Annotated in this window: 46 protein-coding genes (1 of these 46 running past the window's edge); 31 read left to right on the top strand and 15 right to left on the bottom strand. The window is 74.5% G+C overall.

Annotated features, from left to right (window positions below; genetic code table 11):
- The 13 genes from PUR56_RS41950 to PUR56_RS41890 form a co-directional block, all read left to right on the top strand.
- Positions 1-486, top strand: partial view of a right-handed parallel beta-helix repeat-containing protein gene (locus PUR56_RS41950; protein ID WP_443034636.1) — the 3' end only. The gene continues 1,038 nt to the left of window position 1, outside the view; only the last 486 of its 1,524 coding nucleotides appear in the window; its start codon lies beyond the left edge, outside the window; its stop codon occupies positions 484-486.
- Complete coding sequence (locus PUR56_RS41945; RefSeq protein ID WP_380356305.1) at positions 479-1,807, top strand: O-antigen ligase domain-containing protein; 1,329 nt, start codon at positions 479-481, stop codon at positions 1,805-1,807. Before PUR56_RS41950 ends, PUR56_RS41945 begins: the two co-directional genes overlap by 8 nt.
- Positions 1,808-1,809: 2 nt before the next feature.
- Positions 1,810-3,084: a glycosyltransferase gene (locus tag PUR56_RS41940; protein WP_329952862.1), complete on the top strand. Its 1,275-nt coding sequence runs from the start codon at positions 1,810-1,812 to the stop codon at positions 3,082-3,084.
- Positions 3,085-4,320 (top strand): class I SAM-dependent methyltransferase, encoded by a 1,236-nt coding sequence (locus PUR56_RS41935; RefSeq protein WP_329881636.1) that lies wholly within the window; start codon positions 3,085-3,087, stop codon positions 4,318-4,320.
- A complete protein-coding gene (locus PUR56_RS41930) occupies positions 4,317-5,153 on the top strand; it encodes a glucose-1-phosphate cytidylyltransferase (RefSeq protein ID WP_329952861.1) in 837 nt (278 codons plus the stop codon). The genes PUR56_RS41935 and PUR56_RS41930 overlap by 4 nt, the downstream gene beginning before the upstream one ends.
- Entirely contained in the window at positions 5,150-5,797 is a 648-nt protein-coding gene (locus PUR56_RS41925) for a PIG-L deacetylase family protein (protein WP_329881634.1), read from the top strand. The genes PUR56_RS41930 and PUR56_RS41925 overlap by 4 nt, the downstream gene beginning before the upstream one ends.
- A 3-nt stretch (positions 5,798-5,800) precedes the next feature.
- Positions 5,801-6,826 carry an NAD-dependent epimerase/dehydratase family protein gene (locus tag PUR56_RS41920; protein WP_329952860.1) on the top strand — a complete coding sequence of 342 codons (1,026 nt, stop codon included), beginning with the start codon at positions 5,801-5,803 and terminating at the stop codon, positions 6,824-6,826.
- The gene (locus PUR56_RS41915) at positions 6,823-8,097 is read left to right on the top strand and encodes a DUF4910 domain-containing protein (RefSeq protein ID WP_443034633.1); all 1,275 of its coding nucleotides are present in this window, start codon (positions 6,823-6,825) and stop codon (positions 8,095-8,097) included. The genes PUR56_RS41920 and PUR56_RS41915 overlap by 4 nt, the downstream gene beginning before the upstream one ends.
- Before the next feature lie 5 nt (positions 8,098-8,102).
- On the top strand, positions 8,103-9,425 hold the full coding sequence (locus tag PUR56_RS41910; protein ID WP_329952930.1) for a hypothetical protein: 1,323 nt from the start codon (positions 8,103-8,105) through the stop codon (positions 9,423-9,425).
- On the top strand, positions 9,422-10,369 hold the full coding sequence (locus PUR56_RS41905; protein WP_329881631.1) for a glycosyltransferase family 2 protein: 948 nt from the start codon (positions 9,422-9,424) through the stop codon (positions 10,367-10,369). The genes PUR56_RS41910 and PUR56_RS41905 overlap by 4 nt, the downstream gene beginning before the upstream one ends.
- Entirely contained in the window at positions 10,366-11,691 is a 1,326-nt protein-coding gene (locus tag PUR56_RS41900) for a polysaccharide pyruvyl transferase family protein (protein ID WP_329952858.1), read from the top strand. Before PUR56_RS41905 ends, PUR56_RS41900 begins: the two co-directional genes overlap by 4 nt.
- Complete coding sequence (gene rfbC / locus PUR56_RS41895; RefSeq protein WP_329881629.1) at positions 11,688-12,245, top strand: dTDP-4-dehydrorhamnose 3,5-epimerase; 558 nt, start codon at positions 11,688-11,690, stop codon at positions 12,243-12,245. Before PUR56_RS41900 ends, rfbC begins: the two co-directional genes overlap by 4 nt.
- Before the next feature lie 71 nt (positions 12,246-12,316).
- Positions 12,317-13,621, top strand: coding sequence for a glutamate-1-semialdehyde 2,1-aminomutase (locus PUR56_RS41890; RefSeq protein WP_329952929.1), 1,305 nt, complete (start codon positions 12,317-12,319; stop codon positions 13,619-13,621).
- A gap of 7 nt (positions 13,622-13,628) precedes the next feature.
- Here PUR56_RS41890 and PUR56_RS41885 read toward each other — a convergent pair whose 3' ends face one another.
- On the bottom strand, positions 13,629-14,330 hold the full coding sequence (locus PUR56_RS41885) for a phosphatase PAP2 family protein (RefSeq protein ID WP_329952928.1): 702 nt from the start codon (positions 14,328-14,330) through the stop codon (positions 13,629-13,631).
- A 240-nt stretch (positions 14,331-14,570) separates the two neighbouring features.
- The gene (locus PUR56_RS41880) at positions 14,571-15,935 is read right to left on the bottom strand and encodes a glutamate decarboxylase (RefSeq protein WP_329881628.1); all 1,365 of its coding nucleotides are present in this window, start codon (positions 15,933-15,935) and stop codon (positions 14,571-14,573) included.
- A gap of 287 nt (positions 15,936-16,222) precedes the next feature.
- On the opposite strand from PUR56_RS41880, the gene PUR56_RS41875 reads away from it, so the two are divergent.
- Entirely contained in the window at positions 16,223-17,539 is a 1,317-nt protein-coding gene (locus PUR56_RS41875) for a DUF2254 domain-containing protein (protein WP_329952857.1), read from the top strand.
- 29 nt (positions 17,540-17,568) lie between these two features.
- Here PUR56_RS41875 and PUR56_RS41870 read toward each other — a convergent pair whose 3' ends face one another.
- Positions 17,569-18,111 (bottom strand): gluconokinase, encoded by a 543-nt coding sequence (locus tag PUR56_RS41870; protein WP_329952856.1) that lies wholly within the window; start codon positions 18,109-18,111, stop codon positions 17,569-17,571.
- Between the two features lie 312 nt (positions 18,112-18,423).
- Here PUR56_RS41870 and PUR56_RS41865 point away from each other — a divergent pair, with 312 nt between their 5' ends.
- The 3 genes from PUR56_RS41865 (at position 18,424) to PUR56_RS41855 (ending at position 21,762) form a co-directional block, all read left to right on the top strand.
- On the top strand, positions 18,424-19,260 hold the full coding sequence (locus tag PUR56_RS41865; protein ID WP_329881625.1) for an SDR family oxidoreductase: 837 nt from the start codon (positions 18,424-18,426) through the stop codon (positions 19,258-19,260).
- Between the two features lie 70 nt (positions 19,261-19,330).
- Positions 19,331-20,746 (top strand): cytochrome ubiquinol oxidase subunit I, encoded by a 1,416-nt coding sequence (locus PUR56_RS41860; RefSeq protein WP_329952927.1) that lies wholly within the window; start codon positions 19,331-19,333, stop codon positions 20,744-20,746.
- Positions 20,743-21,762 (top strand): cytochrome d ubiquinol oxidase subunit II, encoded by a 1,020-nt coding sequence (locus PUR56_RS41855; RefSeq protein WP_329952855.1) that lies wholly within the window; start codon positions 20,743-20,745, stop codon positions 21,760-21,762. The genes PUR56_RS41860 and PUR56_RS41855 overlap by 4 nt, the downstream gene beginning before the upstream one ends.
- Positions 21,763-21,778: 16 nt before the next feature.
- Here the strand turns inward: PUR56_RS41855 and PUR56_RS41850 are convergent, their stop codons facing one another.
- The 6 genes from PUR56_RS41850 to PUR56_RS41825 all read right to left on the bottom strand — a co-directional run bounded on the left by PUR56_RS41850 (position 21,779) and on the right by PUR56_RS41825 (position 28,084).
- Entirely contained in the window at positions 21,779-22,804 is a 1,026-nt protein-coding gene (locus PUR56_RS41850) for an LLM class F420-dependent oxidoreductase (RefSeq protein WP_329952854.1), read from the bottom strand.
- A gap of 92 nt (positions 22,805-22,896) precedes the next feature.
- The gene (locus PUR56_RS41845) at positions 22,897-24,528 is read right to left on the bottom strand and encodes an ABC transporter substrate-binding protein (RefSeq protein ID WP_329952853.1); all 1,632 of its coding nucleotides are present in this window, start codon (positions 24,526-24,528) and stop codon (positions 22,897-22,899) included.
- 100 nt (positions 24,529-24,628) lie between these two features.
- A complete protein-coding gene (locus tag PUR56_RS41840; protein ID WP_329952852.1) occupies positions 24,629-25,414 on the bottom strand; it encodes an ABC transporter ATP-binding protein in 786 nt (261 codons plus the stop codon).
- Positions 25,411-26,199, bottom strand: a complete 789-nt coding sequence (locus PUR56_RS41835) for an ABC transporter ATP-binding protein (RefSeq protein WP_329952851.1) — start codon at positions 26,197-26,199, stop codon at positions 25,411-25,413. The genes PUR56_RS41840 and PUR56_RS41835 overlap by 4 nt, the downstream gene beginning before the upstream one ends.
- Entirely contained in the window at positions 26,196-27,137 is a 942-nt protein-coding gene (locus tag PUR56_RS41830) for an ABC transporter permease (RefSeq protein WP_329952850.1), read from the bottom strand. Before PUR56_RS41830 ends, PUR56_RS41835 begins: the two co-directional genes overlap by 4 nt.
- A gap of 2 nt (positions 27,138-27,139) precedes the next feature.
- Positions 27,140-28,084, bottom strand: a complete 945-nt coding sequence (locus PUR56_RS41825) for an ABC transporter permease (protein WP_329952849.1) — start codon at positions 28,082-28,084, stop codon at positions 27,140-27,142.
- Positions 28,085-28,762: 678 nt separating this feature from the next.
- Here PUR56_RS41825 and PUR56_RS41820 point away from each other — a divergent pair.
- From PUR56_RS41820 to PUR56_RS41805, 4 genes are all read left to right on the top strand, one after another.
- On the top strand, positions 28,763-29,116 hold the full coding sequence (locus tag PUR56_RS41820) for a helix-turn-helix domain-containing protein (RefSeq protein WP_329952848.1): 354 nt from the start codon (positions 28,763-28,765) through the stop codon (positions 29,114-29,116).
- A gap of 15 nt (positions 29,117-29,131) precedes the next feature.
- Entirely contained in the window at positions 29,132-29,623 is a 492-nt protein-coding gene (locus PUR56_RS41815; protein WP_329952847.1) for an MmyB family transcriptional regulator, read from the top strand.
- A 109-nt stretch (positions 29,624-29,732) separates the two neighbouring features.
- Positions 29,733-31,562, top strand: coding sequence for a glycoside hydrolase family 15 protein (locus PUR56_RS41810; RefSeq protein WP_329952846.1), 1,830 nt, complete (start codon positions 29,733-29,735; stop codon positions 31,560-31,562).
- A gap of 525 nt (positions 31,563-32,087) precedes the next feature.
- Positions 32,088-34,226: a phosphocholine-specific phospholipase C gene (locus PUR56_RS41805; RefSeq protein WP_329881615.1), complete on the top strand. Its 2,139-nt coding sequence runs from the start codon at positions 32,088-32,090 to the stop codon at positions 34,224-34,226.
- A gap of 118 nt (positions 34,227-34,344) precedes the next feature.
- Here PUR56_RS41805 and PUR56_RS41800 read toward each other — a convergent pair whose 3' ends face one another.
- Positions 34,345-35,964, bottom strand: coding sequence for an ABC-F family ATP-binding cassette domain-containing protein (locus PUR56_RS41800; protein WP_329881614.1), 1,620 nt, complete (start codon positions 35,962-35,964; stop codon positions 34,345-34,347).
- Positions 35,965-36,306: 342 nt separating this feature from the next.
- Between PUR56_RS41800 and PUR56_RS41795 the strand changes: the two genes are divergently transcribed.
- Positions 36,307-36,528, top strand: a complete 222-nt coding sequence (locus PUR56_RS41795; RefSeq protein WP_329952845.1) for a DUF5988 family protein — start codon at positions 36,307-36,309, stop codon at positions 36,526-36,528.
- A 94-nt stretch (positions 36,529-36,622) separates the two neighbouring features.
- On the opposite strand, the gene PUR56_RS41790 is transcribed toward PUR56_RS41795, so the two are convergent.
- Positions 36,623-37,042 (bottom strand): winged helix-turn-helix transcriptional regulator, encoded by a 420-nt coding sequence (locus PUR56_RS41790; protein WP_329881612.1) that lies wholly within the window; start codon positions 37,040-37,042, stop codon positions 36,623-36,625.
- Between the two features lie 122 nt (positions 37,043-37,164).
- On the opposite strand from PUR56_RS41790, the gene PUR56_RS41785 reads away from it, so the two are divergent.
- The 7 genes from PUR56_RS41785 (at position 37,165) to PUR56_RS41755 (ending at position 46,620) form a co-directional block, all read left to right on the top strand.
- A complete protein-coding gene (locus PUR56_RS41785) occupies positions 37,165-38,673 on the top strand; it encodes an MFS transporter (protein WP_329952844.1) in 1,509 nt (502 codons plus the stop codon).
- Between the two features lie 332 nt (positions 38,674-39,005).
- Positions 39,006-40,649 (top strand): ABC transporter substrate-binding protein, encoded by a 1,644-nt coding sequence (locus tag PUR56_RS41780; RefSeq protein WP_329952843.1) that lies wholly within the window; start codon positions 39,006-39,008, stop codon positions 40,647-40,649.
- 1 nt (position 40,650) lies between these two features.
- Positions 40,651-41,613, top strand: coding sequence for an ABC transporter permease (locus PUR56_RS41775; RefSeq protein ID WP_329952842.1), 963 nt, complete (start codon positions 40,651-40,653; stop codon positions 41,611-41,613).
- The gene (locus PUR56_RS41770; RefSeq protein ID WP_329952841.1) at positions 41,610-42,467 is read left to right on the top strand and encodes an ABC transporter permease; all 858 of its coding nucleotides are present in this window, start codon (positions 41,610-41,612) and stop codon (positions 42,465-42,467) included. Before PUR56_RS41775 ends, PUR56_RS41770 begins: the two co-directional genes overlap by 4 nt.
- Complete coding sequence (locus PUR56_RS41765; protein ID WP_329952840.1) at positions 42,464-44,341, top strand: ABC transporter ATP-binding protein; 1,878 nt, start codon at positions 42,464-42,466, stop codon at positions 44,339-44,341. Before PUR56_RS41770 ends, PUR56_RS41765 begins: the two co-directional genes overlap by 4 nt.
- Complete coding sequence (locus tag PUR56_RS41760; protein WP_329952839.1) at positions 44,338-45,561, top strand: acyl-CoA dehydrogenase family protein; 1,224 nt, start codon at positions 44,338-44,340, stop codon at positions 45,559-45,561. The genes PUR56_RS41765 and PUR56_RS41760 overlap by 4 nt, the downstream gene beginning before the upstream one ends.
- 24 nt (positions 45,562-45,585) lie before the next feature.
- Positions 45,586-46,620 (top strand): LLM class flavin-dependent oxidoreductase, encoded by a 1,035-nt coding sequence (locus PUR56_RS41755; protein WP_329881605.1) that lies wholly within the window; start codon positions 45,586-45,588, stop codon positions 46,618-46,620.
- On the opposite strand, the gene PUR56_RS41750 is transcribed toward PUR56_RS41755, so the two are convergent.
- Positions 46,610-49,573 (bottom strand): BTAD domain-containing putative transcriptional regulator, encoded by a 2,964-nt coding sequence (locus PUR56_RS41750; RefSeq protein WP_329952926.1) that lies wholly within the window; start codon positions 49,571-49,573, stop codon positions 46,610-46,612. The genes PUR56_RS41755 and PUR56_RS41750 overlap by 11 nt on opposite strands.
- 515 nt (positions 49,574-50,088) lie before the next feature.
- On the opposite strand from PUR56_RS41750, the gene PUR56_RS41745 reads away from it, so the two are divergent.
- Both PUR56_RS41745 and PUR56_RS41740 read left to right on the top strand, forming a co-directional pair.
- The gene (locus tag PUR56_RS41745; RefSeq protein ID WP_329952838.1) at positions 50,089-52,905 is read left to right on the top strand and encodes a helix-turn-helix transcriptional regulator; all 2,817 of its coding nucleotides are present in this window, start codon (positions 50,089-50,091) and stop codon (positions 52,903-52,905) included.
- Positions 52,902-54,122: a 3-deoxy-7-phosphoheptulonate synthase gene (locus PUR56_RS41740; protein WP_329952837.1), complete on the top strand. Its 1,221-nt coding sequence runs from the start codon at positions 52,902-52,904 to the stop codon at positions 54,120-54,122. Before PUR56_RS41745 ends, PUR56_RS41740 begins: the two co-directional genes overlap by 4 nt.
- Before the next feature lie 268 nt (positions 54,123-54,390).
- Here the strand turns inward: PUR56_RS41740 and mhpA are convergent, their stop codons facing one another.
- The 3 genes from mhpA to PUR56_RS41725 form a co-directional block, all read right to left on the bottom strand.
- Positions 54,391-56,037, bottom strand: coding sequence for a bifunctional 3-(3-hydroxy-phenyl)propionate/3-hydroxycinnamic acid hydroxylase MhpA (gene mhpA / locus PUR56_RS41735; RefSeq protein ID WP_329952836.1), 1,647 nt, complete (start codon positions 56,035-56,037; stop codon positions 54,391-54,393).
- Complete coding sequence (locus PUR56_RS41730; RefSeq protein ID WP_329881600.1) at positions 56,034-56,831, bottom strand: arylamine N-acetyltransferase family protein; 798 nt, start codon at positions 56,829-56,831, stop codon at positions 56,034-56,036. Before PUR56_RS41730 ends, mhpA begins: the two co-directional genes overlap by 4 nt.
- A partial coding sequence (locus PUR56_RS41725) for an acyltransferase domain-containing protein (RefSeq protein ID WP_329952835.1) occupies positions 56,828-57,671 on the bottom strand: 844 nt, incomplete at its 5' end. The genes PUR56_RS41730 and PUR56_RS41725, both read right to left, overlap by 4 nt.

Here is a 57,671-nt window from a genome sequence, read left to right as displayed (position 1 = left end):
AACCTGCTGGAGGACAACTGGTCCGGCATCACCCTGTGGGAGAACGCCGACCGGTTCTGCAACAGCCCGGCCAACACCTCGACCGGCTACTGCACGTTGCTGGTGAAGGACACCCGGCAGTGCGCGAAGCCGGCGATCGACACCGCACCGCTCTACGCCGACTGCCGGTGGAAGACCCAGCGGGTGGACATCCACGACAACCGCTTCGCCCTCGACACGTCCGTCGTCAGGTGCGCGGTGGAGTGCGCCCGCATGGCGGTGCTCTCCAACTACGGCACCTACCCGGACTGGTCGCCGTACCAGGGCAAGCGGGTGTCCCGGGCGATCACCCTCGAACAGGACAACCGCTGGCACGACAACGCCTACCGCGGACCGTGGAGCTTCGTCATCGACGACCCGGACCGCAAGCTCGACGCCGGGCGGTGGCAGGGCACGCCGTACCAGCAGGACCAGGGCAGCACCTTCGCCCCGCAGGCCGGTGGTTGAGGTGGCCGGGGAACCGGTGCGCGGCGGGCCCACGGGCGGCCGGCCGGCGGGCGGACCGGGCACGGCGGTCCCCCGGCCCGGCGCCGAACGACGCCCAGGCGGCACGCCGAAGGCCGTCTGGATCGTCTGGGCCCTCCTGGGCCTCAACACGCTCGGCTCCGCCGGGGCGAAGACCATCGTGAGGCTGCCCCGCTCCCTCATCCAGATGGCCACCATGGGCGCGCTGGTCTCCGCGTTCGCGCTGGCCCTCGCGCTCAACCTCCGGCTGCGCATCCGCGCCAACGCCTTCCTGTTCCTGCTCAGCCTGCTGCTGGTGCCGAGCCTCATCTCCAGCCTGCACCTGGAGGTCGGGGTCGGCGCGCTGTTCCGCTGCACCCGGCTGGCCCTCTTCGTCGGCACCCTGTGGCTGCTCAGCCGCTGGTGGACCGGCAGCCTGATGCTCGTCCGGACCCACATCCGGATGTACTTCGCGGTGCTCGTGTCGGTGGCCGCCGGCCTGGTCATCTCCCCGGGCACCGCCATGCCCGAGTACTACGGCGGGCGCCTGGTCGGCGCGCTGTGGCCGCTCACCCCGCCGCAGATCGGACAGTACTCCGCGGTGATCATCGGGCTCACCGTGCTGCTCCTGCTGGACCGCCGGACCACCGGGACCGGCGCGGCGGTGGTCATCGTGCCGACGCTCGTCCTGCTCGCGATGACCCACACCCGGACGGCCACGGTCGGCCTGCTCGTCGGGCTGGCGCTGGCGATCGGCTCGCTCGTCCTGACCAGCGCCGCCGCCCGCCGGTTCTTCGCCTGGGCGGTGGTGTGCGCCACGGTGGCCGCGGTGGCGTTCTCCTCCGCGCTGCAGGCGTGGTTCATGCGCGGGCAGAGCAAGGAGAACTTCTCCAACCTCACCGGCCGGGCCAAGGTCTGGGACGCCCTGCTGACGGCGCCCCGGACGCTCCCGGAGCGGGTGTTCGGCACGGGTCTGGGCGACAAGTCGTTCGGCGGGCTGCCCATCGACAACAGCTGGCTGGCCGTCTACAACGAGCAGGGCCAGCTCGGCATCGTCCTCGTGGCGGCGATCCTCCTCTCCCTGGGCGGGATCGCGCTGCTGCGCCCGCCCTCGCTGCCGAGGGCCTGCGCGATCTTCCTCATCAGCTACGTCGCGATGTCGTCGTACACCGAGGCCGGGCTCGGCGACGCCTCGCCCTACCTGCTCCACCTGGCCCTGGCCGCGTCGCTGCTCACGACACCGGCCGCGGCCCCGCCCTTGACGGCGCCCGCGGTACCGCGGCGACGCATCCCCCGCTGGGACCGGAACCGGGAGGTGACCTGACCATGCACGTCCTCGTGGTGCACAACCGCTACTCCTCGGCGCAGCCGAGCGGCGAGAACAGGGTCGTCGACGAGGAGGTGGGGCTGCTGCGCGCGGCCGGCCACCGGGTCGACGTGTTCGAGCGGCGCAGCGACGAGATCGCCGCGCGGTCCCTGCTCGGCAAGGCCGCGGTGCCGCTCCTCGTGCCGTGGAACCCGGCGGTCCGCACGGAGCTCGCCGCCCGGCTCCGCACCGATCGGCCGGACGTGGTGCACGTCCACAACGTCTTCCCGCTCCTGTCGCCGGCGGTGATCGCCGCCTGCGCCGACGCCGGTGTGCCCGTCGTCGCCACCCTGCACAACTACACCCAGGTCTGCCCGCCCGGCACGCTGCACCGGGACGGCGGGGCGTGCACGGAGTGCGTCGGCACCCGGGCCTCGCTGCCCGCCGTCCGGCACGGCTGCTACCGGAACTCCCGGCTCGCGACGGTGCCGCTCGCGGTCAGCCTGGCGGTCAACCGGCGGCGGTGGTGGTCCGGCGTGGAGCGGTTCTTCTGCATCTCCGCGGCGCAGCGCGACATCCTGGTGCGGTCCGGCATGCCGGCCGAACGGCTGGTGGTGAAGCACAACTTCGTGCCCGACCCCGGCACCGACCGGGCGGACACCGGCGAGCACCTGCTCTTCCTCGGCCGGCTGACGGAGTCCAAGGGCGTGCGGCTGCTCATGGCCGCGTGGGACGCGCTCGCCGCGGAGGGCGGGGTCGGCGTGCCGCTCGTGCTCGCCGGCGCGGGGCCGCTGGAGTCCGAGGTGACGGCGTGGGCGGCGGGCCGGGCCGACGTGCGCTACGCCGGCCTGTACGACCCGGCCCAGTGCCGGCAGGCCGTCGCGCGGTCGGTCGCGGTGGTGGCTCCGTCGATGTCCATGGAGACGTTCGGCCTGGTGGTCGCGGAGGCGATGGCGGCGGGGGTCCCGGCCGTCGCCGCCGGTCACGGCGCCTTCGTCGAGCTCGTGCAGGACGGGCTGACCGGGTTGCTGCACCGGCCGGGGGACGCGGGCTCGCTCGCGTCCTGCCTTCGCCGGGTCACGGCCGATCCGGCCGGCAACCGGGAGATGGGCCGGACGGCCCGGCACCGTTACGACCAGGCGTTCAGTCCGGCGGTCGGACTGGAGCGCCTGGTGGAGGAGTACCGCGCCGCGATCGCGGGGCGGGCCGGCGGCGCGGACGGCGCGCCGCCGGTGGTGAGGACGAACGCTGGCTCGCGGCGGGACACCCGCGCGAGCAGGAAATGGGGGCAGTAGATGACACGATGCCGACTCTGCGGCTCGACGGCGCTGGGGAGCGTCGTCGACCTGGGGGCGACCCCGCCGTGCGAGAGCTTCCTCGCCGCGGACCAGTTGGACCGGCCGGAACCGACGTACCCGCTGCACCTGCGGGTCTGCACGGACTGCTGGCTCGCGCAGATCCCTCCGCTGATCACGCCGGAGGAGACGTTCACGCAGTACGCGTACTTCTCCTCGTACTCGACCTCCTGGGTGGAGCACGCGCGCACCTTCGTCGCCGAGGCCGTGCCGCGGCTGGGCCTCGGCCCCGACTCCTTCGTGGTCGAGGTCGCGAGCAACGACGGGTACCTGCTCCGCCACGTGGTGGACCGGGGCATCCGCTGCCTCGGCGTCGAGCCGTCGGTGAACGTCGGTGCCGCGGCGCGGGACGCGGGCGTGCCCACGCTCACGGAGTTCCTGGACCCGGCCACCGGTGCGGCCGTCCGTGCCGAGCACGGCCCGGCGGACCTGGTCGTCGCCAACAACGTGTACGCGCACATCCCCGACGTGGTCGGGTTCACCCGGGGGCTGCGCGCCCTGGTCGCCGACGACGGCTGGGTCTCCGTCGAGGTGCAGCACCTGCTGACCCTGATCGAGGAGAACCAGTACGACACGATCTACCACGAGCACTTCCAGTACTACACGGTCGCGTCCGCGGCCCGGGCGCTGGAGAGCGGCGGACTCGCGCTCGTGGACGTCGAGTTGCTGCCCACGCACGGCGGCTCCATCCGGCTGTGGGCCCGGCCGGCCGAGGTGGCCGGCGAGCCGAGCCGGCGGGTGGCCGACGTGCTGGACCGGGAGAAGGCCGCGGGGCTGCGGGAGCTGTCCGGGTACACCGAGTTCTCCGCCCGGGTGGCGAAGGTGCGCAGGGACCTCCTGCGCTTCCTCGTCGAGGCGGCCGAGCGTGGCGAGACGGTCGTCGGCTACGGCGCCCCGGGCAAGGGCAACACCCTGCTGAACCACTGCGGTGTCCGGCCCGACCTGCTCCCGTACACGGTCGACCGGAACCCCTACAAGCACGGCAGGTTCACCCCGGGCACCCGCATCCCGATCCTGCCGCCCGAGCAGATCGCCACCGACCGGCCGGACTACGTCCTCGTCCTCCCGTGGAACCTGCGGGACGAGCTGGTCGAGCAGTTGTCCTTCGTGCACGCCTGGGGCGGCCGGCTGGTCTTCCCCATCCCGGAACTCAGCATTGTCGAGGTCAAGCCGTGAAGGTCGTCCTGTTCTGCGGCGGTTACGGGCTGCGCATGCGCAGCGGAGCCTCCGACGACGTGCCCAAGCCGATGGCGATGGTCGGCCCGCGGCCGCTCATCTGGCACGTGATGCGCTACTACGCGTACTTCGGGCACACCGAGTTCATCCTGTGCCTCGGGTACGGGGCCCACCACATCAAGGACTTCTTCCTCAACTACGAGGAGACGACGTCCAACGACTTCGTGCTGCGGGGCGGGCGGACCGAGCTGCTGTCCACCGACATCGCCTCCTGGACGATCACGTTCGCCCAGACGGGCATCGAGTCGCCGATCGGCGAGCGGCTGCGCCGGGTGCGGCACCACCTGGACGGCGACGAGATGTTCCTCGCCAACTACGCCGACGTGCTCACCGACGCCCCGCTGCCGGAGATGATCGACTCGTTCTCCCGGCGTGACGCCGGTGCGTCGATGATGGTGGTGCCGCCGCAGTCCTCGTTCCACTGCGTGGAGCTGGGCGAGGGCGGCCTGGTGGGGGGCATCACCGCGGTGAGCGAACTGCCGCTGTGGGAGAACGGTGGCTATTTCGTGCTCCGTCAGGAGGTCTTCGACCACATCCCGGAGAACGGGGACCTGGTCGCCGACGGCTGCACCCAACTGGCCAAGCGCGGCCGGCTGGTGGCCCACCAGCACCGCGGCTTCTGGAAGCCGACCGACACGGTGAAGGAGCGGGCCGCGCTGGACCTCGCCTACTCCCGGGGCGACCGCCCGTGGGCCGTGTGGGAGCGGGACGCCGCGGGGGCGGGCGGCGGCGGGACCGGCGGCGGGACCACCGGCGCGGCGAGGACCGCGTGATCCGGCTCGGGTCCGGGCGCCCGGACCGGGTCGTCGCGGTGGGGGCGCACTGCGACGACATCGCCATCGGCGCCGGCGGCACGCTGCTGACGGTGTGCCGCGCGCGGCCGGGCCTGCGGGTCGACGCGCTGGTGCTCTCCGGCGGTGGCGGCGAGCGGGAGCAGGAGGAACGGGACGCGCTCGCCGCCTTCTGCCCGGACGCCGACCTGCGCCTGACCGTGCTCAAGCTCCCGGACGGCCGGCTGCCCGCGCACTGGGACGAGGCCAAGGCCGCGGTCGAGGAGCTGCGCGGGCGGAGCGAGCCGGACCTGGTCCTCGCACCGCGCACCGAGGACGCGCACCAGGACCACCGCGGCCTGGCGCGGCTGGTGACCACCGCGTTCCGCGACCACCTCGTGCTCGGCTACGAGATCGTCAAGTGGGACGCCGACCTCGGCCGTCCCACGGCCTACCAGCCGCTCTCCCCGGAGGTCGCCGAGGAGAAGGTGCGGCTGTTGCAGGAGCACTACCCGTCGCAACGGCACCGGCCCTGGTACGACCGGGAGGCCTTCCTCGGGCTGGCGCGGATCCGCGGCATCGAATGCCACGAGCGCTACGCCGAGGCGTTCGCCGTCACCAAGCTCACTCTCAATCTGGGGGGATGAACCATGCGCGTACTGCTGACCGGACACCAGGGCTACCTGGGCACCGTGATGGCCCCGGTCCTCGCGGCCGCCGGGCACGACGTCGTCGGGCTGGACGCGGGCCTGTTCGCGGACTCGGTCCTCGGCCCGACGCCCGCCGACCCGCCGGGTCACCGGGTGGACCTGCGTGACGTCACGGCCGACCACGTGGCCGGGGTGGACGCCGTGATCCACCTGGCCGCGCTGTCCAACGACCCGCTGGGCTCGCTGGCGCCGGACCTCACCTACGACATCAACCACCACGCCTCCGTGCGGCTGGCCCGGCTGGCCCGCGACGCCGGGGTGCGGCGCTTCCTGTACGCGTCGACCTGCTCGGTCTACGGTGCCGCCGGCGGCGACGACCTGGTCACCGAGGACGCCCCGCTGCGCCCGGTGACCCCGTACGCGGAGTCCAAGGTGCGGGTGGAGGACGACCTGCACGCGCTGGCCGACGACGACTTCAGCCCGGTGTACCTGCGCAACGCCACCGCCTTCGGCTACTCGCCCCGGCTGCGCGCCGACATCGTGCTGAACAACCTGGTGGGCCACGCGCTCCTGTCCGGCGAGGTGCTGGTGCTCTCCGACGGCACGCCCTGGCGCCCGCTGGTGCACGCCGCCGACATCGCGCGGGCCTTCGCGGCCTCGCTGGTGGCGCCGCGGGAGGCGGTGCACGACCGGGCGTTCAACATCGGCAGCGAGACCAACAACGTCACCGTCGCCGAGATCGCCGAACAGGTCGCCGAGGCGGTGTCCGGCGCGAAGGTGGTGATCACCGGGGAGAACGGTGCCGACCCGCGCTCCTACCGGGTGGACTTCTCCCGGTTCCGCGCCGCGCTGCCCGGCTTCGACTGCGAGTGGACGGTGAAGCGGGGGGCGCTCGAACTCGCCGACGCCTACCAGAAGTTCGGTCTGACCCGGGACGACTTCGAGCGACGCTTCACCCGGCTGGCCGTGCTGCGCGCGGCAGCCGACGCCGGCACCGTCGACGACACCCTGCGGTGGCGCCGATGACCACGGCGGGCGACCGGATGCACGCGCTGGTGGAGCGGCTGTACCCGATCTGCCGGAGCATCACCGGCGACGGCGTGCGCGCCACCCTGGACATCGTCGGCGAGTACCTCCCGCTGCAGGTGCACGAGGTACCGACCGGGACACGGGTGCTCGACTGGACGGTGCCGCAGGAGTGGAACATCCGGGACGCGTACATCGCCGACGCCACCGGCCGCCGGGTCGTCGACTTCGCCGCGTCCAACCTGCACGTGCTCGGCTACAGCGTCCCGGTGGCGGCGACCGTGCCGCTCGCCGAGCTGCGCGAACACCTGCACACGCTGCCCGACCACCCGACCTGGGTGCCGTACCGCACCAGCTACTACACGCCGCAATGGGGGTTCTGCCTGGCCCAGGAGACCTTGGACGCGATGCCGGACGGCGAGTACGAGGTGCGCGTCGACTCCACGCTCGCGGACGGCCACCTCACCTACGCCGAGCACGTCGTCCCCGGGCAGGTCACCGACGAGGTGATCGTCTCCTGCCACGTCTGCCACCCGTCGCTGGCGAACGACAACATGGCCGGCGTCGCGGTGGCGATCCTCCTGGCCCGGGAGCTGGCGGAGCGGACGCCGTACTACACCTACCGGTTCATCTTCGCTCCCGGCACCATCGGGGCGATCACCTGGCTGGCCCGCAACGCGGAGCGGGTGGAACGCGTCAAGCACGGGCTGGTGCTGGCCTGCGCCGGCGACCGGGGCAAGCTGACGTACAAGCAGAGCCGGCGCGGCGACGCGGAGATCGACCGGGTCCTGCGGCACGTCCTGGCCGCGACCGAACGACCCCACCAGGTCAACGGGTTCACGCCGTACGGCTACGACGAGCGGCAGTACTGCTCGCCCGGGTTCGACCTCGGCGTGGGCTCGCTCAGCCGGACCCCGTACGCCGGGTACCCCGAGTACCACACCTCGGCGGACAACCCGGACTTCGTCTCCCCGGAGGCGCTGGAGGACACCCTCGCGGTCTGCCGCGAGGCGTTCTCCGTCCTCGACCGCAACCGGCGGTACCTCAACCTCAGCCCGTACGGCGAACCGCACCTGGGCCGGCGCGGGTTGTACGACTCGCTCGGCGGCCGCAGCGACGCCAAGCAGGCCCAGCTGGCCATGCTCTGGGTGCTCAGCCTCTCCGACGGCGAGCAGAGTCTGCTGGACGTCGCCGAGCGGTCCGGGCTGCCGTTCGACACCGTCGCCGCCGCGGCCGACGCCCTGCACGGCGCCGGGCTGATCAAGGCATGACGCCGATGACCGCCGAGGGGACGGAGACGACGGCGCCGCCGGGCCCGCCGGGGCGGGCCGCCGGCCGGGGCATCGCCGGCCGGCTGTCCTGGGGGCTGGCCGACCAGGCGGTCTCCAGCATGACCAACTTCGCGGTGGGCGCCTTCGTGGCCCGCTCGCTGGGGGTGACGGCGTTCGGCGTGTTCAGCCTCGCCTGGCTGACCTACGGCCTGGTGCTCAACGTCGCCCGCGGGCTGGCCACGGACCCGCTCGTGGTGCGGTTCAGCGGCGTGCCGGAGGCGGTCTGGCGTGCGGCGGCGGCCCGGTCGTCGGGGACGGCGCTCGTCATCGGCTCCTCCCTCGGCGCCGTGTGCCTGCTCACCGGGCTCGGCCTCGGCGGTCGGATCGGGCCCGCGTTCGTCTGCCTCGGCGCCGCCCTGCCGGCGCTGCTGCTCCAGGACTCCCGGCGGTTCGCGTTCTTCGCCGCCGGCGCGGGGCGGAAGGCGTTCACCAACGACCTGGTGCAGGCCGTCGCGCTCGTCCCGGCCATGGTCGTGGCGGCGCGCGTGAACACCGTGGCCGCCTTCCTGCTGGCCTGGGGCGCCGCCGCCGCGGTGGCCGCCGGGTACGGCTTCCTCCAGTCCGGCATCCGGCCCCGGGTGACCGCGGCCCGCGGGTGGCTCCGCGAGCAACGGGACCTCGGTACCCGGTACCTGGCCGAGAACGTCAGCCTCAGCGCCGCCGGCCAGCTCCGGGCGTACGGGCTGGGCGCGATCGTCGGGGTCGGTGCGGTGGGGACGGTCCGGGGCGCCGAGCTCCTGCTCGGCCCCTTCCTCGCCCTGCTGATGGGGCTGTCCCTGGTCACCGTGGCGGAGGCGGCCCGGGTACTGCGGCAGGCACCGCACCGGCTCGGCGGGTTCTGCCTCCGGCTGGGCGGCGGCCAGGCCGTCGCGGCGCTGCTGTGGGGCGCCGCCCTGCTGCTGATGCCCGAACGGATCGGCGAGCTCGTCCTCGGCGACGTCTGGCACGCGTCCTCCGAGCTCATCGTGCCGGCCACCCTCGGCGTCGCCGGCGCCGGCCTCGGCAGCGGCGCGGCGGCCGGGCTGCGCGCGCTCGCCGCGGCCCGGCGCAGCCTGCGCTGCCAGCTGTTCGCCTCCGCCTGCTACCTCGGCGGCGGGCTCGGCGGAGCCGCCCTGGCCGGCACCGCCAGCTCCGCCTGGGGCGTCGCCACCGCGACGGCCTGCGGCTCGGCCGTGTGGTGGTGGCAGCTGAGGGCCGCCCTGCACGAGCACCACCGAGCCCCCTCCCCCGAAGTAGAGGACGACACCCCCGAAGTGAGGACTCCATGACCGCCGTACCCCGATTGAGTATCGGGCTGCCCGTCTACAACGGTGAGGAGTACCTCGCCGAGTCCCTCGACGCCCTGCTCGGCCAGACCTACGAGGACTTCGAGCTGATCATCTCCGACAACGCCTCGACCGACGCGACGCAGGACATCTGCCGCCGCTACGCCGCGCGGGACTCCCGCATCCGCTACCTCCGGCTGCCCCGGAACATCGGCGCCTCGCCGAACCACAACCACGTGTTCGCCGAGTGCCGCGGCGAGCTGTTCAAGTGGGCCTCGCACGACGACCTGTACGCCCGGGACCTGCTGCTGCGCTGCGTGGAGGCGCTGGACGAGCGGCCGGACGTGATCCTCGCGCACGCCGACCAGGCGGTCATCGACGGCGACGGCCGGGTGAAGGTCCCCTACGAGTACGGGCTCGCCACCGCCTCCCCGCACGCGCCGGAGCGCTTCCGCAGCATGCTGTTCGAACCCGGCGGCGACGACTTCTACGGCGTGATCCGGGCCGACGTCCTGCGCCGGGTCAAGCCGCTCGACAGCTACCACCACGCGGACCGCACGTTCGTCGCCGAGATCGGCCTGCGCGGGCGCTTCCACCAGGTGCCGGAGCTGCTGTACTTCCGCCGCGACCACCCCACCCGCGCCGAACGGGCGAACCCCTCCAAGCGCTCCCGGTGCGTCAACCTGGACCCGCGCCGGGCCGGACCGCTGCACCCGACGCCCCGGCTGCTCGCCGAGTACGTCTGGGGCTTCGTCGCGACGATCCGGCGGGTGCCGCTCTCCCCGGCCGACCGGCGCGCGTGCTACGGCCACCTCGCCGCCTGGGCGACCAGCCGGGCCCGGCCGGGCGCCGGCGAGCGGGTCGAGGACCGCACCCCGGTCGACCCGGACCGGCTCGCCGTCTCCGTGGACGCCGTCGTCGCCGGCCGCGAGGGGCGGCGGCCATGACGTCCGCGGCCGAAGGCCCGGTGCGGGTCGGGGTGTTCGGGCTGCTCGGCTCCGGCAACCTCGGCAACGACGGGTCGCTGGAGGCCGTGCTCGGGTACCTGCGCGCCGCGCACCCGGACGCGGTCGTGGACGCGCTGTGCGGCGGGCCCGAGGCCGTGACGGCCCGGTTCGGGATCCCCGCGACCCGGCTGCACTGGAACCGCGGCGAGTACCGGACCGCGTCGCGGGCGGGCTCGATCGCGGCGAAGGGCGCGGGCAAACTCGTCGACGCCGTCCGCACCGCCGCCTGGGTGCGCCGGCACGACGTGGTGATCGTGCCGGGCATGGGCGTCCTGGAGGCCACCCTTCCGCTGCGGCCGTGGGGCTTCCCGTACGCACTGTTCCTGCTCTGCGCGAGCGGCCGGCTGCTGCGCACCCGGGTCGCGCTGGTCAGCGTCGGCGCGGCCGAGATCCGCAGCCGGCCGACCCGGGCCCTGGTGCGCTGGTCGGCGCGGCTGGCCGCGTACCGGTCGTACCGGGACGCCCCGTCGCGCGACGCGATGCGGGCGATGGGTGTGGACACCGGCCGGGACGAGGTCTACCCGGACCTCGCCTTCTCCCTGCCGGCGCCGTCGTCGGCCGCGCCCGACGACGGCGCGCCGGGCCCGGTCTGCGTCGGCGTCATGGCCTTCCACGGCGGGAACGACGACCGCGCCCGGGCGGAGGAGATCCACCGGCGCTACCTCGACGGGACGACCCGCTTCGTCCGCGCGCTGGTCGAGGACGGCAGACGGGTCCGGCTGCTCATGGGCGACGACGTCGACAGGCCGGTGGTCGCCGCGATCCTCGACGCGGTGGACTCGCCGCTGCTCACCGCCGCCTCGCCCGCCTCACTGGCCGACCTGATGAGGGAGACGGCCGCGGCCGACACCGTGGTGGCGACCAGGTACCACAACCTGATCTGCGCGCTGAAGGCCGGCACGCCGACGCTCGCCCTGAGCTACGCGGCGAAGAGCGAGGCGCTGATGGCCCGGATGGGGCTCGGCGAGTACTGCCACCCGGCCCGCGAGGTCGACGCCGACCGGCTGATCGAGCAGTTCCGGGCGCTGGAGAAGCGGTCGCCGGAGCTGCGGCGGACCCTCGCCGAGCGGAACCTGACCGCCCGCCGGGAGCTGGAACAGCAGTTCAGCGCCTTGACGGCGGCCCTCTTCCCCGCGGCCGGCCACGCCCGCTCCCGTTCCGACGCCCCTGACCCGTACCACGCCGAGAACCACGCCCACGACCAGAACCGTACCCACGCACACGACCACACCCACGACCACGCACCACGGGAGGCTCCATGAAGGCGACCGAAGTCCCGGCGATCGCCGGCGCGTACCTTTTCGAACCGACGCCGTACGCCGACGAACGCGGCTTCTTCTGCCGGACGTTCGACGCCGAGGTGGTCCGCTCGGTCGGCCTCGACCCGGCCGCCTTCGTCCAGCACAGCGTGTCCCGCTCGGTCCGCGGCGTGCTGCGCGGCCTGCACCTGCGCTCCGGCGCCGGTGAGGCCAAGCTGGTGCGCTGTTCCTACGGGAAGGTCTTCGACGTCGTCGTGGACCTGCGCCCGGATTCGCCGACCTACCGCAACCAGGCCTTCTTCGAGCTGAGCGGCGAGACGCAGGTGAGCGTGTACATCCCGGCGGGGTGCGCCCACGGGTTCCAGGCCCTGACCGACACCGCCGACGTCTCGTACCGGATCGACCGCCCGCACGATCCGGCCGAGGACGTGACGATCGCCTTCGACGACGTGGAACTCGCCGTGCCCTGGCCGCTGCCCGCCGTGTCGGTGTCCGAGCGGGACCGGAAGGCGCCGAGCCTCGCCGAGGTCCTGCGGCACGAGGGGCGGTCGGCGTGAGCACCCAGCAGAGCCAGGACGCCCGGGGTTCGCGGGGCTCCTCGGGCCCGCAGGACGCCGACGGGTTCAGCCTGCCGCGGTCGCGGACGGCGAACGAGAGGCTGCACGCCGTGGTCCCCGGGGGCGCGCACACCTACGCCAAGGGCGACGACCAGTACCCCGAGAACCTGGCCCCGGTCATCAGCCACGGCCGCGGTGCCCACGTGTGGGACGTCGACGGCAACCGCTACGTCGAGTACGGCTCCGGCCTGCGGTCGGTCAGCCTCGGCCACGCCCACCCGCGCGTGCTGGAGGCGGTGCGGCGGGAACTCGACCGCGGCAGCAACTTCGTCCGGCCGTCCGTCCTGGAGGTCGACGCCGCGGAGCACTTCCTGGCCACGGTGCCGACCGCCGAGATGGTGAAGTTCGCGAAGAACGGCTCCGACGCCACCACCGCTGCCGTGCGACTCGCCCGCGCCGTCACCGGGCGCCCGCGGGTGGCCCTCTGCGGCGACCATCCGTTCTTCTCCGTCGACGACTGGTTCATCGGCACCACACCGATGTCCGCCGGTGTCCCGGCCGCGACCGCCGAGCTCACCGTGGCGTTCCCCTACGGGGACCTGGCCGCCACGGAGGAACTGCTCACCCGGTACCCGAACGAGATCGCCTGTCTGATCCTCGAACCCGCCGGCCACACCGAACCGCCGCCCGGGTACCTCGCCGGCCTGCGCGAGCTGGCCGACCGGCACGGCTGCGTCCTGGTCTTCGACGAGATGATCACCGGCTTCCGCTGGTCCGAGGCGGGCGCCCAGGGCCTGTACGGCGTCGTCCCCGACCTCTCCACGTTCGGCAAGGCCCTGGGCAACGGGTTCGCCGTCTCCGCCCTGGCCGGACGCCGCGACCTGATGGAGCGGGGCGGGCTGCGTCACTCCGGCGACCGGGTGTTCCTCCTGTCCACCACGCACGGCGCGGAAACGCACGCGCTGGCCGCCGCGATGGCCGTGCAGACCACCTACGTCGAGGAGGGCATCACCGCTCGGCTGCACGCGCTCGGCGAGCGGTTGGCCGCCGGTGTCCGCGAGGCCGCCGCGGGTGCGGGCGTCGGCGACCACCTCGTCCTCCGGGGCCGGGCCAGCAACCTGGTCTTCGCCACCCTCGACGAGGACCGGCAGCCGTCGCAGCAGTACCGCACCCTGTTCCTGAGCCGGCTCCTCGCGGGCGGGGTGCTGGCACCGTCGTTCGTGGTGAGCAGCGCGCTCGACGACGCCGACATCGACCGCACCGTCGACGTGGTGGCGGGGGCCTGTGCCGTGTACCGGAAGGCGCTGGACGCCGGCGACCCCGCCCCCTGGTTCGCCGGGCGGCCGGTGAAGCCCGTCTTCCGGCGCCTGGTGTGACGGGGCGTCACGTCTCGGGCAGCGACGTGACGTGACGTCGGTTCCGCCTCCGCAGGGCGACCTCGGCCACCCGGTCGACCGCCCACGCGGTCGCCGGCACCACCGCCAGCGCGGTGCACCAGCCGCCGAGGGCGTCGGTCGGGTAGTGCGCGCCCAGCGCGACCTGTGCCCAGCCCATGGCGGCGCCGGCGACCAGCGCCGCGGCGAGCACGAGCAGGGTGCCGGCCGTGCGGCCGAGGCCGGGCCCGTCCCGGCCTCGGCCGCGGGTCGCGAGCATCGCCACCACGAGGGCGAGCGCGGTGGCGAAGGCGGTGTGGCCGCTCGGGTAGGACAGGTACCCGCCGTGGATGGTGCGTCCCACCAGGTGCTTGAGCAGCGTCGTCGCACCCACGGAGATGCCGACGCCGACGACGAGGAACACCGCTGCGCGAGGTCGACGAAGCAGCAGGCAGCTCGCCACGAGTGCCGCGACCAGGGTCGCGGCGCCCACCGGCTCCCCCAGGGAGTCCGTCGCCAGCGCGACGTACCGCCACGGCGGCCCCGCGCCATCCACCGCCGTCAGGATCCACGCGTCCGCCCTGCCGGGCCCGCCCGCGTCGCCGTACCGGATCCCGAGCAGGACGACCACCAGCGCGGCGAGGGCCGCGATCGACCCGAGCCCCACGCGCAGCGCCGGGGGCAGCACCACGGGCGCCGGCCGGCCGGTCACCCCCACCGCGTCCCATCGGCCTGCGGCCTCAACGGCGGGACGTCGCCTCCGCACCTCTTCAGGCATGGGCCGAGTATGTCAGCGGCTCACCGGCGCCGGCAGCCGTTCACGAAGACCGGCCCCGCCCGGATCGGGTCGCCGGATCGTGCCGGACGCCCGGCGCGTGGCGCCGGGCGTCGTGGAGGACGGCCGGCGGGAGCCGCCCTGTCACCCGGCCCGGAAGGGCGCCGGCCGCGACCGTCAGTAGCCGCTGCCGCGCTTGACCTGGGCCCGCTCGACCTCGGTGGTCGCCCCCTTGCGGTCCAGGGTGGCACACGCATCGGCGATGTCCTGGGTCAGGCGGTCGATCTGACCGCGGCTCAGGGTCTCCTTGACCAGGGCCCGCAGGATCTTCACCCGCTCCGCGTTGGGCGGGAGCGTGTACGCCGGCACCATCCAGCCGCGCTCGGCCGAGAGCTGCCAGGCGATGTCGGACTCGTCGTAGGAGTGCTCGCCGGCGAGGCGGAAGGCGACCAGCGGCAGCTGTTCGAGACCGCTGCCGATCACCTCGAACCGGCCGCTGTCCCGCAGGTTGTCCGCCAACGCGCGGGCGTTCGTCTGCATCGTCTCCATGACGTAGGTGTAGCCCTGACGGCCCAGCCGCACGAAGTTGTAGTACTGCGCGAGCACCATCGACGCGCCGGTCGAGAAGTTCAGCGTGAACGTCGCGTCGGTCTTGCCCAGGTAGTTCTCGTAGAACACGAGGTCCTCGGCCAGGTCCGACTCCTCGCGGAAGACCAGCCAGCCGATGCCGGGGTAGACTAGGCCGTACTTGTGTCCCGAGACGTTGATCGACCGGACCTGTTCGAGCCGGAAGTCCCACTTCGAGTCCGGGTAGAGGAAGGGCCACACGAAGCCGCCGCTGGCACCGTCGACGTGGATCGGGATGTCGAGGTCCCGCTTCCTGCGGATCCCGCGCAGCAGCTCGTCGATCCCGACGACGTCGTCCTTGTGGCCGGTGAAGGTGGTGCCGACGACGGCGACGACGCCGATGGTGTTCTCGTCGAGGTGGGGCTCGACGTCCTCCGGGCCGATCGTGTACTTGTCCTCGGCGAGCGGCACGATCCGCGGCTCGACGTCGAAGTAACGGCAGAACTTCTCCCACACGACGTGGACGTCACCGCCGAAGACCAGGTTGGGCCGGTCGACCGACAGGTTGGCCGCCTTGCGGCGCTCCCGCCACTTCCACTTCAGCGACAGCGCGCCGAGCATGATCGCCTCGGACGAGCCCTGGGTCCGGCATCCGGTGGTCCTGCCCGGCGCGTTGAAGAGGTCGGCGAGCATCCGCACGCAGCGCTGCTCGATCTCGGCGGAGATGGGGTACTCCGCGTGATCGATGAAGTTCCGGTGCAGGTTCTCGGCGATGATCCGCTGCGCCTCCGGCTCCATCCACGTGGTGACGAACGTGGCGAGGTTGCGCTGCGGGTCGCCCTCCATGACGAGGTCCTCGTCCACCAGCCGCATGGCGTCCGTCGCGGTCATGCCCGTCTCGGGAAAGGTCTCCGAGGGGGCGGGCACGGTCAGGAAGCGGTTGCCGAACAGGGCCCCGACGTCACTCTTGCTCATGTCGGCGACTCAACCAGCTCCGGGCCGGGAGTCGCGCCCGGGACTCATGAGCCGAAATCGAAAGCACCCGAACGGCCTACCGTCCCGGGCGGGCGGCGACACCCTCCGGCTGCGGCACCCCCGGTCCGCGGGGCGAACGTCCGCAGGGCCGATCAGGTGGCGGAGGCCGCGTCCGGCCCCGTCGGGCGGCTGCGGGACTCGTCGACGCGGTTGAATCCCACGGGCCCGGAACCCATCGAGAGGACAACCGCGATGACCGGCGACACCACCGTGCTGCTGGGCCCCGCATGATGTCCTGGGCCACCCGGTTCCGGCTGCGGCAGTACGCCAAGGCGAGCCTGTGGATCGTCCCGCTGTTCGGGCTCCTCCTCGGCGTCGCGCTGGCCGAGGCGGCGGCGGCCGTGGACGGCGCGCCCTGGCTGCCGAAGAGCTGGGACTACTCCGCGACGACCGCGAGCACCGTCCTCAGCTCGGTGGTCGGCTCGATGATCGCGCTGCTGGGATTCGTCGTCACCATCGGCGTCCTCGTCATCCAGCAGGCCACCGGCACGCTCTCGCCGCGCTACATGCGGCTCTGGTACCGCGACCGCCTGCAGAAGGCCGTCCTGGCCACCTTCACCGGCACCTTCGCGTTCGCGTACACGCTGCTGCGGAGCATCGAGACCGACTCCGTGCCCAACCTCGGCGTGACCCTGGCCGGTGTCGCCGTCTCCGTGAGCCTCCTGCTCCTGCTGATCTACCTCAACCGCTTCACCCACAACCTGCGGCCGGTGGCCATCGCCGACATCGTGGGGCGCCAGGGCGAACAGGTCCTCGACCGCGCGGCGGCCCGCCTCCGGGCGTCCGCGCTACCGGGCGGGACGCCGCCGGCCGACGGCCCGGCGGTGCTCGTCCGCTCGGAACGCGGAGGGGTCATCCAGGCGTTCGACGCGCCCGGCATGGTCGAGCTCGCGGCTCGGCACGACTGCGTCCTCGTCCTGGCCGCCCCCGTCGGCGACTTCGTGCCCCCCGGCGCCACGGTCGTCCGGGTCCACGGCGGCGCGGCCGCGCCCGACCCGCGCCGGGTGACCGGCCTCCTCGCGCTCGGCGCGGAGCGGACCATCGAACAGGACCCGGCCTTCGCCCTGCGCATCCTCGTCGACATCGCCATCCGCGCCCTCTCCCCCGCCGTCAACGACCCCACCACCGCCGTCCAGGTGCTGAACCACATCGAGGCGTTCCTGCACGCCGTCGGCCGCGTCGGACTGCGCGGTCACTACGTGCTCGCGGACGACCGCGGCCGGCCGCGCCTCGTGCTGCCCGACCGGTCCTGGGAGGACTACCTCGAACTCGGCGTCACCGAGATCCGCGACTACGGCGCGAGCTCCGTCCAGGTCTGCCGGCGGCTCCGGTCCCTCCTCGAAGACCTCCTCGCGGCGCTGCCCGACACCTGCCGGCCCGCTCTCCGCACCGAACTCCGCCTCCTCGGCGACGCGGTCGAGAGGGGCTTCGACGACGCCCCCCGCCGCGCCCGCGCACGGACGGCCGACCCCCAGGGTCTCGGGGGACGGCAGACCCGGGACGCGCTCCCCGGCGCGCCGGCGGCCGACGGGCCCGGCCCCTAGGCCGCCGCCGAGGCCGGGGGCCCGCCCGATCAGTCGGGCGGTCCCCCGGCCTCGAACTCCGCGACACCCGTCCGGGCCAGGAGCACGATCGCCTCGGGGCCGAGGGCGGCGTCGACGGTCAGCCCGGGCTCGTCCTCCCGCAGCGGCTCCAGCGCGTCGTACTGGGAGCCGAGGAGGGCGGGCGGCATGAAGTGCCCGGTCCGCCGGGCGATCCGGGTCCGTGCGACCGCCGGGTCCAGAGCCAGGTGGAGGAACCACACGCCGGGCCCGGCCGCCCGCAGGAGCCGCCGGTACTCGTACCGGAGGGCGGAGCACGCGATCACGGCCCCTTCCCCGCGCTCCGTCGCCGCGCGGACCCGGGCCGCGAGGGCCTGGAGCCAGGGCCGGCGGTCCTCGTCGTCGAGCGCCTCGCCGGCCGACATCCGCGCGATGTTCCCGGCCGGCTGGAGGTCGTCGCCCTCCACGAACGGGACTCCCCGGCGTCGCGCGAGCAGGCGGCCCACGGTGCTCTTCCCCGAGGCGGCGACACCCATCACCACCACGACCGCCGGGGCCGGCGCCGGTGTCCCCATCCTGCTCCTCGTGGTCCTCACCCCGGGGGCACCTCCCCCCGCAGCACCCTCCCGCACCGCGGGCGGATCCGGTCCGTCCGCCGCCGCACGGGGCGACCGGTGCACCCGGACGGCCCAGCGACCGGACCGGTCAGGGCCCCTTCGGTGTCTGACCGGTCGGGCGCCGACGGGGAAGGACGGGCGGGCGGTACGCCCCGGGAGGGACGCCGCTGGGCCGGACGGCCCAGCGACCGGCGGGCCGAACCCCGACCCGCGGGCGGCGGCGGCACCGTGGCGCCGTACCGAACGGGAGCCCACGAACGGGAGACGACCATGGCCTCACCTGCGGACGAGCCGCGCTCGGAGCTGCCGCCCATCCTCCGGGGCCAGAAGGCCCTGGTCACCGGCGCGAACTCGGGGATCGGCAGGGCGACGGCGCTCGGGCTGGGCCGTGCGGGCGCCGACGTGGTCGTGAACTACGTCGCCGGCCGCGACGCCGCGGAGGAGGTGGCCGAGGAGATCAGGTCGTACGGCGTGCGGGCGTACGCACACGAGGCGGACGTCTCCGACGAGGGCCAGGTCGTCGCCATGGTCGGCCGGATGGTCGAGGAGTTCGGCACCGTCGACGTCCTGGTGGCCAACGCCGGGTTGCAGCGTGACGCCGCCAGCACCGAGATGACGCTCGACCAGTGGAACAAGGTCCTGGAGGTCAACCTCACCGGCCAGTTCCTGTGCGCGCGCGAGGCCGCGAAGGAGTTCGTGCGCCGGGGCGTCGTCCCGGAGGTGTCCCGCTCGGCCGGCAAGATCGTGTGCATGAGTTCGGTCCACCAGATCATCCCCTGGGCGGGCCACGTCAACTACGCGGCCTCCAAGGGCGGCGTCCTGATGATGATGCAGACCCTGGCGCAGGAGCTGGCCCCGCAGGGGATCCGGGTGAACGCCGTCGCGCCCGGCGCCATCCGCACCCCGATCAACCGCGACGCCTGGGACACCCCGGAGTCGGAGGCCGACCTGCTCAAGCTGATCCCGTACCGCCGGGTCGGCGACCCGGAGGACATCGCCCGTACGGTGGCCGTACTGGCCTCCGACCTGATGGACTACGTGGTCGGTGCCACGATCTACGTCGACGGCGGCATGACGCTCTTCCCCGGCTTCGCCACCGGAGGCTGACCCGCAGGTGGACACCGCGACCCAGCTCCTCGCCGGCACCCCGGCGCAGCTCCTCCCCGCCCGCGAGCTGATGGCGTTCACCCTCGCCTCGCACATCCTGCTGGTGCCGTTCGGCGTGGCGCTGCCGTTCATCACCCTGGTGATGCACCACCGCGGCCTGCGCCGGGGCGACGCGACGGCGCTGCTGCTGGCGCGGCGGTGGTCGGCCGTGATGGCCGTGCAGTTCGCCGTCGGCGTCGTCACCGGCACGATCCTGTCCTTCGAGTTCGGCCTGCTGTGGCCCGGCATGATGGGCCGCTGGGGAGACGTCTTCGGCCTCGGATTCGGCGTCGAGGCCTGGGCGTTCTTCCTGGAGGCGATCCTCATCGCGATCTACCTCTACGGCTGGCGCCGGCTGAAGCCGTGGACGCACTTCTGGCTCGGCGTGCCGCTGCCGCTCACCGCCCTCCTCGGCGCGTTCGGCATCATCGCCGCCAACTCGTGGATGAACACCCCGCAGGGCTTCACCCTCGACGCGGACGGCGATCCCGTGAACGTCGACGTCCGGCAGGCGATCTTCACCCCGATCTTCGGGCCGGAGTACTGGCACTTCACCGTCGCGATGTTCCTCACCGCCGGGTACGTCGTCGCCGGGGTCTACGCGGTCGGCTGGCTGCGCGGCCGCCGCGGCCGCTACCACCGTCTCGGCTTCACCGTGCCGTTCACCGTCGCCGCGGTCCTCACCCCCCTGCAGTTCTTCCTCGGCGACAACATCGCACGGCAGGTCTTCCAGAAGCAGCCGGTCAAGTTCGCGGCCACCGAGCTGGTCTGGGACACCGACACCCATGTGCCGGAGTACCTCTTCGGCCGCCTCCAGGAGGACGGCACCGTCAAGGGCGGCCTCAGGATCCCCCAACTCGACTCCGTGCTGGCCGGATTCAGGCCGGACACGCAGGTCACCGGCCTCGCCTCGGTACCCGCCGCCGACCGCCCCACCGCCACCCAGGCCACCATCGTGCACTGGGCGTTCGACATCATGGCGACCATCGGCAGCCTCCTGATCGTGCTGGCCCTCTGGTACGCCTGGTGCTGGTGGCGCCGCCGCGACCTGCCGCGGTCCCGCTGGTTCTTCCGCTGCGCCGCCCTCGCCGGCGCCGCCAGCATGCTCTGCGTGGAGTGCGGCTGGATCACCACCGAGGTCGGCCGCCAACCGTGGATCGTCTACCAGAACATGCGCGTCTCGGAGGCGGTCACGCCGACCCGCGCGGCCTCCCTGTGGACGATGTTCGGCGTCGTCGTGGTGGTCTACGTCCTCGTCTTCGGGGCGTTCCTCACCGTGCTGCTCAAGATGCGCACCCGCTGGCGCCTGGCCGACGGCGGTGAGGCCGCGGCCGAGAACCCGGAAACGGACACCCCCTACGGCCCGCGCCACGAACCGGCCGGCACCGGGGCGCAGCCGCCCCCTGCGGAAGCCGGTCCCGGGCACACCCCCGGAGGTGCCGGGTGACCGCCGACATCCTCTCCTGGGTGCTCCTGCTGGCCATCGCCGCCTACGCCTGCGGCGGCGGTGTCGACTACGGCGCCGGGTTCTGGGACCTGCTGGCCGGCGGCGCCGAGCGGGGTAGGCGCCCCCGGTGGCTGATCGACCACGCCATGGCACCGGTCTGGGAGGTCAACAACGTCTGGCTGGTCTTCGTCCTGGTGCTGATGTGGACGGGCTTCCCCGAGTTCTTCCAGACCGTCTTCACCGCCCTGTGGCTGCCCCTGGCGCTCGCCGCCGTCGGCATGGTCCTGCGCGGCGCCGGGTTCGCCCTGCGCAAACCCGCCCGCCTTCTCGCCGCCCGCCGGGTCTACGGCGCCACCTTCGCCGTCGCCTCCCTGCTCACCCCGTTCTTCCTCGGCACCGTCGTCGGCAGCGTCGCCTCCGGCCGGGTCTCCCCCGGCACCACCGCCTCCGCCGACGCCTGGGCCAACGCCACGTCGGTGACCGCCGGGCTGCTCGCCGTCTGCGCGACCGCCGTGCTCGGCGCGGTCTTCCTCACCGCGGACGCCCGCCGCTTCGGCGCCCACGACCTCGTCGGCCACTTCCGGCTGCGCGCCCGGATCGCCGTCGGGGCCCTGCTGGTCGTCGGCGCGGTGGGCCTCGTCGTGACCGCCGACGACGCCTCGTACGTGCACCACGGGCTCACCCACGGCTGGGGGCTGCTGCTCGTCCTGCTGTCGGTGGCGGCCGGAGCGGTCACCGTCGTCCTGGTCGGCGGGCCCGCCCCGGGCCGGGCCCGGTACAGCGCGGTGGCGGCCGTCGCCCTGGCGGTCGCCGCCTGGGGCGTCGCCCAGCGGCCCTACCTGGTGCCCACGTCACTGACCGTCCGTCAGGCCGTCGGGGCGAGTGCCACCCTGCAGTGGATGCTCGTCGTGTCGCTGGTCGCGCTGCTCCTGATCGGCCCGGCCGTGACCGTGCTCTACCGGCTCGACACGCGGGGCGTCCTGGAGCCGCTGACCGACGAGGACGTCGCGGGCTGACGGCGCTGCCGGGCGGTCAGCCCTCGGCGCCCGGGCCGAGACGGGCGAGGGTGTCCAGCAGCCGGTTCCGGTCGGCGAGCACCTCGGGCGGCAGCGAGACGTACAGCTGGATGGTGGTGACGCCGGGGCGGTGGTAGCGCAGGATCCGCCGGCGGCACTCCTCCGGCGAGCCGCTGACGAACAGCCCGTCGACCACCTCGTCCGGGAGCGCCCGCCGCGCGCCCTCGACGTCGCCCGCCGCCCAGCGCCGGTGGGTCTCGGCGAGGAGCTCGCCGTTCCCGAGCCACTCGTGGAACTTCCGGTACGGCTCCCGGTTGAGGATCCAGGCGAGGAACGGGCGGGTCGCGCGGCGCGCGTGCTCGGTGTCCTCGGTCGGGCAGACGAAGACCTTGACCACCAGCTCCTTTCCCGGCGGCTGCGGGCCGACGGCGTCCAGCACCTTCGGCACGTCCTCGGGGAACAGCAGGTTGGTGATCGCGCCGTCCCCCTCGGTGAAGCCGAGCCGCAGCATGCCGGGGCGCAGCGCGCCGAGGATCACCTTGACCGGTTCGGCCGGCGGCTCCGGCAGCCGGTAGCCGGCGATCGAGAAGGTGTCGAAGTCGCCGGAGACGTGCTCGCCGCGCAGGGCCCGGGTGACGAACCGCAGGACGTCCCGGGTCCGTTTGAACGGCTCGTCGAACGGGATGCCGTTGATGTCGGTGACATGGGCGGGCACCGAGGCCCCGATGCCCAGCAGTACGCGTCCGGGGGCGAGTTGGGCGAGCGTCGCGGCGGTCTGGGCGAGCACGGCGGGACCGCGGGTGTGCACCGGCACGATGCCGGTGCCGACCCTCAGGCCCGGGGACCACGCGGCGGCGGCCGCCAGCGGGGTGAAGGCGTCGGAGCCGCCGCCCTCACCGGTCCAGACGTCGGTGTAGCCGAGGTCGGGGAGGCGTTCGACGAGGAAGCGGTGCCGGTCGAGGGACAGCCCCGGCAGCGGGAGGGTGATGCCCCAGCGGGGCGGGTCGTGCGGACGGGGCGGCGAGGTCATCGGGGCGGTCATCGGGGCGGTGGCCTTCCTGGGGCGGCCCGGTGCGGGCCGCCCCGGTGCGGTGCGGGGAGGGGAGGGGCGGGCTGCGCGGGGAGGGGCGGGGTTCAGCGGCGGACCCAGACCGTGGTCAGGTCGAGGAACCAGGACTGCGGCTGGACCAGGCCCTGGACCTTCGGCGCGAGCGCCCGCGGGTTGCGGTCGTTGACGACGAAGAGCCAGGGCGCGTCCTGGGTGACCAGCGAGAGCGCCGTGCGGTAGTCGGTGGTCCGCTTCGCCCGGTCGGGCGAGGCGGCGGCGGACGCCAGCAGGGCGTCGACCTTCGGGTTGCTGTAACCGCCCGTCCAGAAGGGGCTCTTGGAGCCGACGAACAGCGGCAGCAGCGCCTCGGACTGGAACAGGGTGGTGGACTGCGCGACGGCGTCCGAGCCGAGCGCGACCTGGCCCTTGGCCTCGGCCCCGATCAGCGTGCCCCAGTCGGTGGTGCGCAGTTCGACCTTGATGCCGACGGCGGCGAGGTCCCGCTGGAGGGCCTCCGCGATGGGGACGGGCAGCAGGTTTCCGGAGCCCGCGGTGGGGACGGTGACCGAGGTGGAGAAGCCGTTCGGGACGCCGGCCTCGGCGAGCAGCAGCCTGGCCTTGGCAGGGTCGTAGGAGTAGAGGTCACCGGCCGGGTCGTACGCGCCGGTGGCCCGGGGCGCGGCCTGGTAGGCGGGGTCGGCGGTGCCCTGGAGCAGCTTCTCGGCGATCGCCTCGCGGTCGATGGCGTAGTTGGCGGCCTGCCGGACCCTCGGGTCCTGCCACGGGCCCTTGGCGGTGTCCAGGATCCAGTACCAGAGGTGGTCGTAGCTGTTGGCGGCGATGGTGGCCCCGTCGGACTTCAGGGTCCGGATGTCGTCCGGGTTGGGGTACTCGATCCAGTTGGCTCCGCCGGAGCGCAGGGCCGCGGTCCGGGCGGCGGCGTCCGGGAGGGACTTGACGATCAGCCGGTCGAGCTTGGGGGCGCCGCGCCAGTAGGCCGGGTTGGCGGCGAGCTCGATCTGCTGTCCCTCGGTCTGCGAGACGAAGGAGAACGGGCCGGTGCCGACCGGGTGCTCGGCGAAGTTCGCGGAGCCGGTCTTCCGGACGGCGGTGGGGCTGGCGATGAGGACGTGTGCGAGGTCCTCGGGGAAGTGGCCGTTGGGGTCCTTGGTGACGAGCTCGACGTGGTCGGCGTCGGTCTTGCGGTAGGAGACGATCCCGCCCGCGTACTCCTTGGCGGCGGCGCCGAGCGCGTCGGTGTACTCGGGGCTGTTCCGGTCGAGGTAGCGGTCCAGGTTGAAGACCACCGCGTCGGCGTCGAACGGCGTGCCGTCCTGGAAGGTCACGCCCTTGCGGAGCCGGAAGGTCCAGGTCCTCGCGTCCGCGGCGACCTCCCAGGACTCGGCGAGGGCACCGGTGACGACCGGCGGCCGGTCGGTGTCCTTGAGCAGCTCGTAGCGGGTCAGGCCCTCGTAGATCTGGAAGCCGACCAGGCGCTTGCCCTCGAAGCCGGCGCCGCCGATGACGGTGTCGGGGTTGGGGAGCTTGCCGGTGGCCCCGATGACCAGGGTGCCGCCGCGCTCCGCACCGCCGCCCGTGTCGGCGGACCCGCCGGACCCCGGGCCGGACACGCAGCCGGTGGCGGCGAGCAGCAGGGCGGCGGCGGCCGGGAGGGCGGCGGCTCTGGAACGGACGGTGCGGTGGCGACGGTGCGTCATGGTGCTTCCTCGTTCGGTCTGCAGGTGTGCGGGTGCGGGGTGCGCGGGGCTGCGGGGCTGCGGGGTGCGGTGGGGGCGGGGTGCGGTGGGGGCGTGCGGGTCAGTCGGCGGGGTCCGGACGGGGGGCGTGTCCGGTGGCGGCTTCGAGCAGCGCGCGGGTGTAGGGGTGTGCGGGCGACTCCCAGAGGTCGGCGACCGGGCCCTCCTCCAGCACCCGCCCGTACCGCAGGACGAGCACCCGGTCGGCCAGGTGCCGGACGACCGCGAGATCGTGGGAGATGAAGAGGTAGCCGAGCCCGGTCCGTTCGCCGAGGCCGGTCAGCAGGTCCAGCAGCCGCAGCTGGGAGCCGAGGTCGAGCGCGGAGGTCGGCTCGTCGCAGACCAGCAGGTCGGGCCCGGGCGCCAGGGCCCGGGCGACGGCGACCCGCTGGAGCTGCCCGCCGGACAGCTCGCGCGGGTACCGGCGGGCCAGCGCGGGATCCAGCCCGACCTGCCGGAACAGCCCGGCGACGGCCTCCGCCAGTTCGGCCCGGGGCGTGCCGTGCAGCCGCAGCGCGAAGGCCACCGCCTCACCGGCCCGCAGCGCGGGGTTGAGCGAGCCGCGCGGATCCTGCGGGACGAACTGGAGCCGGGCCCGGACGGAGCGGTCCCGGGCGCCGCGCAGCCGGTACGGGTCGTGGCCGGCGAACCGGACGGTGCCCGCGTCGGGCGCGAGCAGGCCCAGGGCGAGCCGGGCCAGCGTGGACTTCCCCGAACCGGACTCGCCGACCAGGCCCACGGCCTCGCCGGGAGCGACGCTCAGGCTGACCCCGTCGAGGGCGGGCCGGCCGGCGAAGTGCCTGACGACCGAGCGGACCTCCAGCAGGGCGGGTGCGGGCTCGGTCATCGGCGGGCTCCGGGGTCGGCGGCGAGCAGGGCCGCGGTGAAGGGGTGCCCGGGCGCGGACAGCACCCGCGCGGCGGGCCCGGCCTCGACGACGCGTCCCTCGCGCATCACCGCGACGTCGCCGCCCACCCGGCGGGCCACCGCCAGGTCGTGGGTGACGAGCAGCAGCGCGATGCCGCAGTCGGCGCGCAGGGTGGCGAACAGGTCGAGGATCCGGCCGCGCACCAGCGCGTCCAGGGCGGTGGTCGGTTCGTCCGCGATCACCAGGTCGGGGCCGCAGGCGATCGCGACGGCGATCGCGGCGCGCTGCCGCAGCCCGCCGGAGAGCTCGTGGGGGTAGGCGCGGGCCACCCGTTCGGGGTCGGGGATCCCGGCCGTGGCGAGCAGCCGGACCACCGCGTCGCCGGTGGCCCGGCGGTCCCGGGTGATCCGGTGCCGGCGCAGCACCTCGGCGAGCTGGGGACCGATGCGGCGCAGCGGGTCCAGCGAGCCGCCCGGGTCCTGCGGGACGTAGCCGATCCGCCGCCCGCGCACCCGGGAGAGCGCGCGTTCGTCCAGGGCCGACAGCTCGGTACCGGCGAGGCTGATCCGCCCGGTGACGCGGGCGGACCGGCCGGGCAGGCCGATCAGGGTGCGGGCCAGGGTGGTCTTGCCGCTGCCGGACTCACCGAGCAGGACGAGCGCCGCGCCGGGTGCGAGCGCCAGCGACACCCCGTCCACGGCCCGGACCGGACCCGGGTGGACGACGGACAGGTCGGTGACCTCCAGGAGGTCGGTCGGGCTCATCGGACGGTCTCCGGCAGCGCGCTCCACCCGGTGTCGCCGACCCTCCGGCGCAGGGTGTCGCCGAGGGTGTTGAAGACCACCGACACCAGCAGCACGGTGAGCGCCGGCAGCACCGCCACCCACGGGTGGGTGAGCAGGCTCGGCCTCAACTCGTCGATCATGGCGCCCCATTCGGCGGTGGGAGGTGCGACGCCGAGCCCGAGGAAGGAGAGTCCGGCGGCGTACACGACGGCGAGGCCGACGAGCGAGGAGCAGTACACGAGGACGACCGGGGCCACCACGGGCAGCACCTGCCGCAGGACGAGGGACGGCAGGCCGGCTCCGCTCACCCGGGCGGCCTCCAGGTACTCGGCGGTCCGGATCCGCCGCACCTCGGTGAAGGCGACCCGGGCGACGGCCGGGGTGAGGACCACGGAGAGGGCGAGCACGGTGGCGCCGAGTCCCGGCCGGAGCAGGGTGGCCACGGCGATGGCCAGCAGGACCCCGGGGAAGGCGTACAGCACGTCCAGTGTCCGCAGCAGGGCCTGTTCGAGCACCCGGCCGCCGAGGCCGGCCGCGATGCCCAGCAGGGTGCCCGCCGCGCCGGCGACGGCGACCGGGAGGAGCCCGGCGGTCAGCGACGTCCGGGTGCCCCAGACCAGCCGGCTCAGCATGTCCCGGCCCTGGCCGTCCGTCCCCAGCGGGTGGCCGGGGGCGCCTGGGTCCAGCAGACGGTCCTGGAGGTGTCCGGCGGCGGGGTCGTACGGCGCGACCAGCGGGGCGGCCGCGGCGAGCAGCAGGAGCAGCACGACGGCGGTGGCGGGCAGGGCGAGGGCCGTGCGGCGCAGCAGGGCCCGGGCCGGCCGGGCCGGTGGGAGCGGGGCCTTCGGCGGCGGGTCCTCCACCGGCGGGGGCGTCGGGGCCTTCGCCGGCGGGGGCATCGGGGTCGTCCCGGGCATCGTCAGCTCCTCACCCTGGGGTCGATCAGTGCGTGCGCCGCGTCCACCAGCAGGTTGACGCCGACGAAGGCGACGGCCACCACCAGCACCCCGCCCTGGACGAGCGGCAGGTCGCGGGCGGACAGCGCGTCGTACAGCAGCCGGCCGAGGCCGGGCCAGGCGAAGAGCGTCTCCACGAAGACCACGCCCTCCAGCAGGTAGGCGAGTTGGAGCCCGCCGATGGTCAGCAGGGCGGGTGAGGCGTTGTGGACGCAGTGCCGCAGGACGGCCGCCCGGCTCAGCCCCCGGGCACGCAGCCCGTCGGCGAGCTCCCCGGCGAGCACCGTGCCGAGGGCGGTCCTGAACACGCGGGCGGTCAGGCCGAGCGGTACGAGCGCGGACGCCACGGCCGGCAGGACCAGGTGACGCAACAGGTCGGCCGGGCCGCCGTCGCCGAACGCGTCGTGCGTACCGCCGGCCGGCAGCCAGCGCAGCTGCACCGAGAGCACCGCGATCAGCACCAGGGCCACCGAGTACTGCGGGGCCGAGACGGCCAGGGTGGACAGCGCCCCGGAGAGCCGGCCGCCGGCCCCCCGCGGATCGAGCGCGCCGATCGCGCCGAGCAGGACCCCGCCGACCAGCACCAGGACGAAGGCCGCCGCCGTGAGGGTCAGGGTCTGCCCCAGCGCGGGCAGCAGCAGGTCGGTGACGGGCCGTTGGGCGGAGACGGACGTCCCGAGGTCGCCGGTCGCCGCGTGGCCCAACCAGGAGAGGTAGCGGACGGGAAGGGGCTCCTCCAGACCGAGGCGCCGGGCCAGTTCGGCGCGGGCCTCGGGCGGGGCCCCGGGGCCGAGGAAGGCGGTGACCGGGTCTCCGGGGACGAGGGCCACGGTGGCGAAGACGACGACGGTGACGCCGAGCACGGTGGGGACGGCGAGCAGCAGCCGGCGCAGCAGGAACCGGGTCATCCGCGGGCTCCCTGGCGCGGGGCGCCGGGCGGTCCGGCGACCGGCGGGTTGGCGGGGGCGGGCATCTGCGGGGGTTCCTTCCGGCTCCGGGCACTGGGTCCGGCCGGGGGCCGCCCCGGGTCGGCGCGGACCGGGCGGGGCGGGCCGTACGGGGTGGCGGTGGCGGCCCGGCGGCGGTGCGGGCGAACGGCCGGCGCCGCCGCCGGGGGCTCCGGCGGATGTCAGGAAGCCTGCGCGCCGCCGGGCCGGACAGCCAGTCAGGCGCTTGTGCTGTTACCGCTGGTCATAGGCTGCGGGCGCGGCCCGGGGGCGGGGGCGGCGCCGCCCCGGCGGGCCGTCCGGCGCCCGTCGGAGCCTCGTCCGGCGCCCGTCCGGTACTCGTCCGGTGCCCGTCCGGTGCCCGTCCGTGACCGTCGCGGCCGGGCCCGCCGGGGGCCCGGTCCTGCCCTTGACCAGCGGCGATCCCCGGTCCTAGGGTGGCGCCATGGCGTATCGGCGGACCGGCTTCACCCTGGCCGGCATCGGCGGCTCGTGGCACCGCAGGTGCTTCGACGAGCTCTGTCGGCCGCGCGCCGCGCGCTGACCCCGGGCCTCCGCCCGCTCCCCCGCGCCGGCGCCCCTCCTCACGACCCGTTCCCGGCGGCCGCCCGCGGTACGCCCCTCCGAGGAGCAGAACCCGTGTCAACCCCCGTCGCCGGCGCGGAACTCGGCGCCTTCCTGCGCGCCCACCGCGACCTCCTCAAGCCCGCCGACGTGGGGCTGACCCCGACCACGCGCCGCCGCACCCCGGGGCTGCGCCGCGAGGAGGTCGCCTCGATGGCCGGCGTCGGACTCGCCTGGTACACCTGGCTGGAGCAGGGCCGGGTGCCCGCCTCGCGGCAGGTGCTGGAGGCCGTCGCCCGGGCGCTGCGGCTCGACCCGGCCGGGCTCCGCTACGCGATGCGGCTGGCGGGCCACCACGACGCCGCCGCCCACGACGGCCCCGGGACGGACCGGCTCGCCGCCGCCGTCCAGCCCGTGCTCGACTCCTAGCCGGCCAGCCCGGCCGTGCTCGTCGACCGCCACTTCGACCTGCTCGGCTGGAACACCGCGTGGGCCGTGCTGTGGGGCCCGCCCGAGGCCGTGCCCGCGGACCGGCGCAACCTGATGTGGCTGATGGCCGTGGACCGCAGGCTGCGCGAGGTCCTGCACGACTGGGAGCCGCTGGCCATGAACGTCTTCCAGCACTTCCGCGCACAGGCCGGGCCGGCCCTCGCGGACTCCCGGACGGAGGAGGTCTACCGGCACCTGGACGCGGACGCGCCGGAACTGCGGCACTGGTGGGGATGCCACTCGGTGGCGGACCTGACCGCCCGCACCATCACCGTGGAGCCGACCGGCACCGGACCCGTCCGGCTGACCCTCTCCTCGTTCCACCCGGTGGACGACCCGTCGGCCCTGGTGCTGCTGCTCACCCCGGCCGACGCCGTCGGGCACCTGCGGATGGCGGCGCTGACCACCCGGGCCGGCGCTCCCGCCGCCGCCCCGGCAGCGGGCTGAGGACCCGGTCGCCGGGGCTCCCGGTTCGCGGCGCGCCGGCCGCAACGGGCGCGTCCGCCGGTCCTGGCCGATAGTGAGACCAAGGGATCGCCCAGACCTTGGACCGCACATGGACCGCTACCCTCCCATCGCCGAGCACGGCCTGATCGGCGACCTCCAGTGTGCCGCGCTGGTGACCTCGCGGGGCGTCGTCGACTGGTTCGCCGCTCCCCGGTTCGACTCCCCGAGCATCTTCGCAGCGCTGCTGGACCACGACCGCGGCGGCTACTTCAGGCTCGCGGACGTCAATCCGGACGCCACCTGCAAGCAGCTGTACTACCCGGACACCGCCGTCCTGGTGACCCGGTTCATGTCGCCCGACGGGGTGGGCGAGGTCATCGACTGGATGCCGCCGGACGCCGGACGGATCCCGAGCGGGCGGCACGCCCTGGTCCGCACCGTGCGCAGCGTGCGCGGCACCGTGCGCTTCGCCATGGAGTGCCGTCCCCGGTTCGACTACGGCCGGGCCACCCACTCCCTCGACCTCCGCCCCGAGATCGCCGCCTTCCGCGCACCGGGCGTCTGCGCGTACCTCCAGAGCACCTTCCCGGTCGAGCGGGACGGCGACGACCTGCGGGGCGCCGTCACGCTGAGCGTCGGCGAGTCGGCCGCGGTCATCCTGACCGTCTGCGACGCCGACGGCCAGAACCCGCCGCCGCCCCCGCCGCCCACCGTCGACGGGATCACGAAGCAGCTCTGGGAGGTCGCCGACTTCTGGCAGCGCTGGGTGCACGGCTCCAACTACCGGGGGCGCTGGCCCGGCATGGTCAACCGCTCCGCCATCACCCTCAAGCTGCTCACCTACGCCCCCACCGGCGCGCCGGTCGCGGCCGCGACCATGGGCCTGCCGGAGCAGGTCGGGGGCGAGCGCAACTGGGACTACCGCTACACCTGGGTGCGGGACGGCTCGCTCTCCGTCCGGGCCCTGCTCGACCTCGGTTTCGTCGAGGAGGCCACCGCCTTCACGCACTGGCTCGGTGACCGGCTGCACGAGGCGACGGGGCAGGGCAGCGAGCCGCTCCGGATCATGTACCGGGTCGACGGCGAACCGCTGCTGACCGAGGAGATCCTCGGCCACCTGGAGGGTTACCTCGGCTCCGCGCCCGTACGGCTCGGCAACGCGGCCTCCGACCAGTTGCAGCTCGACATCTACGGCGAGGCCATGTACGCCCTGTCGGAGGGCCGCGAGATCGCCACCCAGGCCGGCTACCGGGGCTGGAAGGTGCTCACCCGGACCCTGGACTGGCTGGCCGACTCCTGGGACCGCCCCGACGAGGGCATCTGGGAGACCCGCGGCGGCCGGCAGGACTTCACCTACAGCCGGGTGATGTGCTGGGCCGCCTTCGACCGCGGCCTGCGCCTGGCGGACGCCTTCCGCCGGCCCGCCGACACCGACCGCTGGACGAAGGCCCGCGACGCCGTCCTGCTCCAGGTCATGGAGCGCGGCTGGAGCGAGGAGGACCGGGCCTACGTGCAGCACTACGGCGGCGACGCGGTGCTCGACGCCTCGCTGCTCCTGATGCCCCGGGTCGGCTTCGTCTCGCCCCGGGACCCGTCCTGGCTGTCCACACTCGACGCCATGGACCGCATTCTGGTCTCCGACAGCCTCGTCTACCGCTACGACCCGGCGGCCTCCCCGGACGGGCTGCGCGGCTCCGAGGGCACCTTCAGCCTCTGCACCTTCCTCTACGTGGACGCGCTGGCCCGGGCCGGACGCCTGCGACCGGCCCGGTACACCTTCGAGAAGATGCACACCTACGCCAACCACGTCGGCCTGTTCGCCGAGGAGATCGGGCCCAGCGGCGAGCAGCTCGGCAACTTCCCGCAGGCGTTCACCCACCTGTCGCTCATCATGGCGGCCTGCACCCTCGACGAGGCCCTGGACCGCCGGTCCGGCTGACCACATCTTCGGAGACGGCCGGTACGGTGCGCCCGTCGACCGCACGGTGAACGCGGCCGGGTCAGGGGCACCTCGCCCCGGCAGCTGACCGTCCCCGTGGGGGTCGACGGACGGTACGTGCGCGTCCAGCTCGCCGGGACCGGCTACCTCTCGCTGACCGAGGTCCTCGTCGACGTCCCCGGCTCCGCCTGAACCACGTGCGGCGACGTCCCCCCGGGGCTCCCCGTGCCCCGGCCCGGGGAGCCCCGTCCCTCTCCGGGCCGGCCCGGGTACCGCCGCGCAGCCGGCCGACTTGTCCAGCCAACCCGTGTCGATGTTCTCCCCCTGTTCACGTCCGGACCGCCCGTCGAGGGCCGACAGGACACCGGTCGGGCCGAATCTGGGCTGGCCGCCGCCCCCCTCACCACCGTGACTCCGGCCACCACCCCCGGAGACGCGCAGGCCACCACCCCCGTGCCGACCGGCTCGGCGGACCGCTCTTCCGAGGAGGTGCCGGCGGACACCCCCATCGATAGGAGTAGGTCCGTGGAGCGACGTATCGGACGTCGGAAGTTCCTGGTCGGCGCGACGGCGGCGGCGGCCGCCACCGGTGCGGGCTGGCCGGTGCTCGGGAGGGCCGGTGCGGCCCAGGCGGTGCCTGCGGCGGCGGTGCAGGGGGCCGTGGATCCGCGTCTGGCCCCGGTGAAGCACGTGGTGATCCTGATGCAGGAGAACCGCAGCTTCGACCACTACTTCGGCCTGCTCAAGGGCGTGCGCGGCTTCGGCGACCACAGCGTCGTCGACCTGCCCGGCTCCACCTCCGCACCCTCCGGCCGGACGGTCTTCCAGCAGCCGAAGGGCAGCGGATCGATCCTCCCCTGGCCGCTGAGCGGCGGCTCGAACACCTGGGAGCGCTCCGAGTGCAAGGTCGACGGCGGCGGGCACGCCTGGAGCGACCAGCACAACGCCTGGAACGGCGGCCGGATGAACAACTGGTACGCCGCCAAGAGCAGTACCGGCATGACCATGGGCTACCACTCCCGCGCGGACATCCCGTTCAACTACGCGCTCGCCGACGCCTACACGATCTGCGACGCCTACCACTGCTCGTCGATGACCGGGACCGGTCCGAACCGCAACTACCTGTGGTCGGGGTCCATCGGCGCCGGTCTGCCGGGCGCGAACCGGGTCAGTCACAACGGCGGCGACTTCCGCCGCAGCGGGCAGAACTGGCAGACCTACGCGCAGGCCCTGCAGCTGGCGGGCATCGACTGGAAGGTGTACCAGGTCTACGACAAGGCCGGTGACCGCAACTACGGTGACAACGCCCTGGAGTACTTCGCCCCCTTCATGACCTCCGACCCCGCCAAGGACGGCACGGGGGACAAGGTCCTGTGGCAGCGCGGCGTGGCCGGGGTCCCCTACAGCGGCGGCGACGTGGCCGACGCCCTGGTCGCCGCGCTCCGCGCCGACGTGGCCGCCGGGACGCTGCCGAAGGTCTCGTGGATCGTCACGGACTACGCCAACTCCGAGCACCCCAGCGCCAGCCCCAGCGTGGGCGCGACCATGACCAAGCGGGTGCTGGAGGCCCTCGACACGAACCAGGACATCTTCAACTCCACCGTCTTCCTGCTCACCTACGACGAGAACGACGGCTTCTTCGACCACGTCCCGCCCGCCGTCCCCGCCAACACCGGGGACACCACCGAGCACGTCAACGGCCTGCCGATCGGGCTCGGCTTCCGGGTGCCGATGACCATCGTGTCGCCCTGGACCCGCGGGGGCCGCGTCAACTCGCAGGTCTTCGACCACACCTCCGTCCTGCGGTTCCTGGAGGCCTGGACCGGCGTGCAGTGCCCCAACATCAGTGCCTGGCGCCGCGCGGTCTGCGGTGACCTCACCTCGGCCTTCGACTTCGACAACCCGGTCTTCGGCCCGCTCCCCGCCCTGCCCGCCGTGGTCCCCGCCGGCCACTCCCTGATGACCGGCACGGCGTGCAGCACCACCAGCGCCCCCACGCCCCCCGCGAGCGGCACGCTGCCCGCCCAGGAGCCGGGCAACAAGGCCGCCTGCGCGCTGCCCTACCAGACCAACGCCTACCTGGACCGCTACGAGGGCACCGACGCGGGCGGCACCCAGAAGATCTGGGTCGCCATCGAGAACCTCGGTGCCCAGGCCACCGGCGCCGCCCACTTCGCCGCCTACGCCAACGCCTACCGCGGCGGCGGCCCCTGGCAGTACACCGTGGGGCCGAACGCCGCCACCGCCGACTTCTTCAACATCGGGGGCGGCTACGGCAGCGGCAAGTACGACCTGACCGTCGTCGGCCCCAACCGGTTCCTGCGCCGCTTCAAGGGCAACACCGGGGCGGGCAGGGGCCGGTACGCCAGGGTGAAGAGCTGGTTCGCCCCCCACAACGACCCCGTCGCCCTGTGGTTCCAGCTCCGCAACGACAGCCCGGCCGACACCGCCGTCTTCACCATCACCTCGAACCACTACCGCACCGGCACCTGGACCTACACCGTCGGCCCCGGCCAGGCCGTGGACGACTACTTCAACCAGGTCAGCAACGGGCAGGGCTGGTACGACTTCACCGTCACCGTCAACAACGACCCCGCCTGGTCCCAGCGCTTCGTCGGCCACATCGAGACCGGCCGGCCGAGTACGACCGGCTCCGTCGCCTGACACCCGCGCACCGCGGACGACGACTCCGGGCCGGCGGGTGGGGTGACGACTCCACCCGCCGGCCCGGGCCGTCCGTCCCCCTGCTACGGCCGGGGCCGGCAGCCCGCCGACGGCGCGCTCACCGGGCCCGCTCGACCCTCCGCTCGTCCCACACCGGCTCGGGCGTCTCCCGCACCACGCCGTCCGAACCGAACACCAGGAACCGGTCGAAGGACCGGGCGAACCACCGGTCGTGCGTGACCGCCAGGACGGTGCCCTCGTAGGACTCCAACCCCTCCTGGAGGGCCTCCGCCGACTCCAGGTCCAGGTTGTCGGTCGGCTCGTCGAGGAGGAGGGCCGTGGTGCCCGCGAGTTCCAGCAACAGGATCTGGAACCGGGCCTGCTGACCGCCCGACAGCTTCTCGAAACGCTGCTCCGCCTGCCGTTCCAGCTCGTACCGCCGGAGCACCGACATCGCGCCGCCGCGGTCCTTCGCGTGCTCGGCCCACAGGATGTCGAGCAGGCTGCGCCCCAGCAGCTCGGGGTGGGCGTGGGTCTGGGCGAAGTGGCCGGGCAGCACCCGGGCGCCCAGCTTCCAGTCACCGGTGTGGGCCACGTCCTCGCCGGCCAGCAGCCGGAGGAAGTGGGACTTGCCGGAGCCGTTCGAACCGAGCACCGCGACGCGCTCGCCGTAGAAGACCTCCAGCGAGAACGGCCGCATCAGGCCGGTCAGTTCGACGTGCCGGCAGGTCACCGCCCGTACACCGGTACGCCCGCCCTGCAGGCGCATCCGGATGTCCTGCCGGCGGGGCGGCTCCGGCGGCGGGCCGATCTCCTCGAACTTCCGCAGCCTGGTCCTGGCCGCCTGGTAGCGGGAGGCCATGTCGTCACTGCGCGCGGCGTACTGCTGCATGTCGTGCACGAGCTTCTTCAGCTGGGCGTGCTTGTCGTCCCAGCGCCGGCGCAGCTCCTCGAACCGCTCGAACCGGGCCTGCCGGGCCTCGTGGAACGTCCCGAAGCCGCCTCCGTGGATCCACACCGTGGATCCGGCCGGACTCGGGTCCACCGCGACGATCTTCTCCGCGGCGCGGGCCAGCAGCTCGCGGTCGTGGGAGATGAAGAGGACCGTCTTCGAGGTCTCCTTCAGCTGCTTCTCCAGCCAGCGCTTGCCGGGGACGTCCAGGTAGTTGTCCGGCTCGTCCAGCAGCAGGACCTGGTCCGGACCGCGGAGCAGCGCCTCCAGCACCAGCCGCTTCTGCTCCCCGCCCGAGAGCGTCCGCACGTCCCGGAACTGGGCCCGGTCGTAGGGCATGCCGAGGGCCGCGGTCGTGCACATGTCCCAGAGGGTCTCGGCCTCGTAGCCCCGGGCCTCCGCCCAGTCGCTGAGCGCCTGCGCGTACTTCATCTGCGCGGCCTCGTCGTCCACCGTCATGATCAGGTGCTCGGCCTCGTCGACCGCCGCCGCCGTCTTCCTGATCCGCGGCGGCGCCACCGACACCAGGAGGTCGCGGACGGTGCGTTCGTCCCGCACCGAGCCGACGAACTGCGACATGACACCGACGCCGCCGCTGGAGGTGACCGTCCCGCTGTGCGGCTGCAGTTCCCCCGAGAGCAGTCTGAGCAACGTCGTCTTGCCGGCCCCGTTGGCGCCGACCAGGGCCACCACGGCCCCGTCGCCCACGTGGAACGACACGTCACCGAGCAGGATCCGCCCGTCTGGCAGGTAGTACTCCAGATGCGAGGCTTCCAGGTGTCCCATGGTCCACGATCCTTCCTAACCGCGCGGGGGCGGCGCAAGTCGATTGCGGGGCCCCCGACCGCCCCGGAGGTGCGGATTCGAACAGCCCGCGCACGTCGGACGTGACCGAACGTAGGGGGATCTGAGGGGTTAGAAGCGGACTACCGGACTGCTAACTTCCTGTAAGAAGCCTGCACCCGTCGCCCCCTTCACCGGCAGCAACACCCGGCAACTGCACCGGCCCGTCCCCCGCCGACCGGCCCCACCCACGGGTGTGCGGCGGCCCACCGGTTCCCCGCCCTGCGCCGGCCCCGCCGTCCCGGCCCTGCAGAGCCACCGAGACCTTCAGAACAGGAGTACGCCGTGGCGCTCGACACCGCACCGAACGCGATTCTGGAAGGCGGCCCCGCGGAGGCCTTCCCGGAGCACGAACGGCTCCGCTTCCTGGACGCGGAGCAGCACGTCCTCAAACTGCCGCGCGGGAACCGCTACGAGCACTTCCGCCGCTCACACCGGACGGTCCGTCACCGGACCTCCGAGCTGCGGGTGTTCGAATGGACGGGTTCCACCTTCGTGGCGGAGTAGCCCGCGGCGCGAGGCCGCCTCGGTCCCGGTGGGGACGGGGGCGGCCTCGTGCTGCGCCCGGGCGCAGCGGCGGGCGCGGCGGGGCGGGGCCTGCTCAGAGGTCGACGGGGGCGCCCGCCGCGTCCTGCTCGCGGTCGTACGCCGCGCGGGACGAGGCGATGGCGTCACGGTGGCGCTCAGCCCAGGCGGTGAGACCCGTCAGCGAGGTGTAGAGCTCGTCGGCCATCGCGGTGGCCCGGTACTCCACCTTGGGCGGCACGGTCGCGTAGACGGTCCGCACCAGCAGGCCGTCCCGTTCGAGGTTACGGAGCGTCAGGGTGAGCATGCGGCGGCTGATACCGGGGACGGCCCGTTCGAGTTCGGTGAAGCGGACCGGGCCGTGGCTGAGGTTGAGCAGGATCCCGATCGCCCACTTGCCGCTGATCCGGTTCAGCGCCTCCAGGACGGTGCACACCTCACGCTCGGCGCCCGGGGCTCCGACCGCCTCGATCACATCGGTGTTCCCTTGGAACATGAAAGTGCCTCCTTACGAGTGGACTTGATGGTCACACATGATGGGCGCTGTAACAAGAAGTGCCCTCAGGGAGCGCGGGCGCCACCGGGCGCCCCTCCCTGCCATTCCCCCGAAGGAATCCGATGACCACGCATGCCCCGCCGTCCCTCCAGCCATCCAGGTCACGCTGGTTGGCGCTGGGGGTCCTCTGCACCGGCAACCTGATGATCATCCTCGACGGCTCCATCGTGACCGTCGCCCTGCCGACCATCCAGAACGACCTGGGATTCACCCAGTCGGGCCTGGCCTGGGTCGTGAACGCGTACCTCATCGCCTTCGCCGGGCTGCTGCTGCTCTCCGGCCGGCTGGGCGACCTGCTGGGCGGCAAGCGCGTCTTCGCCTGGGGCCTGGGCCTGTTCACGGCCGCCTCGCTGGCCTGCGGCCTGGCCTCCACCTCGACGGCGCTGGTGGTGTTCCGGTTCGTCCAGGGCGTCGGCGGCGCGCTCGCCTCGGCGGTCGTCCTCGGCATGATCATCACCCTGTTCCCCGACGCCGGTGAGCGCGGCAAGGCACTGGCGGCGTACGCGTTCGTCTCGGCCGCGGGCGCCTCCCTGGGCCTGATCCTCGGCGGCGTGCTGACCCAGAGCTTCAGCTGGCCGTGGGTGTTCTACGTCAACGTGCCGATCGGCCTGGCGGCGCTCGTCCTGACCCAGCGGGTGGTCCCCGGGGCGAAGGGGCTCGGACTGCGCGAGGGCGCCGACCTGATCGGCTCCGTGCTCGCCACCGGCGGCCTGATGCTGCTGGTCTACACGATCATCAAGGCCGAGGAGTACACCTGGGGCGACATCCGCACCCTCGGTCTGCTGGCCGGCTCGCTGGCGCTGCTCGCCGGGTTCGTCGTCCGCCAGGCCTACGCGGACAAGCCGCTGCTGCCGCTGCACATCTTCCGCTCGCGGTCGGTCTCCGGCGCCAACACCATCATGGTGCTGATGGTCGCCGGTCTGTTCGGCTACCAGTTCTGCACCGCGCTCTACTTCCAGAACGTGCTGGGCTACGACGCGCTCAAGACCGGCCTCGCCTTCCTCCCCGCCCCGGTCACCATCGCCGTCGTCTCGCTCGGCTTCGCGGTGAAGCTGAACCAGCGGTTCGGCCCGCGCCAGGTGCTGGTCGGCGGCCTCCTGCTGGTGGCGGCGGCGCTCGCGCTGCTGGCCCGGGTGCCGAGCGACGGCACCTTCCTCATCGACATCGTCCCGCCGTTCGTCCTGCTCGGCCTCGGCTTCGGTGCGGCCATGCCCGCACTGATCGGCCAGGCCATGTCGGTCAACTCGCCGAACGACGCCGGTATCGCCTCCGGTCTGGTGAACACCACCCAGCAGGTCGGCGCCTCGATCGGCACCGCCGTGCTCGCCACGGTGGCCGCCTCCCGGACGGCGACGCTCCTCGGGGAGCAGCGCAGCCCGGCCGAGGCGCTCACCGGCGGGTTCCACCTCTCCTACGGTCTCAGCGCCGTGTTCGTGGGCATCGCCGTCCTGGTGGCCGCCTTCGTCCTGCGCAGCCCCGCGTCCGAGCCCGCCCCCGCCGCTGCGGAGGGTGCCGAGGACGCTCCCGGACCGGACCTCAAGTCTGCGGATTCCCCCGTGCCGCAGATCTGACGGTCCCGGTGCGGCCGTTCCGGCCCCCGGAACGGCCGCACCGCCCCCGGCGGGTGGGACGCCGGGGGCACCACACCCGCACCACGCGCTCCCACGCACCGCCACGCACACCCGCGCACCTCCGAACACACCGAGCGCGTCCCCCGGAACGGACGGCCCCCTCCCCGGAGTCAGGGCCCTCATAGGGGGACGGCCAGGGGGATCGGACCCGGACGGAGCCACCAGACTCGTCGCATCGTCCGCGGCCGGGGCCATCGCCTCCTCCCGCGGAGCGGGCAGGCCTGACGCCGCCCACCGTTCCCCCCGCCTCGCGCAGGATCGAGAAAGAACCCATGTACAGCAGACGTCGATTCCTCCGTCTCCCCGTTGCCGCCACCGTCGCCGGCCTCATCGGCCCGGCCGTCCTCGTGGGCTGCTCCGACTCCTCCGCCCCGCCCTCCGCGAAGAGCGGCGGCGGCACCCTGCGCTACGGCGCCGCGGTCGAGCCCGACAGCTGGGACCCGCACGCCGCGTCCACCGCCGTCACCGGGCGGCTGCTGCGGCCGGTGCTGGAGTCGCTGGTCTCGCTGGCGCCGGACGGGACGGTCAAGCCGTGGCTGGCCGAGTCGTGGACGGTGTCGCCCGACGGACTGACCTACACCTTCACGCTGCGCACCGGCGTGACGTTCAGCGACGGCACGCCGTTCGACGCGGCGGCGGTGAAGGCGAACTTCGACCACATCACGGCGCCCAAGACGGCCTCCAAGCGGGCGGCGGGCCTGCTCGGCCCCTACAAGGACACCGAGGTGATCGACCCGCGCACCGTGGCCGTCCACCTGACGGCCCCGCACGCCTCCCTCCTCAACGCGGTGGGGAGCACCTTCCTCGGCTTCCACTCCCCCGTCGCGCTGCGCGACCACGTGGGCGACCTCTCCTCCGGCGGCCCGTTCGTCGTCGGCACCGGTCCGTTCACCTTCGAGTCGGTGACGCCCGGCCAGCAGGCCGTCTTCAAGCGCCGGCCCGACTACGCGTGGGCCCCGCCCACCGCCGCCCACCAGGGGCAGGCGAAGCTGGAGAGCATCGTCGTCCTGCTGCTGAAGGAGGACGCCTCGCGGGTCGGCGCGCTGACCTCCGGCCAGGTCGACGCCGCCGAACTGATACCGGCGAACCGGCTCGCGGGCCTGCGCGGCCAGAACGGCGTCCAGGTGGTCCGCAAGGCGGTGCCCGGCGTGCCCTACACGTACTACCTCAACACCGCCCGCGCCCCCTTCGACGACCTCCGCGCCCGTCAGGCCGCCCGGCACGCCATCGACTTCGCCGGCATCGTCAAGGGCATCTTCCAGAGCGAGTACGAGCAGGCCTGGGGGCCGCTGGCGCCCTCGACCCCCGGCGCCGACGCCTCGCTCGCCAAGGCCTGGGAGTTCAGCAAGGAGAAGGCCGAGCGGCTGCTCGACGAGATCGGCTACACCGGGCGGGACTCGGACGGCTACCGCACCAGGGACGGCAAGCGGTTCACCGTCGAGCAGCCGTACGTGCAGACCTTCGTGTCCGCCCAGAACCACACCTTCGACGTGGGCATCCAGGACGCGCTGAAGCAGGTCGGCATCGAGCTGAAGCTGGTGCCGCTCGACTCCGCCGGCTCCATCGGGCGCACCGGCAAGGGCGACTACGACGTCTTCGCCTTCGCCTGGCAGGGCTCCGACCCGAGCCTGCTGCAGAGCCTGTACCACTCCAAGTCCCAGTTCGGCGGCGGCGGGGCCAACGGCGCCCGGGTGCGCGACAGCCAGATCGACGGCTGGCTGGACCAGGCCCAGGCGACCGTCGACGCGGGGCAGCGGCTGGAGCTGTACCGCAAGGTGCAGCGGCGGATCGTCGAGCAGGCGTACTCGTTCCCGGCGTACATCGCCACCATGGACGTCGCCCAGCACGGCAAGGTGAGCGGTCTGGTCCTGGACGTCGACGCCAACACGGACTTCTACGGCATCGGGGTGGCCTGAGGTGTCCGACCGTGCCCGGTCCGTGCCGCCCTGGGCGAGGTTCGTCGCCCGGCGGCTGGCCGCGGGCGTCGTGGTGGTGTGGGGGACGCTCACGGTGACGTTCTTCGCCATCCACCTCGCCCCCGGCGACATCGTGGACGGACTGATCGGGCCGGGCGCGGCGGCCACGCCGGGCCTGCGCGACCAGATCATCGCCGAGAACGGACTGAACGACCCGCTGCTCGTCCAGTACGGCCGCCAGCTCGCCCAGTTGGCGAGCGGGGGCCTCGGCTGGTCGTACCAGCTCAACGAGCCGATCGAGCGGATGCTGGGCAGCCAGGTCGGGCCGACCGTCGAGCTGGCCCTGTCCGCCCTCGTCACCGCGCTGGTGCTGGCGGTGCTCGCGGCCACCCTGACGGCCGGCCGGGGCCGGGCGGTGCGCGGCGCGGCCGGCGTGGCCGAGCTGCTGACGGTCTCGATGCCGTCGTTCTGGCTCGGCATCATCCTGCTGACGGTGCTGTCGTACCGGTTCCAGGCGCTGCCCTCGATCGGGGCGGACGGGCCGGCCGCGCTGGTGCTGCCGACGCTGGCGCTGGCGCTGCCGCTTGCCGGGGTGCTGTCCCAGGTCATCCGGCAGGAGCTGGAGACCGCCGACGGCCGCCCGTTCGTCCTCACCGCGCGCTCGCGGGGCCTCGGTGCCACGGCGGTGCTGCTGCGGCACACCCTGCGGCACGCGCTGCTGCCGCTGACCACACTCGCCGGCTTCGTGCTGGGCAGCCTGTTCGGGGGCGCGGTCCTGGTGGAGAACATCTTCACCAGGCCGGGCCTCGGCCGGGTGCTGGCCAACGCGGTCGGCACGCGCGACCTGCCGGTGGTGACGGCGCTGGTGGTCATCTCCAGCGCGGCGTTCGTCGTCATCAACACCGTGGTGGACCTCCTCCACCCGTTGATCGACCCCCGCCTGCGCGAGGGGGGTCCCGCGTGAGCACCGCCACCGCACTGCTCGACCCCCCGGCCGCGGCGGCCGCCCGCCGGGGCGGGCTGCTGCGGTCGCCGGTGGGGGTGGCGCTGCCGCTCCTGCTGGTCGTGGTGGCGGTCGTGCTGGCCTTCCCCGGCCTGTTCGCCACCCACGCCCCCGAGGCGACGGACGTCGCGGCGGCCCTGCAACCGCCCGGCTCCGCGCACTGGTTCGGCACCGACCAGCTCGGCCGGGACGTCTGGTCCCGGCTGGTCCACGGCACCCGGCTGTCGGTGCTGATCGCCGTCGGCGCGACGGTGATCGGGGTGGGCGGCGGCGCGCTGCTCGGCCTGGTCGCCGGGTGCGGCGGGCGGCGCGTCGACTTCGTCCTGATGCGGGTCGTGGACGTGCTGCTGGGCTTCCCGGAGCTGCTGCTCGCTCTGCTCGTGGTGGCGCTGCTGGGCGGCGGAACCGTCAACGTGGCCATCGCGATCGGCATCGCCGGGGTGCCCAACTACGCCCGGCTGGTCCGCGGCCAGGCGCGGCTGGTGCTGCGCTCGGAGTTCGTGGAGGCGGCGCGGGTGCTCGGGGTGCCGGCCTGGCGGTCGGTGCTGCGGCACGTGCTGCCGAACGTCGGCGGACCGCTGGTCGTCCTGGCCTCCATCGGTCTGGGGTCGGCCATCATCTCGGGTTCCGGGCTGAGCGTGCTCGGTCTCGGCCCCGTCCCGCCGGAGGCCGACTGGGGATCGATGGTCGCCGACGGCAAGGACTTCCTTCAGACCGCCTGGTGGATCTCGATCGCGCCGGGCCTGGCCATCTCGGTCGTGGTGGTCTGCACCACGCTGATCGGCCGCGGTCTCCAGCTCAGGGCGGTGCGATGAGTACGGCGAGGACGACAGGTCCCACGGGGACGACGGATCCGACGGACAAGGCGGGCAGGACGGACCGGGCGGGGACGACGGGCGGGTTCGCCACCGTGGCCTCCCCGGCCGGGGAGGCCACGGCCGCCGGGCGGACGCCGCGCGACCTCGTCCGGGTGGAGGGCCTGCGGGTGTCCTTCCCCGGCGCGCCGCGGCCCGCCGTGGACGGGGTGTCGCTGGCGATCGGCCCCGGGGAGTGCGTGGCGCTGGTCGGCGAGTCCGGCTCGGGCAAGTCCGTCACCTCGCGCTCCCTGATCGGGCTGGCGGGCACCCGGGCGCGGGTCGGCGCCCGGACGCTGGAGGTCGGCGGGGCCGACACCACCGGCTTCGGCGAGCGGCAGTGGCGCGCGGTGCGCGGCCGGCAGGTCGCCATGGTCTTCCAGGACGCGCTCACCGCGCTGGACCCGCTGCGCACGGTCGGCGCCGAGATCGCCGAGGCGGCCCGGCTGCACGGCGGCGCCGGTGCGGACGGCGGCACGGCCCGGGTGGTGGAGCTGCTGACCGCGGTGGGCGTGCCGGAGCCGGAGGCCCGGCGCACCCAGTACCCGCACCAGCTCTCCGGCGGGCTGCGGCAGCGCGCGCTGATCGCCTCCGCCCTGGCCGCCGACGCCCCGCTGCTGATCGCCGACGAGCCGACCACGGCGCTGGACGCGATCGTCCAGGCCCAGGTGCTGCGGCTGCTCGGCCGGCTCAAGGACGAGGGCCGGGGCCTGCTCCTGGTCAGCCACGACCTCGCGGTGGTGGCGCAGTTGGCGGACCGCATCCTGGTGCTGCGGCACGGTGAGGTGGTGGAGAGCGGGGAGGCCCGGCAGGTGCTGTCCGCCCCGGAGCACCCGTACACGCGGATGCTGCTGGACGCGGTGCCCTCGGGCCGCCCGGCCACGCGTCCGCCCCGGCCGGCGGCGGGCGCCGGCGGGGACGAACCGGTGCTGTCCGGGCGGGGCCTGGTGAAGTCCTTCGGCCTCGGCGGCCCGAAGGCGCTGGACGAGGTCTCGTTCACCCTGCGGGCGGGCGAGGCGCTGGGCGTCGTCGGCGAGTCCGGCTCGGGCAAGACCACGCTGGCGCGGGTCGCGATGGGCCTCTCCCGACCGGACGCCGGGGAGGTCCTGCTGCACGGACGGCCCTGGTCGGCGCTGTCGGAGCGGCAGCGGCGGCCCGGCCGCTCGGCGCTCCAGTTCGTCCAGCAGGACCCGTACGCCTCCGCGGACCCCCGGTTCACCGTGGCGCGGATCATCGGCGAGGCGCTGCCGGGGCTGCGGCGCGCCGAGCGGACCCGGCGGTGCGAGGAGTTGCTCGCCCAGGTCAGACTCCCGGCGGAACTCCTCCCCCGGCGGCCGCACCAGCTGTCCGGCGGCCAGCGCCAGCGGGTGGCCATCGCCCGGGCCCTGGCGAGCCGCCCGGAGGTGCTGGTCTGCGACGAGCCGGTGTCCGCCCTGGACGTCTCGGTGCAGGCGGAGGTGCTGGAGCTGCTGGACCGGCTGCGGCGCGAGACCGGCATCGCGCTGCTGTTCATCACCCACGACCTGGCCGTGGTGCGGCAGGTCGCCGAACGGGTGATGATCATGCGCGGCGGGTCGGTCGTCGAGGAGGGCGAGACCGAGCGGATCTTCGAGGCCCCCGCCCATCCCTACACCCGGGCCCTGCTGGACGCCGTCCTGCGGCTGCCCCCGTCCACCGCGCCGGACGCGACGGACGGGACGGACGCGGCGGGCTCCGCGCCCGGCTCCGGACACGCGGGCACCCCGGACGACCAGGGCACCGGCCACCCCCCGGTGCTCCGCACCAGGCACGACACGAAGCTCGACACCGAGCCCGTCACGAAGTGGGAAAAATGACTGACACGACGACAGCAGGCGTCCTCGACGACGCCGCCGTCCACGCCGGCCCGGCGGTGGACGGGGCCGAGGTGTGGCTGCGGCGGGCCGAGGCGGTCGCCGTCCAGCTGGCGGCCGGCGCCGCCCGGCGCGACCGCGAGGGCACCGCCCCGCTGCGGGAGGTCCGGCTGCTGAAGGAGTCCGGGCTGGTGACCCTGCTCGGCCCGGTCGAGTACGGCGGCGGCGGCCAGGACTGGTCCACCGCGCACCGGGTGGCGCGGACCGTCGCGGCGGCCGACGCCTCCGTCGGCGAGCTGCTCGCGCACCACTACGTGTGGGTGTCGATCGCCGAGTTCATCGGCACCGACGAGAAGATCCAGCACATCGGCGAGGTGGCGGCCCGCGCCCGGTGGTTCTTCAGCGGCTCCGCGAAGCCCCGGTCGGCGCCCCTGGTGATCCAGGACGCCGGCGGCGACATGCTCTTCCACGGGCGGCTGGACCGCGCCCTGGGCCACCCGGTGTCGGACATCACCATCCTGGAGGGCTTCCTGGAGGACGGCGACACCCCGATCAGCGCGCTCGCGATGAGCGACCACCCGGGCCTGACCTTCGAGCCCGGGGCCGAGGAGTTCGGGCTGCGCGCGCTGGCGGCCGGCACCGTCGTCGCCGACCACGCCGACATCCCGTGGACCGGGGCGCTCGGCCACGTGGACAAGACCTTCGTGCCCCGCGTGTACAACACGTTCCTCACCCCCGCCTTCCAGCTCGCGCAGGCCAACGTGCTGATCGGCGCGACCCGGGGCGCGCTGGAGGCCGCCGCGGGGCACACCCGCGACCGGTGGTCGCGGGCGCCGCTGACCGAGACCGCCGCGGCGGACGCGGCGCAGCACTACGGCGCACTCGCCTCCCTGCTCTGGGCGGTGGAGGCGTTCGCCGACGCCGTCGGCGCCGAGGCGGACGCCCTGCACGCCCGCCGCCGCACGGTGACCGAGGAGGAGCGCGGGTACCACGCCGTCCGGGTCGCCGCGCTGGCCGCGCAGGCCGGTGCCGCCGCCGACGCCGTCACCGCGGGCGTCTTCGGGGCGGCCGGCGCCGGGGGCGCCGAGGCGGAGGCCGGGCTGGACCGCTTCTGGCGGGACACCCGGGCCCGGCGGGTGCACGACGACGACCCGGGGCGCGGCCGGGTGGTGGGCCGCCACCTCCTGCACGGCGAAGTCCCCCGGCCCACCTGGTACGCGTAAGACCGCGAGAAGGAGCACCCCGGAATGACCAGCAGTTCCCGGACCCAGCTGTCCGTCCTCGACATCTCGTCCATCGACTCCGCCGGGCGCCCGGCCGACACCCTGGTCGACACCCGCCGACTGGTGGCGGCGGCCGACGAGCTGGGCTACGCCCGGTTCTGGGTGGCCGAGCACCACAACTCGCGCGGGATCGCCGGTTCCGTCCCGGCCGTCCTGCTGGCCGCCCTCGGGGAGCGGACCACCCGGATCCGGATCGGCGCGGGCGGGGTGATCCTGCCCAACCACGCGCCGTACGCCGTCGCCGAGTCCTTCCGGACGCTGGCCGCGCTCTTCCCCGGCCGGGTCGACCTGGGCATCGGCCGGTCGGGGGCGGATCCGGTGCTCGCCCACGCCCTGCGCCGGGCACCCGACGAGGACTTCCCGGCGGCGCTGGAGGAGTTGCTCGGCTTCGTCGGGGGCGGCTTCCCCGACGGGCACGTCTACCAGCGGCTGGAGGCCCTGCCGGAGCCGCCGCAGCCGCCCCGCGTCTGGCTGCTGGGCGCCAGTGTGCGCAGCGCGGTGGACGCGGGCCGGCGCGGGCTGCCGTACGCGTTCGCGCACCACTTCTTCAACTCGCGCGGCACCGAGGAGGCCCTGCGGGCGTACCGGGAGAGCTTCCGCCCGTCGTCCCGGGCGGAGCGCCCGCACGCCATCGTCACCGCCTACACCGTGTGCGGCGAGACCGCGGAGCAGGCCCGCCGGCTGACGTACCCGGCGCTCTTCCCGGTGCTGCGGCTGAACGGCGCCTCGCCGACCGCGCCGCTGCCCACCGTGGAGGAGGCGGCGGCCTACCCGTGGACGGACGCCGAGCGCGCCGCCGCCGACGCGCTGCTCAGCACGCAGGCGGTCGGCGACGCGGACGAGGTCCGCCGCGCCCTGGCGGACCTCCTGGAGCGCACCGGCGCGGACGAGCTGATGGTGACCAACAACGTCACCGACGTGGACGAGAAGATCCGCTCGCTGGAGCGGGTGCGGGAGCTCGCCGAGTCGCTGCCGGTCCCCGCCGGGGTCACCTCCTAGCGGCGGGCAGGGCGCGGTGCGCACGGGCCGGGCGGGCGGGGGACGCCGGCTCGCCGAGGCTGTCCAGGATGCGCCGGTGGTGGGTGGCGAGCCAGACCCGCTCGGGCTCTCCGGGCGGGCAGCGGTCGAGGGCGAGGCCGAGGCAGCTGACCGCGAGCGCGTCGTCGCCCGCGGCGGCGGCCCGCGCGGACGCCCCCACCAGCGCCTCCCAGGCCCGGCGCTCCATCGCCTCCACCGGGGCGCCGTCGGCCTCGGTGAGGGCGACGGCCCGGTCGTAGTGGAAGGCCAGCAGGGCGGGCCGGGGCACGTCCAGGAGGGCCGCCCAGGAGGCCGCCCGCAGGTGACGCTCGACCAGGACGCGGCCCGGCAGCTGGGCCAGCGCGACGTCGCGGCTGACGGCGTACCGGAAGACGTACTCGACGTCGCCCGGCACGCTGCTGCGGCGCACCCGGCGCAGCAGTTCGCGCGACTCCAGGCTGTCCAGGCCGCGGCCCACCTCCTCGGTGTCCCGCAGGCTGACGGCGGCGACCGCGCCGCGCCACAGCGTCCCGCCGACGACGGCCGCGTCGCGCAGCACCGACCGGGCGGTCCGGTCGAGGTCGTCGAGCTGGGCGGCGGCGATGGCGAGGACGGCCGGGGGGTGGGCCACGGCCGGGTCGCCGCCGACGGCCTCGGCCCGGGCGTAGGCCTGCGCGAACAGCGGGTTGCCGTCGGCGAGCGCCGCGCGGCGGTCGTCGGCGGGCGAGGGACGGCGCCGTCCGGAGGCCGCGCCGATGATGGTGCCGGTGGCCGTGGTGGACAGCGGCGCCACGTGCATGAGGGCCGAACGGCGCTTGGCGCACCCCCAGGAGGGGGTGGTGTGGAGCAGCTCGGAGCGGGCGCCGGCGACCAGCAGCAGGGCCACCGGGCCGAGCCGGACGGTCAGGTCCTCGACGAAGGACCGGACGAATCCGGCGGCGCGGTGCAGGTCGTCCAGCACCACCACCAGCGGGCGTTCGGCGGCCGCCTCCTCGATCAGCTGGCGCAGCGCGCCGAGGACCTCCTCCCGGGGGACGGTCCCGCCGCCGGGCCCCTCGGGGGAGGAGGCCGGGGCGGGCAGGCCGAGGCACGCGGCGAGAGCGGTGACGATCCGCCCGGCGACGGCGTGCGGGAAGAGGCCGCGCACGACGGCGGTCAGCGCGGGGACGACGACGGCCGCCGGGGCGCCCGGGCGGATGCCCGCGTAGGCGCGGACCACCCCGGCGAGCGGCTCGTACGAGGTGTGGGCGTCGAAGGCGGGCGTGCCGGCGTAGAGCACCCGGGGTGCGTCCTCCCCCGCCTCGGCGCGCAGCCCGGCGGCGAACTCCCCGATCAGCCGGGTCTTGCCGATGCCCGGCTCGCCGAGCACCGTGATCAGGTGGGGCAGTTGGCGGCGGACGGTGTCCTGGTAGGCGCCGCGCAGCAGGTTCAGCTCGTGGGTGCGTTCCAGGAAGGGCGGTTCGGCGGGGTGCCCGGGCGCCCCGGGGGCGGGGGGACTCTCGGTCGCCAGGCGGTGGACGCCGGGGGTTCCGTCCACCGGGGTGAAGCCGAGGAGCGCGCCGCCGGCCTCGACGGTGGCGGCGCACGCCCACAGCTCCCCCCGGGGGACCTGGAGCAGCAGGTGGTGGCAGGCGTCCAGGACCTCGCCGGTCACCTCCACCGGCTCCGTCGCGCTGTCGTCGTAGGTGACCACCACCTCGCCGCTGCCGACCACGAGGTGGGTGACGAGTCGGGCGCCGCCGGGGGCGGGACCGGACGCGGACCCGGCGGCGGGGCGGGGGCCGGATCCGGCCGGGGCGGATCCGGGAGCGGGCTCGGGGGACGCGAAGTGCCGCCGCAGGGCGAGGGCGGCGCGCAGGGCCCGCTCGGCGTCGTCCTCGTGGGCCCGGGGCACGCCGAAGACGACCAGCCACACCGACCCGAAGGCGCGGCGCACGAGGCCGCCGAACGGCGCGGTCTCCCGCCGGATGACGGCGGTCAGTTCCTTGGTGGCGTGGTCGATCCGCTCGGGGGCGACGGCGCCGCCGTCGGCCGTCCACCGGGCGCGGACCATGACCACACTGGCCCGGCGCCGCTCGACCCGCTCCCAGGAGGGGCGGTAGGCGTGCTCGGCGACGGGGGCGGCCTCCCCGTCGGCCGGTTCGGGCGTCGCGTGCGCCCCGGGGGTCTCCGGGGCGGCGGGCGGCGACGGTGCGGACGCCGCAGGCCGGGGACGGCGCTGCACCGGGGCCGCGGCCGGAGTCCGGTGCCCGTCCGGGTCCGGGGCCGGGTGCGGGACGGCCGCCAGGGCCCCGCCGGGGGACGGGGCCGCGCCGGCGGGGCCGCCGCCGCCCGGGCCGCCGGTGAGCCGCAGGGCCAGTGCCGGGTCGTGGCTGAGGATCGCGCGCTGGAGCCGCCGCAGGTCGCGGCCCGGCTCCAGGCCGAAGCGGTCGGCGAGGAGGTCCCGGGTGCGCCGGTAGCGGTCCAGCGCCTCGGGCTGCCGCCCGCAGTTGTAGAGGACGACCATGAGCTGGGCGACCAGCCGCTCCCTCGTCGGCTCGGCCTCCAGCAGCGTCTCCAGCTCGCCGATCAGCTCGCGGTCCCGCCCCATCGCCAACTCCGCCTGGATGCAGTCCTCGTGGACGGCGAGCCGGGTGCCCTGGAGGGCGGCCAGCTCGGGCCAGGTCAGCCCGGCGTCGGTCACGTCCGCGAGCACCGGTCCGCGCCACAGGCCCAGGGCCCGGCGCAGCAGTCCCGAGGCCCCCGCCCACTCGCCGGCCGCCAGCCGGGCCCGTCCCAATGTGACAAGCTCGTGAAATTCGGTGAGATCGAGCTGTTCCGGCTCGATTCTGAGGGTGTATCCGGGCACTATGGTATTCAGTGCCACATTCCCGCCCGCCGGATCCCCCACCGCCTGGAATGTACGGCGAAGACCGGCCACCGAGTTCTGCACCATTTTCCGGGCCGTGGACGGACGCTCGTCCCCCCAGAGCGCGGCGATTATCTCGTTGATTCCCACCACGCTATTCGCGCGGAGAAGGAGAACACCGAGCAGTGCCCGCTGCTGCAGACCGCGAACAGGCACCTCGACACCGTCGGAGAGCACTTCCAGCGGCCCCAGAACGTTGAATCGCACCCTGCCCCCTCGACTCGCGGTAAATCCGGAAAGCACCATTCCACAAATATGTTCCCGATGGTACATCAGGGCGCCCGGAGTTCTCCATTGACAGCACGTCAACTCCAATCCGGCATACCGGTCGACAACCCGCGTCGGTGACCAGCCCGGGCATTTCGCCGCCCCGCGCCGCAGAACGGCGGCAGTGCCCCGCTCATGGGCGGTCAGTTCCCCGCCGATGGGCGGGAAGTCCCCATGATGGGTCCGACCGGGAGGGGCGACCGCCGCCACCTCCCCGGGGAGCCGTCGGCGACCGACGGCCGAACGCCTACAAGAGATGAGGTCGGGGGTACCCGGTGCCTTCCCTGCTGGAACGTGACGCGCACATCGACCGACTCGACCACCTGCTCACCGAGTGTCTCGGCCGGGCGGGCCGGGCGGCCCTCGTCGACGGCCCCCTCGGCAGCGGCAAGACCGAGCTGCTGCGGGTGTTCGCCGCCCGGGCCGCCGACCGCGGGGTCCTCGTCGTCAGCGCCGACTGTTCCGCCCAGGAGCGGGACCTGCCCTTCGGCGTCGCCGACCGGATCGCCCGCTCCGCCGCCTGGCCGGCCGGGCACGCCGAACGGCTGGCGGCCCTCGCCGACCCGGCCGTCCTCGCCGACCCGAGCGACACCGCACACGGCCCCGACCCGGCCGGCCCGCCCCCGCCGAAGCTGCTGCGCGCCTGCCGCGACCTCACCGCCGCGCTGCTCGCAGCCGCCGCGGACAACCCGGTGCTGATCTGCGTCGAGGACATCGGCCACGCCGACGAGGCGTCACTGCACTTCCTGCGCCACCTCGTCCGGCACCTGCCGCAGAGCCGCGTCCTGCTGGTGCTCACCGACGGCAGCACGCCGTGGCCCGCGCGCCGCCGGCTGCACGCCGAGCTCTTCCGCCACCCGCACGTCCACCGCCTCGCACTGGCCCCGCTCTCCCGGGCCGGCGCGCTGCGCCTGGTCACCGAAGGGCTCGGCGAGGAGTCCGCCCGGCACAGCGGCCCCGAACTGGTCGACGTCGCCGGCGGCAACCCGCTGCTGCTGCACGCCCTCGTGGAGGAGCACCTCGACCGGGCCGACCCCGAACCGCGCTACGGCCCCGCCCTGCTGAGCTGCCTGCACCGCACCGAGCCCGGTGTGCTGCGGGTCGTCCAGGCCCAGGCCGTCCTGGGCGACGACGCCCCGGACGAGGACGTGGCGCGCCTCCTGGGCGAGCGGGAGAGCCCCGACGCCGTGGCGCGGATCCGCTCCGCGCTCGCCACCGCCGGGCTGCTCGACGGCGACGGGCGGCTGCGCACCGCGGCGGCGCGCACCACCGTCCTGGAGGACCTCGCCCCGCACGAGCGGACCGACCTCCGGCTGCGGGCCGCACAGCTGTGCTACGAGTCGGGCAGCCCCGCCGCCGAGGTGGCCCGGCACCTGGTCGAGGCCGGACGCGCCCCGATGCCGTGGGCGGTGGCCGCACTGACCGAGGCCGCCGAGCACGCCCTGCTGGACAACCGCTACCGCACGGCGGTGGCCTGCCTGCGCCTGGCCCACAAGGAGGCGGTCGAGGAACCCGACCGGGCCGTCCTGCGGCACCGCCTGGTGCAGGCCGAGTGGCAGCTCAACCCGTCCACGGCGGCCCGGCACCTGGCGCCGCTCACCGCGGCCGTCCGGGCCGGCCACCTCGGGCTCGCCGAGGCGCTCGTCCTCGTCCGGCACCTGCTCTGGCACGGGCGCGGCGAGGAGGCCGTGGCCGTCCTGGACCTGCTGCGGTCCCGGACCGGCCCGGCGCAGCGGGCCACCCCGGCCGAGACGGGGGCGCTGCGCGACGTCGAGACCTGGCTCGCCTACACCCACCCGGGCCTCGCCCGGGGCCGCCGCGTCCCGGCCCTGCCCGCCGACCTCCGGCACACGGTGGCCCCGGACATCGACCCGCAGCTCCAGGCCGCCGCCGCGCTCGCCGGCGCACTGACCCGCGGCCGGGCGGCCGAGGCCGTCGACCACGCCCAGCAGGTGCTGCGCGACGCCCACCTGCACGGCCGGACGGCGTGGGCCGAGGAGGCCGCGCTGCTCGCCCTGCGGGTGCTGCTCCAGGCCGGGCGCGCCGACACCGCGGCGGTCTGGAGCCAGCGGCTGCTGACCGCCGCCGCGCGGCGCGAGGCGCCCACCGCGACGGCCCTGTACGCCGCCGCGCACGGCGAGTCGGCACTCCGGCTCGGCGAGCTGGTGACGGCGGCCGAGAGCAGCCGGGCGGCGCTGACCCACCTCAGCCCGACCGCCTGGGGCATCGCGGTGGGCCTGCCGCTGGGCACGCTGGTGATGGCGGAGAGCCGGATGGGCGAGCACCGGTCGGCGGCCAAGCACCTGACCCACGCCGTCGGCGAGGCGATGTTCCAGACCCTGTACGGGCTGCACTACCTGTTCGCCCGCGGCGACCACTACCTGGCGACCCGGCACGGCCACGCCGCGCTCGCCGACTTCCTGTCCTGCGGCGAGCTCCTGCGCACCTGGGGCCTGGACGGCGCGGGGGTGGTGCCCTGGCGCACCCACGCGGCCGACGCGTGGCTGCGGCTGGACAACCGGGACCGCGCCTGGCGGCTCGTCCACGAGCAGCTCAGCCGGTCCGACGCCGACCTCCCGCACACCCGCGGTCCGGCGCTGCGGCTGCTCGCCGCGGCCGGGCCGCCCGGGCGGCGCGGCCCCCTGCTCACCGAGGCGGTCGACCTCACCGAGACCTCCGGCGACCGGTACGAGCAGGTCCGGGTGCTCACCGACCTCAGCCGCGTCCACCAGGCGACCAACAACAAGCGGCGGGCCCGGCTGCTGCTGCGCCAGGCCCTGCACGTGGCGAACATGTGCGCCATGAAGCCGCTCGCCCAGGAGCTGCTCTCGGTCTCGGCGGACCTCGGCGAGAGCGGCCCGGCCGCCGACGGCGCCGAGGACCCGGGCGGGGTCGGGGCGCTGACCGAGTCCGAGCGGCGCGTCGCCTCACTGGCCGTGCTCGGCTACACCAACCGCGAGATCGCCGGCCGCCTCTACATCACGGCCAGCACCGTGGAACAGCACCTCACCCGGGTCTACCGCAAGCTCGGGGTCCGCCGACGCAAGGATCTGCCCGCCGATCTGTGGGCCAACCTGAGGAAGACGGGATGACACCGATGACCACGACACCGACGGCGCACGAAGACGCCGCGCTCGCCCTGGCGCTGGCCGGTCGGGCCGCCGGCCAGCAGCCGCAGTGGCCGGACCCGGACCGGGTGCGGGAGGTGCGCACCGAGCTCGGCGCGCTGCCGCCCCTGGTGCAGCGCGCCGCCGTGGACCGGCTGCGGGAGCGGCTGGCCGAGGTCGCGCTCGGCCGGGCCCTGGTGATCCAGGGCGGGGACTGCGCCGAGACCTTCGCCGGGAACACCCCCGAGCACGTACGGTCCAACCTGCACGTCCTGCTGCACTGCGCGACGCTGTTCGAGGTCGCGTCGGGGCTGCCCGTGGTGCCGCTCGGCCGCGTCGCCGGGCAGTACGCCAAGCCGCGTTCCAGCCCGGTGGGGCCGGACGGCCTGCCCGCCTACCGGGGCGACATCGTCAACGGCGAGGCGGCGACCGCCGGGGCCCGCACACCGGACCCGCAGCGGATGCTCACCGCGTACGCCGGGGCCGGGGCCGCACTCGACGTGCTGGAGGCGGTGTCCGCCGCGACCCGCACCGAGCTGTTCACCAGTCACGAGGCACTGCTGCTCGACTACGAGGTGCCGCTGGTGCGCGACGGGTACGGCCTCTCCGGCCACTTCCTGTGGATCGGCGAGCGGACCCGCGACCTGGACGGCGCGCACGTCGCCCTGGCCCGGCGGATCGCCAACCCGCTGGGGCTCAAGCTGGGCCCGACCACGACGCCGGAGCAGGCCGTCGCCTACGCCGAGGCGCTGGACCCGGACCGCACTCCCGGCCGGCTGACGCTGATCAGCCGCATGGGCGCGGACCGGGTGACCGACGTCCTGCCGCCGCTGGTGGAGGCGGTGGAGGCCGCCGGGCACCCGGTGGTCTGGCTCTGCGACCCGATGCACGGCAACACCGAGGTGTCGGCGTCCGGGCTGAAGACCCGCCGCTTCGAGCGGATCGCCGCCGAGGTGACCGGCTACTTCGCGGTGCACCGGGCGTTGGGCAGCCACCCGGGCGGTCTGCACCTGGAGCTGACCGGGGACGACGTGACCGAGTGCCTCGGCGGTCGCGAGGACCTGCGCGAGGAGCAGCTCCCGGAGCGCTACCTGACCGGCTGCGACCCCCGTCTGAACGGCCGCCAGAGCATCGACCTGGCGCGGATCGTGGCGGAGATCCTGGTGGAGCGCCCCGCCCGGCGGACCCCCGTGGCGGTCTGACCGCGCACCGCCCGCCGGGTGGGCCGGGCCGCGCCCGCCCCACCCGGCACCCGAGGCCGACGGCCCGTTCCTCGACGCGGACGAGGAACGGGCCGTCCGTGTGTCCGCGTGTCCGCCCCGGCCCCGGCACGCCCGGACCCGTGACTGTGCGGGGACCGGTGGCTGTGCGGGGGCGGCGGCGGCGGGAACGACGGCGCCCGCCGGGCCGCCCGGGTGGGCGGGCTCGGCGGGCGGTCCCCGGCGGGCTCAGGAGTGGCGGGGCGGCGGGTCAGACGCCCAGGTCGGTGCGGAGCGCGGCGAACAACCCGGCCAGTGCCGTCCGGTCGGCCGCCGCGCCGTAGACGTAGAAGTCGGGCCGCACCAGCACCGCGACCGCACCTGCCCCCGACCCCGCTCCCGCCAGGTACGGCAGGTAGACCCCGTCGACGTCGCCCACCGCACCCGGCGGCGGCTCCTGCCCGCCGTCCTCGACGACCTGCACGGCGTGACCGCCGAGCTCCGCCAGCCAGGCGGCGTCCTCGGCGGAGAGGAGCGTCTCCGGCGGTTCGGTGGTGAGCAGCACGAAGCCGCGCCCCACTACGTCGTCGAAGCGGCCGGCCGGCCGCCCCGCCGCCGTGACGCGCCCCTGGACGACGAGGTCGCCGGCCGGGAAGCCACCGTGCCGCAGGCCGGCGGTGAGCGGCTGGACCGGGGTGCGCGGGCGCGCGGCGCCGACCGCCGCGCCCTGCCGGGCGCGCTCCTGCGCGGCCAGCATCACGGTGTCGCGGTCGCGCGCCGCCGCCGGGTCGCTCTGGCAGATGACCCGCCCGAGGTCCATCGACATGGTGAGCGCGTGCCGCACGTGCTCGCGCCGCTCGGCGGCGTAGGTGTCGAGTAGCCCCTCGCCCGCCCGGCCGGTGAGCACCAGGTCGAGCTTCCAGGCCAGGTTGGCGGCGTCCCGGAAGCCCGAGCACATGCCCTGCCCGGCGAACGGCGGCATGAGGTGGGCGGCGTCCCCGGCGATCAGCACCCGGCCGCGCCGCCACTGGTCGGCGTACCGCGCCTGGAAGGTGTAGACGGCGTGCCGCAGCAGCGTGGAGTTGCCGGGGCCGATGTCGAACAGCGAGAGCAGCTTCCAGACGTTGGCCTCGCTGCCGAACTCCTCGGGCGACTCGTGGTCGAGCCGCATGAACTCCCAGCGCCGGTGGCCCGGACCGGCGGAGACGGCGGTGCGCGGCCGGGCCGGGTCGCAGACCTGGAGGTTGTTGGGGACGAACTCCCGGCCGTCGTGCGGGACGACGTCGCAGGTGAGCCAGTCGTTGAAGAACGCGAAGTCGGTGGCGGTGAGCCCGGCCTCCTCGCGCACCACGCTGTTCGCCCCGTCGCAGCCGATCACCCACCGGGCGGTGAGCGTGCCGCCCTCGGGGCCGTCGACGGTGAGGGCGACCGCCTCGCCGCGGTCGGCGAGGGCCGTCACCCGGTGGCCGCGCAGCACGCGCAGCCCCGGTTGGCGCTCGCCGTGGGCGGCCAGCACGGCCTCCAGGCCCGGCTGGTAGACGGCGCTGGAGTCGGGCCAGCCGGAACGGCCGGCGTCCTCCACGTCCACCCGGAAGAGCGTGCGGCCGTCGGCGTTGTGCCACACGTAGTCCCGGGAGGACTCGACGTACTCGGCGAGCGCCCCCTCGACACCCGTGGCGGCGAGGATGCGGGCGGACTCGCCGTCGAAGGAGACCGCGCGCGGCATCGGGTAGGGCCGGGGGAACCGCTCCAGGACGGTGACCCGGTGGCCGCGGGCGGCCAGCAGCAGCGCGGCGGTCTGACCGACCGGCCCGTAGCCGACGATCGCGACGTCGGTGTCGGTCCCGGTGTACCCGGTGCCGGGGTCGGGGCCCGGTGCGGTGTCCGGTACGGCGGAGGCGGCGGGTGCGGTCGTCATGCGGCGGCCGTGCCCTTCCGCAGGATGTCCGCGAGCACCCGGGCGTGCTCCTCGGGGTCGGCGAGGCCGCGCACCCGCTCGGTGCCGTCCTCGACGACCACCAGCCGGGTGCCGATCAGGATCCGCTGGCCACCCTCGAAGGCCCGGCCGCGGACCACGATCCCGGAGCCGGCCAGGGCCCGGGCGAAGCGGTCCAGCTCCGGCGAGGGGACGAGCCACTCCGCGAACGCGCGCGGCTCCGGGTGGAAGCGGTAGACGGCGCGCCAGTCACCGGTCCGGCCGCGGCGCTGGACGACGTGGTGGCCGGTGTCCGCGCGCACGATGCGGAAGTCGGTGCCGCCCTGCGACTGCACCTCGTCGAGCACCACCCGCAGCGGTTCCAGGTAGGACGGCCCGACGAAGCCGACGTCGACCAGCCAGAACTCGCCGTCCAGCCGCACGAAGCCGAGGACGTGCTCCAGATCCGGCCCGAAGGTGTCGTCGACCTGGCGGATCCCGGCCGAGAAGAGCCCGGTCTCGTAGCCCAGTTCGCGGAGCAGGGCGAGGAACAGTCCGTTGAGCTCGTAGCAGACGCCGCCCCGGCCGCCGAGGACGAGGGCGTCGAACACGGCGTCGACGTCGATGTCCACGCCCGCCCAGAGGGCCTCGCCGCGCGCGGTGTTGAGCGAGGAGTCGTAGGGGATGGCGATCAGGTGGCGCCGGTGCAGCTCACGCAGGGTGGCGGCGTCGGGTACGAGCGGCCCGTCGTAGTCGAGGGCCTTGAGGTAGGCGGCGACGTCGATCACGGCGGTCACTTCCCTTCGGTGTGCTGCTCGTCGAGCAGGACACGGAGGTGGCTGGCGAGCCTGCCCGGGGTGGGCTGGTCGAAGACGAGCAGGGCCGGCAGTTCGAGCCCGGTGACGTTCTGGAGGCGGTTGCGGAGTTCGACGGCGGTCAGCGAGACGAAGCCGATGTCGAAGAAGACGTCGTCGGTGCCGACGGAGTCGGCGCCCTCGTGTCCGAGGACGGCCGCGACCTCCGTGCGGACCACGTCGAGCAGGACGGCTTCCCGCTCCTCCGGGCCGCCGTCCGCCAGGCGGCGGGCCAGGGCGGCGCCGGGAGCCTCCTCGGCCTCGGCGGCGGTGCCGGTCTCGGCGGTGTCGATGTCCATCGGGGATTCTCCTGCGTGGGTCGTCACGGGCACCGACTCCAGCCAGTAGTGCCGGTGCTGGAAGGCGTAGGTCGGGAGTTCGGAGGGAGCGAGGGGTCCGGCCCCGGCGTAGGAGGCCGACCAGTCGACCTCCACCCCCCGGACGTGGAGTTCGGCGGCGGAGAGCAGGACGCGGTCCCACCCGCCCTCGTCGCGCCGCAGCGTGCCGGTGACGGCCGCCTCGCGCACGGAGGCCGCCTCCAGCGCCTCGACGATGCTGTGGGCGAGCACCGGGTGGGCGCTGACCTCGACGAACGCGCGGTACTCCGCGGCGGCGAGGGTCTCGACGGCCTCGGCGAAGCGGACGGTCTGCCGCAGGTTGCGGTACCAGTACCCGCCGTCCAGCTCAGGACCCTCCAACCACCGGCCCTCCACCGTCGACAGGAACGGGATCGCGGCGGGCCGGGGCCTCACCGCGGCCAGGAGCTCGGCGAGTTCCTCCTCG

It is taken from the genome of Streptomyces sp. BE303, assembly GCF_036290945.1.
GTDB lineage: Bacteria > Actinomycetota > Actinomycetes > Streptomycetales > Streptomycetaceae > Kitasatospora.
This window is presented reverse-complemented; position numbering and strand designations above follow the sequence as displayed.

Excerpts from the sequence above, each read along its gene's own strand:
- PUR56_RS41880 (WP_329881628.1), bottom strand. The coding sequence starts at position 15,935 with ATGAGCAAGAGTGACGTCGGGGCCCTGTTCGGCAACCGCTTCCTGACC.
- PUR56_RS41760 (WP_329952839.1), top strand. The coding sequence starts at position 44,338 with ATGACTGACACGACGACAGCAGGCGTCCTCGACGACGCCGCCGTCCAC.
- PUR56_RS41870 (WP_329952856.1), bottom strand. The coding sequence starts at position 18,111 with ATGGGGACACCGGCGCCGGCCCCGGCGGTCGTGGTGGTGATGGGTGTC.
- PUR56_RS41830 (WP_329952850.1), bottom strand. The coding sequence starts at position 27,137 with ATGCCCGGGACGACCCCGATGCCCCCGCCGGCGAAGGCCCCGACGCCC.
- PUR56_RS41750 (WP_329952926.1), bottom strand. The coding sequence starts at position 49,573 with ATGGTGCAGAACTCGGTGGCCGGTCTTCGCCGTACATTCCAGGCGGTG.
- PUR56_RS41780 (WP_329952843.1), top strand. The coding sequence starts at position 39,006 with ATGTACAGCAGACGTCGATTCCTCCGTCTCCCCGTTGCCGCCACCGTC.
- PUR56_RS41790 (WP_329881612.1), bottom strand. The coding sequence starts at position 37,042 with ATGTTCCAAGGGAACACCGATGTGATCGAGGCGGTCGGAGCCCCGGGC.
- PUR56_RS41860 (WP_329952927.1), top strand. The coding sequence starts at position 19,331 with ATGGCGTTCACCCTCGCCTCGCACATCCTGCTGGTGCCGTTCGGCGTG.
- PUR56_RS41765 (WP_329952840.1), top strand. The coding sequence starts at position 42,464 with ATGAGTACGGCGAGGACGACAGGTCCCACGGGGACGACGGATCCGACG.
- PUR56_RS41865 (WP_329881625.1), top strand. The coding sequence starts at position 18,424 with ATGGCCTCACCTGCGGACGAGCCGCGCTCGGAGCTGCCGCCCATCCTC.
- PUR56_RS41850 (WP_329952854.1), bottom strand. The coding sequence starts at position 22,804 with ATGACCGCCCCGATGACCTCGCCGCCCCGTCCGCACGACCCGCCCCGC.
- PUR56_RS41810 (WP_329952846.1), top strand. The coding sequence starts at position 29,733 with ATGGACCGCTACCCTCCCATCGCCGAGCACGGCCTGATCGGCGACCTC.
- PUR56_RS41785 (WP_329952844.1), top strand. The coding sequence starts at position 37,165 with ATGACCACGCATGCCCCGCCGTCCCTCCAGCCATCCAGGTCACGCTGG.
- PUR56_RS41845 (WP_329952853.1), bottom strand. The coding sequence starts at position 24,528 with ATGACGCACCGTCGCCACCGCACCGTCCGTTCCAGAGCCGCCGCCCTC.
- PUR56_RS41875 (WP_329952857.1), top strand. The coding sequence starts at position 16,223 with ATGATGTCCTGGGCCACCCGGTTCCGGCTGCGGCAGTACGCCAAGGCG.
- PUR56_RS41825 (WP_329952849.1), bottom strand. The coding sequence starts at position 28,084 with ATGACCCGGTTCCTGCTGCGCCGGCTGCTGCTCGCCGTCCCCACCGTG.
- PUR56_RS41900 (WP_329952858.1), top strand. The coding sequence starts at position 10,366 with ATGACGTCCGCGGCCGAAGGCCCGGTGCGGGTCGGGGTGTTCGGGCTG.
- PUR56_RS41905 (WP_329881631.1), top strand. The coding sequence starts at position 9,422 with ATGACCGCCGTACCCCGATTGAGTATCGGGCTGCCCGTCTACAACGGT.
- PUR56_RS41940 (WP_329952862.1), top strand. The coding sequence starts at position 1,810 with ATGCACGTCCTCGTGGTGCACAACCGCTACTCCTCGGCGCAGCCGAGC.
- rfbC (WP_329881629.1), top strand. The coding sequence starts at position 11,688 with ATGAAGGCGACCGAAGTCCCGGCGATCGCCGGCGCGTACCTTTTCGAA.
- PUR56_RS41920 (WP_329952860.1), top strand. The coding sequence starts at position 5,801 with ATGCGCGTACTGCTGACCGGACACCAGGGCTACCTGGGCACCGTGATG.
- PUR56_RS41910 (WP_329952930.1), top strand. The coding sequence starts at position 8,103 with ATGACCGCCGAGGGGACGGAGACGACGGCGCCGCCGGGCCCGCCGGGG.
- PUR56_RS41835 (WP_329952851.1), bottom strand. The coding sequence starts at position 26,199 with ATGAGCCCGACCGACCTCCTGGAGGTCACCGACCTGTCCGTCGTCCAC.
- PUR56_RS41935 (WP_329881636.1), top strand. The coding sequence starts at position 3,085 with ATGACACGATGCCGACTCTGCGGCTCGACGGCGCTGGGGAGCGTCGTC.
- PUR56_RS41755 (WP_329881605.1), top strand. The coding sequence starts at position 45,586 with ATGACCAGCAGTTCCCGGACCCAGCTGTCCGTCCTCGACATCTCGTCC.
- mhpA (WP_329952836.1), bottom strand. The coding sequence starts at position 56,037 with ATGACGACCGCACCCGCCGCCTCCGCCGTACCGGACACCGCACCGGGC.
- PUR56_RS41840 (WP_329952852.1), bottom strand. The coding sequence starts at position 25,414 with ATGACCGAGCCCGCACCCGCCCTGCTGGAGGTCCGCTCGGTCGTCAGG.
- PUR56_RS41800 (WP_329881614.1), bottom strand. The coding sequence starts at position 35,964 with ATGGGACACCTGGAAGCCTCGCATCTGGAGTACTACCTGCCAGACGGG.
- PUR56_RS41740 (WP_329952837.1), top strand. The coding sequence starts at position 52,902 with ATGACACCGATGACCACGACACCGACGGCGCACGAAGACGCCGCGCTC.
- PUR56_RS41915 (WP_443034633.1), top strand. The coding sequence starts at position 6,823 with ATGACCACGGCGGGCGACCGGATGCACGCGCTGGTGGAGCGGCTGTAC.